Below are 50,594 nucleotides of genomic sequence, written 5' to 3' on the forward strand. Positions count from 1 at the left end.
CGATGTGTGCGCGGAACCGTTCTCGGCGGTCGACGCCGATCAGCCAGGCGGCGGTGAGCCGTGCACGCCATTCGTACCCGAGGAGGGCCTTCAGCTCCGCGTCGGTGATCGCTGAGGCATCAGCGATCAAGTGCCCGGTAAAGCGTCTGCGGTGCCACCACCGGGGGCCCAGGAACCGCCCGCCGTTCAGTACGAGGTAGCGCGGAAGGCCCCCGTACGTCCTCGTCACGTAGCGTGCGACGACATGGCCGTAGCCGATGTGCTCGGGGTGCTGGGACGGCATCTGTCACCTCTCCTGGTGCAGGTCGGTACGGTCGATCCAGGTGGGGGCGTCGGAGGCATGCAGGAGGGACCAGGTGCGGGACTCCTCGACCGGCGCCCCGAGGATGACGGGAAGCCGGGATACCGCGACGTCCTGATCATGGCCTTCACCGCGATGTGATCCCAATCTGGTGGATGGGTGGCGGGATTGAGGTGATCCACGACAAAGGCTGTCCGGCCCACGCAATGGCGTGGGGCGGACGGCCTTTGTCGTTCCGCGGTGGGCGGTGCCGGGCTCAGTCGCCCAGGCCGGGGTCGCGGGTGGGGCCCGGGCGTTGCTGGTCCGGGGGAAGCTGCGGGGGCTGGGTGGGGGCGGCGCTGCTGCTCCTGCGGGCCTGGGGCACACCCATCTGCCACAGGTGCGCGTCCGGGGCCCCGCGGCCGGGGGCCGGCTCGGGAGCCGCAGGTGCCGGCTGCTTCGGGACCTCGGCCGCGGGCTCCCGCTGGGGTGCCGTGGGCGCGAGGGTGGGCGCGGTGCCGGGCGCCGGCGAGGGCGTCGGCCCGGTCGTGGACCCCGCCTCCGCTGCCGCCTCCGGACGCTTCCATCGGTCCGGGATGTCCGCCCTTCGCTGCACGGCGTTCACGTCACCGGCCTGCTCGGCCGCCACGGCACGCGCCTTGAGCGCGCTCTGCCGGGCGATGGGGGAGAAGCCCGGGGCGGCGTTGCCGGTCTCGGCGGGCAGCGCGCGGGCGCCCATCTCGTTCAGCCGCCCCTGGAGGCCCTCCTCCGGCGGGAAGATCTCGCGCGGGAGCTGCCACGACGCGGCTCCGTCCACGTCGACGCGGTGCTCCTGGCCGTCCTGCGTACGGAAGGTGAGACCGTAGCCGATGTACTGGTCGTCCCGGTCGAAGCGCAGGTCGCCGCTGATCTGGCCGCCCTGGTCCCGCACCTCGTTCGCCAGAGTCTGGACGGCGGACGGGAGCGGGTTGGTCCGCCCGAGGCTGGCGACGTAGCCGTCGCCTCTCAGTTCCATCCGCTCAGGCGGGTCGCCCTTCGTGTAGGGGACGCGGAACGACGTCCGTCCGTTCTCGTCCTCGAACGTCTCGATCGCACCGACGCGCGCGTCGATGAAGGTGAGGCGCCCGCTCTTCCGGTATGTCTCGAGCATCTCCCGGTACTGCACCTGGTGCTTCAGCGCGGGCGGCGGTGCCGCGCCGATGATCGTCACCTTCGCATCGGGGTCCTTCAAGAGGATGATCTCCGCGTTGGCGACGCCGGTCCCTCCCGAACCCGCGACGATCCAGTGGTTGGCGTCCCCCGGACTGAAGCGGCTCTCCGCGACCTCGTCGCCCATGAGCGCCCGGCCGGGCGCCGCCTCCCGGGCCGACTCCCACTTCTGGGTCGCGTCGAGGATGGTGAAACAGTTCTCCATGCGCGCGGCGGGCCCTTCCCCGAGACCCGCCGTCAGGGCGTCCTTCAACGGGGAGGACTGCAGAGTCTTCAGCAGCCCCGCGGCGTCCTGCCCTCCCCGGTCGGCCTCGGTGAGCCGCGTGCGCAACTCCTCGGCCCCGGTGACGCCCGCATCCTCCAGCTCGTGCAGCCGCTCGCTGATCAGCCGCACGGCCTCACTGCGGCTCTCCACGCCGTTCGCGCCGCGCGGCATGCCGGGGACCACCTCCGGCGGCAGGCCGGTCGCGACGCTGGGTGTACCGTCGCACGCCACGCGCAGCGCCGCACCGCTCGGGTTGCCGTCCCTGTCGAACGGCTGGACCTCCGCCTCCAGCCCGTCCTGCCCGAGCCTCAGCTGCGCCTGTCCGTTCACCACCGGCCCCTGGGTGGCCAGTTGGTCCTCCCAGAGCCGTACGGCGTGGATGGACACCCGTTCCCCGGGCTTCGACACCGCCTGGTACGGGTCGACGCCCATCCACTGCTGGAGGTCCCGGTCCTGGTCGGCCGACTGGACGATGCCGGCACCGGGGTCGAGGTGCCAACGGCCCACGCCGTCCACGAGCAGGGCCTCCGGGTTCCGCCCGGCGAGGCTCGCGCCGCCGCCGATCACCACCTGACGCCGGGGGAGTTCCCCGCCCTCCGCCTCCTGCTGGATGTTCTCCACGGTGTGGTCACTGACCTGTGCGCGGTGCTCCGCCCACTGAGGTGCGGCGGCTTTCAGCGAGTCCCGCGGGTAGGGCACCCCGTTCTGGGCGTAGCCAGGCATGGGCATGGTCACTTCTCGCCTCCCGATGAACGCCTCGACCTGCCGCTGGGCGACGAGAGCGGCCTCACGGGCGGCCTGGAGAGAGGTGGCGTCGGCGGGGTCGAGCTGCTCGATGGGGCGGGCGAGTTCACGGACCAGGCGCTTCGCGCCGGGCGAGAGGAAGGGCCTCGACACGTAGCGTCGCGTTTGGGCCGATTCGAGATCGGTCGCATGCGCTTCCAGCTCGGAAGTGGGCGCGACCGGACGAAGGCCACAGTGGTCGAGCATGGCGGAGAGCTCGGCTCGTGCCCCCGCCCGCTGCACCTCGGACAGGCCGACGTCGTTGGCGCGCTCGGCGAGCCAGTTCAGTTCACCGATGCGGCCGTGGTCCTGGCTCGACAGTTCCGGCTGCTCACCGACCTCCGTCCCGCGCTCCAGGAGGCTTTCCCGCACCGGAGTCATCCCTTGGCCGGACCGGCCTCGTACGGCGAGAAGTTCCCCCACTTCGTGAGCGAGGACGCGGGTCAGGTGCTCGCTCGGGAGCCGGTCCGACACATGAAGGATGTACTCGTTCGACGTCGTGTTCGCCACGGAATTGGCGATCATCCCCGTCGGCATGGGGATGGCGTCCAACCAGAGATTGACGTCGTTGCCCCGGGAGTCCGTGAGGACGGTGAACTCCCTGTTGTCCTGCTTGGTGTATTCCGTCCGGATGGCCCCGAACCGGTTCCCCATGACAGCCTGCGCGACGGCGTTCAATTCGCTGCGGGCCGCTGCCATCAGCGCCGCCTGCTGGGCGAGGAATTCCGCGTCGGTGGCCGATGCGGCCTCCGGTGCGAGCACGTCCGCCTGCATGCGGGGATCAGTCGACCTGTTCACGTGATGCTCCCCCGTACTCTTCTCTGCGCATTCATCGAACAGACCGTAAGATCATGCCATGTTGACTGCACGCTCCTCGTTCGAAGCACACCTGTACATGGACCTGCACCCCTGTACGTGCGGTTCCGGCGACTTCGACCGCCGGCACCGGCTGGAGCAGCACGGCGACGACATCGTGGCCGTGTACGAAGGCGCGTGCCGGCAGTGCGGGACGACCCGTCGTTTCGCCTTCCGCATGGCCGAGGAGATTCCCCCGCCGCCACCTGCCTTCGGCGGGTCCCGGCCGTCCGAGATCATCGATCCCGGGGAATTCGCCGATGTCGCCTTCCGTATTTCGGAATCCGCAGGTCTGAGGCTTCTCAACTCTCCCAAGTCCGAGCACTACAAATTGCGGGACGCGGTGGCCTACACCGTCGCGGCTTTCGAGGAGATCCTCAAGTTCCTTCCTCCGGGCGAGGACTCCGTTCCCTTCAGTGCCTTCACCTCCGAGGTGGGCAAGGCCCGCTATCAGCGTGAGCCGGGAAACTTCGACCGGGACATCCTCGAAGGAAACGTCGAGGACGCGCTCGCCGTCCTCGCCAACATCGACAAGGCCGGCGGTCCCCCGCCCCAGGCACAGTGACCCCGACGGGCCGAGAATGACACCGGGCGGCGAGGCATCTCGCCTCGCCGCCCGGGGGTCGTGGTGTGTCAGCGCTTCGCGCCCGGGTCGAACTTCGCCAGGGACGCCGAGACCGACTGCGCGTACGGGCCCTCCCACCAGGGGATCGTCTCCACCAGGACCGGCTTCGTGCCCGAGGCCAGGACCAGGGCGCGGCCCGGGGGCATCGAGCCCAGGTCCGAGACGTGCAGGACGCGTTCGCGGCGGACCGACTCGTTGACCGTGCGGTTGCCGGACCAGTGGCCGTGCTCCGATTCGCGGGTCGTGGAGTACTCGCGCAGCTCGTACTCGCCCGCCAGGTCCGACAGGTCGCCCAGGAAGCGGGTGTCGGAGACACCGCCTCCGTACACGCGGACGTTGGCGGCCGACCACAGCTTCTCCATGCCGCGGTCGCCCCACACCTCGACGCCCTGGGCCCAGGACTGGAGGATCGTCATGAGGATGATGCCGCGCGAGCCGTAGTGCGAGTACAGGTCGGGCAGGGCACGCCAGCGGCAGACGTTCGCCGCCTCGTCCAGGACGCCGACCATGGGCAGCGGGAGCCGGCCGCCGCGCTGGGTGGTCGCGTACTCCTCCGCCGCCTCGACCGTCGCCACCGTCAGGGCCGTGACCAGCGGGCCGGCCGAGTCGGTGCCCTCGCGGGAGAGGGAGTAGAGCGTGCCCGGGGTGCGGACGAACTCGTGCGGGTTGAACTGCGGGCGGGTGTCCGCCGGGCCGTTCGGCGTGACCCACTTGTTGATCTCGGGGTTGATCAGGCACGACGCCATCTGCTGGGCCACACCGTAGATACCGCTGCGCTGCTTGTCGGGAGCGGTGATCACGCCGTTCAGGGCGTCGGCCGGCATCGTGTGTCCGGCGCCGCGCAGGATGCGCTCCGGGGTGTCGTCCTTGGGGTTGGACAGCCAGGTGTACACCTGGGTGATCGCCGCGTTGCCGGTGGCCGCCGCGAGGAGCAGGTTGGCGAGGAGGTCCTGGCCCGCCGGGTCGAAGAACGCGTCGGTGGAGGCGTTCGGGTCGCGCGAGCCGGACGCGAAGTGGTCCGCCAGCTTGCGGGCCTTGGCGACGTCCGTGACGTACGACAGCGGGTTCCACCACCACTGGGGCGGCTCCGTCGCGACCTGCTGGGGGTCGAACACCCAGACCGGGCCGAGGACCTGGCGCGGACCGCGCGTGGCGTCCACGATGTCCCGCTTGTTGGAGGTCACGAGGACCGCGCCGGGGCCGTCGAGGATCGCGGGGATGGCGCGCCGCGTGGTCTTACCCGTACGCGGACCCCAGATGTCGACGTGCATGTCCTCGTAGGAACCGAAGAGCGGCTGCTTGCCCTTCACCGAGCGGCCGATGAAGACGCCCGGGACCCGGCTCGTCACGCCCAGGCGCTCGGCGATGGCCGCCGCGCCCTTCATCGTCAGCTTGCCGAGCTGCTCGCCCTTCGCCAGGTGCTGGGCGGCCGTGTCGACGTCCGGCTTCCGCTTCGCACGCTGACGCAGTCGGTAGCCCCACAGGACGAGGATGAGGAGCAGGACCGCCTCACCGGCGGCGATGGCGCTCGCCGCGCTGCCCGGCCACGCGTAGTCGCCCTTCACGAGGGCCACCGCGAACGAGAAGGGGTTGCCCGGCGGCGTCGGCGCGTCGTCGAAGGACGCGCCGAGGTGGGCGGCACCCCAGGCACCGCACAGCACGACCAGTACGACGGCGACGAGACCGGCTATCTCGTACGTCCAGTCGTCCTCGGCGCGCGGCTTCTTCTTCTGCTCAGCGGCCATCTCTCTTCCAGACCTTCCTCACGTCATGCATCTTTGTGACCGCCGGCCTCGGCCGGGTTGGTGCCGGGCGGGATCGGCACCCGGAACACGCCGGTGATCTGCCCCTGGACGTCCCAGGTGCTGAACTCGACGTTCTTGCCGGCGCGCGGCGCGTGCAGGATCTTCTTGCCCTTCGGGTCCCAGATGATCCCGACGTGCTCCGAACCGCGGGGGCCGGGCCGGAAGAAGATCAGGTCGCCGGGCTGCGACTTCGCGAGGTCCACCTTGCCCGCGCGGAGGTTCTTCTCCTGGTCGTACGTCACCGCACCGATGTTGATCTTGCCGCGGCTCGCCTGATAGTACGCCCACTGCGTGAAGCTGGAGCAGTCGAACGACGTGGGGCTGTCGCCCTGCAGGCGCGGCGCGCCCCACACGTACGGCTGGCCGATGCCCCGCTGCGCCCAGCCGAGCGCGGCGCGGACCACCGGGTCGTTCGAGTCGGGCAGGACACCCGTCACTCCGGCGCCGTCGGGGGCGACCGGGGTGCCGCCGCTGCCCTCTGCGCACTCCGCGTACGTGGCGTCCTTCGCGCCGCCGTCGCCGCCCGGCACGCCGCCGTAGTCGGGGCTCGCGGAGATCTTGCCGTCCAGCCAGGCCTCGGGGTCGACCATGCCGGGGCCGTTGTCCTGGCCGCCGACGAAGGGGTTGTCGACGCCGGGGACGCGGACCTCCCAGTGCAGGTGCGGTCCGCTGGTGTTGCCGGTCATGCCGACGGCGCCGATCCGGTCGCCGCGCTTGACCTGGTCGCCGACCTTGACGTCGAACCGGGACTGGTGGGCGTACTGGGTGATGACGCCGTTCGCGTGCTGGATGTGGGTCTCGTTGCCGTACGCGCCACCGCTGCCGGCCTTCACGATCTTGCCGTCCGCCGGGGCGTAGATGGCCGTACCGACGGGGGCCTCGAGGTCGAGGCCGGTGTGGTAGCCGAGGCTCCACATGCTGCCCTGCTTACGGTACTTGGTGCCGACCTTGTACGTGCCCTCCTTCAGCGGCCACTGCCAGTCCTTGCCGTTCGAGGGCTCCTGGGGCGCGAGGGGGGCGGCTGCGAGAGAGATCGGCTCTGCGCCGAGCGAGAGCGGTACGGCCTCGTCGAAGACTCCCTGTGCGGCCATCGCCGTCGTGGTCGTCGCGCCGTCACCCTCCAGCGGAGGCGTGGACCAGGAGCGCGGCGGGGAACTCGCGATGCTCAGCGCCTGGTTCGGCTGGGCGTTGTTGCCGACCGGCTCAGGGATGTCCGACTGCTGGCCGAGCGTCGGGAAGTTCGGGTTCTTCTCGACGGTCTTCTTGAGGTGGGCGTACCAGTCGTTGATCAGGTCCTTGTCGCCGGTCAGGTTGCCCCGGTAGCGGGCTGCCTGCGTGAGGACCACGCGCATGTAGATGGTGTTGCTGGCGAGGGAACCCGAGTACGACTGCAGCGCCTTCCAGGCGTTCGTCTCGACCTTCTTGGCGTGCAGGAAGTTGGCTGCGGCGAAGGCGGCGTCGTCGATGTTGTACAGGTCTTCCTTGCCGTCGCCGTTGCCGTCGTCCCCGTAGTCCTTCCAGGCGGGGTGGCCGAACTGGAGGATGCCCATGTAGCCGGCGCTGTTCTTGCCGCCGGGGGCCGCCGACGGGTCCTGCCCGTACTTGGTCTCCTGGTACATCTGCCCGACGATGATCGTCCAGTCCATGCCCTCGTAGCGGGCGGCTGCGCGCATGGCGGCGAGGATCATCTTCGGGGGTATCTCGTTACGTGCTGTCGAGCTCGGCAGGTACATCTTGCCCGCCGGGATGATCGGCGAAGTCGCCGCCGCGTCACTGGTGTTGCCGGCCTCGGTGTTGTCGCCGTAGTCACCGCAGGCAGCTGCCGCCGAACCGCCGCCGATACCGCCGATCAGGCCGCTGATCAGGACGAGCACGACGAAGCCGACGCCGCCGATCGGCAACGCGCCGCCGGCGCCGAGAAGCAGCCACAGCTTGAGGTTGCTCTTCTTCTCACCGCCGCCGCCCTGTCCGCCGCCTCCGCGCGCCGACTGGGCGACGTCCTTCGCGGCCTTCGCCGCCTTGGCGACCTTCGCGGCCTTGGCGGCGGCCGCGAGTACGGCAGGAGCGACCATCGGTGGTTACTCTCCCGCCTGGTCGGACGCGCCCACGTTGCCGAGACCGTAGATGGAGAACGCGGACACCTTCCAGCGGCCGGCACCGCTGTCCCGGACCGTGACGAGCCAGGAGTTGGTCTCCGTGTCGGTGTTCCGGCCGTCCTCGCTCCGGGCCGCCGTCACCTTCACAAGGCTGGAAACCGTCCTGCCGCCGTCGCGTACGAGATCGTCGGCGACCATCGCGTCGCGGAGCACGGTCGCGGTCCCGCGCGAGGCGCACTTGGCGGCCACGCACGTGTCCCACGCCTTGCCGGTGGGCAGCGTGGTCTCCTGCTCGAGGTTCGAGTCGCCGTCGGTGAGCGCGAGCAGCGGCTTGGCCCAGGAGGCGGCGTCGTCGGTGTGCGCGTACGTGCTGAGACCGGCCATGTAGTCGGTCATCACCTTGTGCGCCTGGGCGGCCTCGTCCGGGGAAATGATCGGCTTGACCGCGCCGGCGCCCTCGGACGTCCCGTCCGAGGGCTTGCCGTCGGTGGAACCCCCGCCGGAACCCCCGTTCGCGGGAGCGCTGGTGGCGGGCGGGTTCGCGGAGCCCTCGTCCGGGGTGTCGTCCCCGTCGAAGACGACCAGCACCAGCAGGGCGCCGACCATCAGGAGCCCCAGTACCGCCAGGGCGAGTGCCGCAGTTCGCTTGTTCTCGGCGGGTGACTCCACCGTCCCGGGCCTCCCTCAGTCAGGTTGTCGAGACACGGTAGGTGGAGAGTCGGCCGGTGGTCCGCATGTTTTCCCCGGCGGGGAATCAGCGGAGAACGACGGGGAATCGGAGGGTGGGCGGACGGAGAGCGGGTGTGTGGGGGAGTGGTGCAGGTTCTCGGCCGCGGGCCACCGGATGGCTGAGGAGCCGTCAGCGGGCCGCGTCAGGACGTCAGGAGAGGAGGAACCCGAGAAGCAGCAGGAGCACGACCACGCCGCCCATGATGTAGCGGGTCTTCGGGTCCTCGCGTTCCCACAGGTCGTGGACCACGGCCCAACCTGTGAGGCGGGCGGCGCGGCCGTCGTGGATCGACGTGGGGGTCTGAGACGCGTCGTGGTCGTCGTCGGCCGGATCGGTGTCCGCGGTCAGGTCGCCGGTGATCCCCTGCTGTTCCTGGGCCACTATCACCAGGCCCTCGAGGAGTTCGGGCATCGTGTTCGGGGTCAGGGGGTACGAGACCGTGCCGAACTCGGTCCGGAAGCAGAGGCGCGACTGCCAGGGGTTGCCGGGTTCGTAGCCGTCGATCCAGGCGTGCTGGGCTTCGTACGACGGCGGTGTCGGCGCGGCGGGGGCGGTCGCGGCGACCGGTGCGTGGGGTTGGGGCGTCGTCGGCTGCGCGGCGGCGTACTGCTGGGGTGCCGGTGCGTACTGCTGGGGTGCCGCCTCCGCCTGCGGGTACGGCTGGGGTGCCGCCTCAGGCTGCGGGTACGGCTGCGGTGCCGCCTCCGCCTGCGGGTACTGCTGGGATGCCGCCTCAGGCTGCGGGTACGGCTGGGGCGTCGGGGTGGCGGCGGGCGTGTGCTGCCCGGGCGTCGGTGCGGCAGGCGCGTACTGCCCGGGGACCGGTGCCGGGTACACGGGCTGCTGAGGTCCTGCGGTCTGGTCGCTCAACTCTCGTCCTTGGGAGGGTCGGGGACGGTTCGGGCGCGCCCGATGAGCGGGCAACCCCCGCATTGTGCCGAGCCCGCCCGCGTGGTGGACCTCCTCGCGTCCCGGGGATTCCCTCAGGGCCCTCGGGGCAGGGCCTTCCCTCCCCGTCACTTTCCTCGTTCTTCCTCGCCAGGACTCCTCGCTTTCCTCGGCGAGGAAAAACGAGGAGTCGTTGTCCGGTCCTTTTGCCACACTGCCCTCCGCACCTGGGCTCACCAGGGGCCCGCCGCGCCCGATCCGGCGGCCGGGGATCACACGGGATCACACGCGGGGGGAGACCGAGCCGATGACGGACCACAACAGCCCGACCGGCGGTGCCGGCGGGAACCAGCCGCCCGCCCAGCCCGGGCAGTTCGGGCCGCCGAACATGGCCGCCGGGCAGCAGCCGCAGCAGCCGCAGCAGCCTCACCAGGGTCAGGCGCCGCAGGCGCCGGGGCCGTACGGGTATCCGGCCCAGGCAGCCCCCGCTCCCGCGCCCGCCCAGCAGCAGATGGCGTCCGAGGCCGCGCGTGCCCAGGTGGCCGCCGCCTGGACACGGCGCGCCCCGCAGGCCGCCGTACCGCCCGCCGAAGCCGCCGTACCGGCCCTTCCGCCGCGCCAGAACCAGGCCCCCGGCGCCGCAGGCCCGAGCAAGAAGGACCGGCGCGAGCAGGCGCGGGCCGAGCGGAAGGCTGCGTACGAGGCGAAGAAGGCCGCGAAGGAGAGCCGTAAGGGCGGTGGCGCCTCCGCGCCCGGGACCGCACCCACGGCCACGTCCGCGCCCGCCGGAACCACCGCGCCCGCCGGAACCACCGCACCCGCCGGTGCCGCCCAGCACTCGACCGCCGGCGCCACGTTCGACATTCCTCGCCCCGGCGGCCGGCTGCCCGCGACGGGACGCGGCACGCACGTCGCGCTGCGTGCCACCTTGCTCTTCACCACCTGCGCCTTCGCGCTCGGTTCGTGCGGAGTCGTCGGCCTGGCGATCGGGAAGTCCTCCGATACGTCGACGGCCGCGCTCGACAAGAAGGACGTCCAGAAGTACCGGCTCACCGAGTTCCCGACCCGGTCCGCCGCCACGTTCGCCGAGAAGTACGCCACGCTCTGCATGACGTACGACCCGAAGACCGCCGAGCAGCGGCGCGACGACCTGGCCCGTTACGCGACCGCCGGAGTCGACCGCGACTGCGGCTGGAACGGGGTGGGCACGCAGAGCGTCACGGCCGCCACCTGGGACGGCAGCATCGAGGACCTCCCCGAGTACGGGAAGAACGGCCGCTATCTCGGAGTCCAGGTCACCCTGTCGACCGGGCGCGTCACCACCATCTCCGTGCCCGTGTACGTGGCGAATCCCGCCACCGGGTCGGGGCTGCGCATCGTGGGTGACGTCGGAGAGATGCCGCTGCCCGTCCGGGGCGACGCACCCGGGGTGGACAGGGGCTCCGAGACCATAGACGACGTGCTCTCGGACCAGCTCAAGGAAAAGGTCCTGCAGGGCTACTTCGTCGCCTGGGGTGCCTCCGACTCCACCGCGATGTCCCGCTTCACCACCGCCGACGCCACTGTCGCCGCGACCTCCGGGCTGGTCGGCGCGCTGGCCGAGCCCCAGATCCAGTTGGTCGAGGCGCTGGTGCCGGCCGGTGTGAACGGCGGCGACGGCGCGGTCACGTACAAGTACGGGCAGTCCGTCGCGGTGCGGGTGACCGTCGTCTGGGGTGGCGCCCGTTCCGAGGGCGGTACCGGCGAGGCCGCCACGGCCCAGGTCAAGCGCTCTTACCGGCTGACCGTCGTGAACACCGCCCAGGGCTGGTTCGTCAAGGACGTCCGCGGTGCGGTCCTCGATCCGGCGGGCGGAGCCGTCGAGGGCGACGAGCCGGGTGCCAGCCCGTCTCCAGGGCAGCAGACCCCGCCGGCAGGCGGTTCGGCCACACCGCCCGCCACCGGTGCGGCACAGCCGCCGGCCACGAAGCCCGCGACGAAGCCCGCGACGAAGCCGGGCGCGAAGCCCGGCAAGTCCTGACAGCACGTCCCGATGGGGAGCCACGCGTTCCCCGTCACCGAATCGCTCACGGCACTTCCCTCATCACCATCCCCATCAGCGGACGGCAGCGCACCGCAGAACGAAAGGACCCCTCATGTATCTGGCAGCGGAGACGACGCTGAAGAACATGTTCGGCGAGATCCAGGAGATCCTCACCACCATCGGCACGATGGTCGCGGTCATCGCCCTGCTCATCCTCGGCATCCGGATGCTGCTGTCGATGAAGCGCGGCGACGGCATGCGCGAGGCCTTCCAGGGCTTCGGCATGATCGCGCTGGCCGCCCTGATCATCGGTGGCGCGACCGGTCTCGCCGGTGTGCTGATCGACCTCGGCAAGCAGGTCGGCGGCGAAGGCGGCAACTGAGCCGCCTCGCCGGGACCGAGCCGTCCCGGCGACGGAAAGGCCCAGGCCGGCGAGAGAGGACGAGAAGAGAGGGGGACTGACCGATGGCGCAGGACATGTCGAGTGAGCCGGAGCCGATGGTCGCGTACGACCACACGGATCTGCTCAACCGGCCCAAGCGCATCTGGAACTGGGGCAACATCCCCCTTCCCGGACTGCTGCTGCCCGCGCTCGGCGCGGCGTTCGGGTTCGGTGTGGTGTGGATGATCGCGCTGCTCTCCCTCTCCGCCTTCGTGCCCTTCCTCGGCATGTCGGTGATGTCGGCGGCGCTCTACCTGGGGCCGCCCGTCGGCGTCTACTTCGTCTGGGGCCGGCCGCTCCCCTCCGCCCTCACCCTCAGCCAGCAGCTGGTGGTCTGGGCCGACTACTGGTGGCAGCCCAAGCGGCTGCAGGGCCTGGCCGCCGACCGCGAGCCGGAGGAGCTGCACTGGCAGGTGATCCTCTGGCAGCCGGGCGCACGGCGCTGGCAGCAGAGTTACGAGCAGGCGCTGGGCGAGGCCGCGCGGCACGGTTCGTCGTACGCCGCCGAGGAACCGCCGATTCCCGCGCCCACGGCGGGACGTGCGCCCGCCCCCACCGCCGTTCCCTCCACCGAGACCGCAGGATGACGACTCCATGTTCATGATGATCCTTCTGGGCGGGGCGGTCGCCTTCTTCGTGATCGCCATGATCATGGCCGCCACCTCCTCCAAGTCCAAAGGCGCCGACGGAAAGCAGGGCGGAGGCGGAAAGCAGGGCTCCGGCAACCGCGGGCGCTCCCAGGGCGACCGGTCGCAGGCGCGGCGCGAGGAGATGCGGCTGCCGTACCGGTACGCCGACGACATGATCTTCGTGCACGGAGACTCGGTGTGGACCGGCATCGTCCTGCCCACCTCGATCGACGAGTACCTCAACGCCACCGAGCTCCAGGCCATGGCCGAGGCGCCGGCCCGTGCGCTGCTCAACCTCGCCCGCGGCGACCGCAACGTCGAGTGCCACTACCGCAAGGTGTACCGGCCGATCACCGCGGTCGGCTGGGCCGAGGAGCTCAACGCCGTCGCCTGGGACCCGACCGAGAACTACAAGGCGTACAACTTCCGCAAGGCCGAGTACCAGGAGCGCATCGGGGCGATGCGCGAGCGGAACATCCTTCTGGTCAAGCTGGGCTCGCTCAAGCGCGGCTCCGGCGACGGCAGCGGTGTGCTGCCCGGCGGGGACGACCCGGTCGAGGACCTCGCCCTGTCCCGTGCCCTGACGGGTACGGCCGACAAGGCGACGGCCGCCGCGACCGGTGTGCACGGGGAGTACCTGTCGCCGGTCCTGCTGGCCCAGTGGACGCAGGTCGCGCGTGAGGTGCACGAGAGCCTGGAGAGCCTCGGCGGTACGCCGCTGGCCCGCGAGGAGCTGGTCTGGCTGATCCGCAAGCCGCTCCACGGCGACCTGCCGGTGCCGCCCGAGCCGGTGCTCGGCTCGCGCTCCTGGGGGCCGGACCAGTTCGACCTGGTGGTCGACTTCTCGGGCGAGAACCGCAAGACCCACATCGTGCTGCACCAGTACGACGAGGTCACGGGCGAGCAGCACACCAGCTACACGACGACGCTGGTCGCCGCCAACTGGCCGACGGAGACCCGGTTCCGGCAGTCGACCGCCTGGGCGCGCTACGCGGCGCAGAACGTCGAGTTCCCCGTCGAGATCGACATGCGCTTCACCCTCATCCCGTACATGAGGTTCAAGGACCGCGCCGGGAAGATCAGCGGCAACCTGGTGGACGAGATGAACGACATGGCCAACTCGGGCCGTTCGCCGGACACCAAACTGGCCAACCAGGTCACCCGCGCCCAGCACCTCGTGGACGACATCGAGGAGCACAAGATGCCGGGGATGGAGGCGCAGATCCGCTTCACCATCTCCGCGTCCGACCCGGCGGAGCTGGAGCGGCGCCGCCGCATCCTGGAGATGCAGTTCAAGCAGGACCTCAAGGTCACGCTGCTGCGTCCGACGCGCCAGCAGTGGCGGCTGCTGCAGTCGCAGCTGCCGGGCAACGCCCCGAAGCTGCCCATCGCGCCGTACCTGCGGCTGCAAGAGGTGGAGCAGCTCGGCGCCGGACTGCCGACGGCCGGTACGGAGCTGGGTGACAACCCCGAGCAGCGGTCCGGCAAGAAGCTCGGCTGGGTGGGCAACCTGGTCGGCTGGGCGGGCAAGATGCCGGTCCATTACTCCCTGCACGTGGGCCCGGCCCGTAACGACGGCGGTGGCCTCGCCATCGTCGGCGCGTCCGGTGGTGGAAAGTCCTCGCTGGCGCTGCAGAAGTTCTACGAGGAGTCGGAGTCGGGCGTCCGTTGCCTGGTCATCGACCCGAAGACCGACTTCGCGCAGCTCTGCTACTACCTGGGCTTCGGCGCGCAGGTGAACGACCCCGAGTTCGCGGGGGACGCGGAGCGGGGCGTGCTGGGGACGCCGGAGAGCCGGTTCCAGCCGGTGAACCCGGAGTTCTGGGCGGAGACGGAGGTCGTCGACCTTCTCAAGGGCCAGGCGGGTGTGCTCGACCCGTGGGTGATCGCGCGCGACGTGCCGTCGGGCCGGCTGCTGGCCGAGTCGATGCTGCGGGGCTTCCTCGGTGACGAGGACTACCAGCGCGTACGACTGCCCGTCATCGAGGCGATGGCGACGGTCGTCGGCTGGTACAACTCGGCCATCCGGCAGGCGACGGAGCAGGGCCTGAGCGCCCGGGACGCCGAGGCGCAGGTGCCGAGGCCGACGCTGTGGAACGTCGTCGACGAGGTGGTGCGGGCGTACGACCACGCGATCGCGACGAACGACCGCGAGGCGGCGAAGGACCTGAAGCTGGCGCAGATGCTGCTGACGGAGCTGCGGACGCTGCCGTACGCGCGACTGGCGTTCGCGGAGAAGCCGCAGACGCTGTCGGCGATGCGCAAGCGCCGGACGGTCATCACGCTGCGAGGTTTCCAGTCGCCGGCGGCCTCCGACCCGCGCAACTGGAACCCGGCCGAGCGGCTCGCGGCGACGGCGCTGATGGCGGTCGTCGAGCTGGGCAGCCAGATGCTGGACGTCGGGTACGAGAAGAACCCGGTGACGGGCGAGATCGGGCTGCGTCCGAAGGCGCTGTTCGTCGACGAGGCGTACGTCGTCACGGCGACGGAGAGCGGCCGGGACCTGATGCGAAGGGCGCTCAAGCAGGGCCGTTCGTACCTGGCGGTGACGGTGCTGATCACCCAGCAGGCCATCGACCTGGTCCAGATCGAGGACTCCGAGGCGCGCAGCGGTGGCGCGAACCAGATCCACACGGTGTTCGCGTTCAAGCAGAAGTCCGCTCAGGAGGCGTCCCTTGTGGCACCGTTGCTGGGCCGTCCGGAGTCGGACGCGAAGGTGGTGGGGGCCCTGCAGGAACTCCGCACGGGTGTCTGCCTCCAGCGCGACGCCGACAAGCGGGTGGGAACGGTGGCGGTGGACCTGGTCTTCAAGGAGATCCTCGCTGCCACGGACACCAACGGCACGACCCGCCCGTCGAGGCAGGGCGTGAACCCGCCGCTGAGCGTCTGGGACTGGACCTTCCTCCAGGAGGCCAACGACCTGGACCCCACGCCGGCCACGGAAGCCACGGCCGCGGTCTGACCTGCCTCGGCTCACCCGAATCGACCCAAGGAGAACCTCATGCGCCTGACGAAGAACCTCGCCGCCGGAGCGGTCGCGCTGACCGCGCTCGTGACGCTGACGGCCTGCGGCGGCGACAGCGACGGCGGTGTCAGCGCCGGCGACAAGGGTTCGTCGACGGAGTCGGGCCTGCCGAAGGCGAGCACGATGGCCGAACTCCAGAAGTTCGTTGTCGGGACGGGTGCGCAGTGTGATGAGTTCGGACCGTCCAACGAACTGCGAATGCTTGACGAATCCAGGGACCCTGCCTGGAGCATCAAGGAGCGCGGTGTTTGCAACGAGCGCCTTGTTCTTCTGCTCATCGACGACATGACGAAGTTCCAGGAGGCCGCGGCGAAGGCCAAGGGCAGCGCCGGCAAGTTTCTGATCGGAGAGAACTTCGCGCTTACCAACCTGGGCGGGGACGGACCGCAGTTGATGCAGAACGGCCTCACGCACTTGTCGTGCAGCCAGGAGGACCGGGACAGCCTGCCCAGCGGCTTCACGGCCAAGGACGCCTTGGTCAAGCCCTGCTTCACCACGGACTACCTGCCTGAGTAGTGGCGACCCTTCGCGCGCCGGGCCCGGTTCCGGTACCTCTGCCGTCCTCGAGGCCTTGTCGGCCCTCACGATTCCAAGGAGCAACCATGCGTCCGCGCAGGACCATCACCACAGGAGCCGTCGCGCTGGCCGCGCTCATGACGCTGACGGCGTGTGGGAGTGACGAAGGGTCCGCCGCAGCCGGTCCGCTGGAGGGCCTGCCCAAGGCGCAGACCATGGCCGACGTCCAGAAGGCCGTCCAGGAGCGCGGTGTCGCGTGCGGCAAGCTCCGACAGAGCGGCGACAACTCCTATATGGAGAAAGAGGCCAAGGATCCCGAGTGGGGCATCCAGGAGCGCGCCGTGTGCCGGGACGATTCGGGCAGGTCCGTGACCCTGCTGCTCATCGGTGACATGGCGAAGTTCCAGGGGGCGCTGGCCAAGGGCAGCCGCTCCTTCACGATCGGCCAGAACTTCGGGGTCGCCGCCGAGAGTGACTACGCCTCACAGAGCCTGATGCAGAACGGCCTGCTCACGGTGTCCTGCGACCCGGACGACCGTCAGGACGTACCCAGCGGCTTCGAGATCCATGAGGGTCTGGTCAAGCCCTGTTTCCTGACGAACTACGACGCGTAGTCGCTCCCCGCCCCGGAAAATCCCGGACCCTGGAAGGAAATCGATACCCGTGCGCCGTAAGGCCATGTCACGCGGAACCCGCGCTGTTCTCCGCTCGCCGGGCGGCCTGGTACGCGGTGCCGGGCGAGTCGTCAGAGCCGGCCTGTTCCTGGTTCTCGCGCTGGTCGCGCTGACCCTTTCCCTCCCGAGCACAGCGCAGGCCATCGACCTCGACTTCTCCTGCACGGTCACGGGCGACGACAGCTACAGCCGCGACACTCCCGGTGCGAACGGCGAGTCCATCATGCCCGCGGTCAATCAGTGGGCAGACAAGGAACAGCGCGCCAAGAACCTCAATGACACGACGGGCATGGTCACCGGCGCGGTCAGGATGGGCGAGGGGCCCGAGAGGTACACGTTCTACGAGATCAACGGCATGCGGGGCCTGAACTGGTCCATGGTCTACATGAAGCAGGGAAACGCCTCTGAGACCGATCCGGGTGACGAGGCGGCCGACGGCGACTGTTCGGTCATGGACATGATCAACAATGGCGTGGCCAACATGGTCTTCAACGGCACGAAGATCCTCTCTCGCTCGGCCATATCCATCAAGGAACTCGCGTCCAACCCGAGCCCTCTCAGCGGTCTGTACGAGGGGCGCAACAACGCCGTGACGGCGCTGCGTGACAACCTGTTCATCCCCGCCGTGGCCGTGATGATCATGCTCACCGGCCTGTGGGTGTTCACCAAGTGGCGTGCTCAGCAGATGCGCGAGGTCTGGTCCGGTGTCGGCTGGGCCTGCCTGACGACCATCGCCGTCGTCACCCTTCTCGCGGGCAGCGGTCAGAACACCAACTACCACAAGCTCATCGACGGGGCCGACACCGGCATCGGAAACTTCAACTCACTGTTGGCCGAGGCGGTCCTGTCGGGCATGCCCGGCGAAATGCAGCCGCCCTGCGACCTTCCCACGGACAACGGCATCCACAACCGAGGGCTTCGCGTCTCGAGTTGCGCCATGTACGACACTCTCGTCTTCCGGCCCTGGGCCCTGGGCCAGTTCGGCGAGAACGGCACGAACTGCATCTTCAAGAAGGACGGCGGCACGGTCGACAAGGGCACGTGCAAACCGGCCAGCACCAGCACCTCGTGCGACTACGGCCGAGGAGCGCGCTGTGAGGACCTCCGGGTCAAGCACGCCGAGTCGCAGTCCACGACCAACTTCGACAGGTACCCCCCGGGCCGTGCTGTGAAGGACGGGCCGGCGCCGGACGTCGACAAGAAGATGAAGGAGTGGGGTGAAATCCGGGTCGACATAGCGGGCGGCGAGGGGAAGGGATATCCGGACCAGGGCGACTACGCCGGGGACCAGGCCATCTACCCGGTCACCTTCAACGACTGGTCGGGGCGCAACAGCGGGTCTCGGGTCGGTCTCGCCTTCTACTCCCTGATCGCCGCCCTCATCGTCGGCATCATGGTCATCGTGCTCAGCGCGCTCACGCTGCTCTGGCACGCCGTGACTCTGATCCTCATCATCATGCTGCCGCTGGTCGCCACCCTCGGTATCCACCCGACTCAGCAGAAGCTCCTCAAGGGCTGGCTGCAGACGTTCATCCACAGCTTCGTGCTGCGAGCGGGCTTCGGGATCATCCTTACCGTGCTGCTGGTGCTCTACCAGATGATCCTGCCCTCCAGGATCTCCCTGGGTATGCAGCTCCTCATGCTCATCCTCGTCTCCGTCGCCGTCGTGATGATGCTCAAGAAGCTCATCTCCGGGGAGTTCAGCCCGAAGATCGCGGGCGCCGCCGACCTGGGCGTGGGCGACATGCCGGGTGCCGTCGCCGGCAAGGCCGTGCCCATCATGGGCGTCGCCGGACGGATGGGGGCCGGGGTGGCCAAGGCTTCCGGGCGGGTCGCCGGAAAGGGAGCCGGGTACGCGGCCCGCGGTGCGGACAAGAAGTGGAACGAGGGGCGGCTCCAGAAGGGCGGCTGGATCGGGCAGAACAACTCCAAGCGCCAGCAGCGCAAGAGCGCCCACCAAGGCCGGGCCATCCAGGAGGATTCGTACACGAAACTCTCGGACGACAAGAAGGACCCGACTGCCACCGACGCGTCGACCGCCAAGGAGACACCCCGCCGCACCGGCCGCGTCAGCCAGGGCAACACCACTCCGCCCCCGGCAGCCACGCCGGCGCCCGCGCCGCAGCAGCAGCCGGCGCCTCAGGTCGCGCCTCAGGCCGCCCCGCCGCGGCCGCCGCGCGTGCAGCCGGCGCAGCAGCCCGTGGTGCAGCCGCCCGCGCAGACGCAGCCGCCCCAGCTGCCCCCGCAGCGGCCGCCGGGTGACGACAACCGCATGCCCCGCTAGGAGATACGTTCCATGACACGAACCGACTCCGTCGTGGGGGCCGTACGGCGGCTGGTGCGGCAGGAGAAGAGTGATGCCTGGGCAGTCAAGCTGCTGCCCAGGATCGTCTTCGGCCTCGCGGGGGCGTACACGCTCTTCATCCTCGCCTCATCCAGCATGAGTTCGTTCATCACGATCTGCGCGCTGCTCGCTCTCGGGCTGCTCGTGTTCCTGTTGCGGCGCCGTGGGCAGTTGCTGCTCGGGCTCGGGGCGACCGTCCTGACCGCCGCGTTCTCCGGTTACCTCGCGGCCGTGGGGGACATCGCCCGGGGCGTGGCGGACGGGTGGCTCAGCGGGCAGGCGGTGCTCGGGCACTGGGCGCTCGCCGGGATGGCGCTGCTCGGGGCCTGGATGGTCAAGGAGCATCCAGGGCGGCGCGGGCTCACCGTCGTGCTCGCCGACGTGGCGATCCTCGTGGCGGCGGGTGTGGGGACCGTCGTTCCCGAGGTCGCCGTGCCCCTCGCGTTCGCGGGCGTCGTCGCGGTGCTCATGTTCCGGGGCGGCGGGGGCGCCGCCGCGGGGCGCTTCGCGCGGCGACTGGTGGGCCGGTCCCGGCGGTCCTCGGGTGACACCGAAGTGAACGGTTCGTAGAGCCGATGGATGTTCAGAAAGTATTTCGGCAAGTCGGTTACAGTCTGGAACAACTTTGCGGTCGCCATTTGCACTGCTCTAGAGTCCCCAGGTATCAAAAATTGCCACGGGGGGCACTTTCATGGTCACAACCGCTCGCAGGACCCGTCCCGCACCCATATCGCATGGTGCGTCCGCAGCTTCCCTCCCCTGCGGACGCAGGCCGGACATCTTCCGTCATCCTCTTCTGGAGAACCCGCCCGTCGCCGCGGCCGAGCTGCCCCTCCAGGGCCGGCGCGTCCAGGCTCTGGCCCACGCCGCCCGGCAGCTCTGCGCCTCCTGCCCGCTCCAGCGGGAGTGCCTGCGCGACGCCGTCCTCCGACCCGATCCGGGCGGGTACCTCGCCGGGACGACCGAGCAGGACCGGCGGCTCATCCGCCGTCAGCTCGGTGTCGGTACGCCCCACGGCGACCTGACCGCGCCCGTCGACCTCCGGCATCAGACCGCCGAACTCGACTCCGTACTCGACGCGTTCGCACCCATGCGTGCCGGTCGCCCGGCGAGCCACGTGGCGAGCCACGTCGCGAGCCAGTCCGTCGGCCGGTCCGCCGGACAGCCCGCGCGCCGGCCGGACCGGTCCGGTCTCCTGTCCTCGATTCCACCCCAGAAGACTCACCACGTAGCCGAGGTATCCATGGCGGTTCCGGCAGGCGATCGGATCACCTTCCCTCTCGACGATCCCGTTCTCGCCGTACAGAAGGCCGTCCTCGCGCCACTGCTCCACGCCGCGCTCCCCGCCCTCGAAGCCGCCGAGCAGCTTGCCGGGATGCTGGCGCACGTGCCGTCCGCCGGGTTGACCCCAGAGCTGGCCGAGGCGTGCCGCCGCGCGCGCCGCTGCCTGGAGACCTGGCGTGCGGAGTCCGCCGACGACGCGCCCCGACTCCCGGCGGACACCGGGCTCGTCGGCTCGGTCAGCGTCGAACTCGCCACCAGCGACCCGATCACCGCCCTGCGCCAGGACCTCTTCGAGCCCCTGCTGCGCCGCGTCTCGGAGTCGATCGTCCGCATCGAGTCCGTGATGTCTGTCCTGGACAGCACGGAGCGGACGGAGAGCGACGGCGCCGACAGGAACGCGACGCTGGTGGAGATCCGCGTCTCGCTGCGCGAACTCGCCACGCGCATCGAGGCGTACGAGAGTGGGCTGACGGCTCCTCTGCCCCGCCTGCGCGCCGTGGCCATCGGGGACGTCAGGGACGGGGTTGTGCGCGCCGTGCCGCCCACGACGAGCCTGCGCCAGGCCGTGGACCGGGCGGTCGTCTCCTTCCCCGGCCCGTTCACCGCCCGCGACGTGCTGCTCGCGCTGCCCCCCGAGGTGTTCCAGGAGTCGGCGAAGTCGATCAGCAATCTGCTGTCCGCCATGGTCAAGTCCGGTCGGCTCAGGCGTGTGTCCAGGGGTACGTACGCCGTGGAGTCCGTCGGAACCGTGGGACCCAGGGGTGCCGCCCAAGCCTTCGCAGCCGTGGGATCCTTGCAGTCCAGGGAACACCCCGGCCCCCGCGAACAGTCGGGCCGTTCCTTCGACGCTCCGTCACCCGGCGACCTCGCCGCGCACTCCTGAAAGGACCGAGTCGTGCAGCCCACGCCCCCGGCGGCCGAAGTCCGTATCTTCTCGCCCAACGCCGGCCTGATCGACGGTGTCCCGGTCACGGCGCCGCCGTACGGTGACATCCAGGAGGTCGTCATCTCGATCCTCCAGCAGCGCGCCCAGCAGTTCGGCGCGCCCGCCGCGGCCACCATCACCGACGACCGGTTCGGCGGCGGGATCCGTCTGCTGATCCACCCGGACGGCACGACGGAAGCGCTGGACTAAGGCCTTTCCCGACTTCCTGCCTTCCGGACTTCCCGACCGCCGTCCGCGCCGAACGGAGATCATCGTGTCGTACCCGGCAGATCGCTACCACGGCGAGACCGGTGAGGTCAGCGCCTCCTTCCGCCCCGTCGGCACCCCGGCAGACCTCACCGTCGCCAACGGGACGCAGACGCACTATCTCGCCACCACTGCCTCCACCGGCGGTGAGTTCGGGCTCTACCAGGTCGACATGACCCCCCGCGCCGGCGGCCCCGCCACGCACTTCCACAAGACGATCTCCGAGAGCTTCTTCGTCCTCGACGGGACCGTGCGGCTCTTCGACGGCAAGCAGTGGGTCGACGCGAAGAAGGGCGACTTCCTGTACGTCCCGACCGGCGGGCTGCACGCCTTCCGCAACGAGTCCGACGACCCTGCCTCGTTCCTGATCCTCTTCGCGCCCGGTGCGCCCCGTGAGGAGTACTTCGAGAAGGTCGGGACGGTGGCGACGATGACCGAAGAGGAGCGGACGGAGTTCTTCCTCAAGCACGACACGTACTGGACGGACTGAGGTTCGTCGCCCCGCCCGCGCCGCCCGCAGGATGTGGGCGGCGCGGGCGTGTTCGGGGAACGACTCAGGCCGCCTCCACCGACGTCCTGCGAGCGCTACGGCTGGGGCTCGTACGGTTCCAGAGGCAGCGGGTCGAAGGGATAGGCGGTGTGCCCGCCGACCTTGGGCGAGCAGGCGGCGAACGGGCCGAGGTCCGTGTCCATGAGCACCCGAAGGTGCGGATCGGCATGGTGCAGCCACCACGTCGACATGCCCAGAGCCGGGTCCTGGCGCAGGTGCTCCCAGGCCAGCCACATCGCGGAGAGCCGCGCTCCGGCCTCGGGGTGCTCCCACCACCGGGGGCACCAGGTGGCGGAGGAGCCGTTGACGCGGCGGCGGATCATAGGGACGAGATACTCGGAGACGAAGGCGAAGACGTCCGCGAAGTAGAACTCCGCTTCCTCGCCGTTCTCCTGCCCGTCCTCGGGACTCGTGCTCACGTACTGCCCTTCGTACTCAAGGAGAGGTTGTCGGTCACCGCTCATCGTCCGGGGACCTGGGCGCGGCCTCGATCTTCGCGGCGCCGGGGCGGTGACGCCCGGCGCACCTTCATAAGTGGTGCAGTCGACCGTACCTGGTGAGGACAGGCAGGCCCTCGCACGGGGAAAGCGCGAGGACAAGCGGGACAAGCATGCGAGGCCCCCACTCACCCCGTCCCCCGCTCACCCCCGTCCGCCACCCAGCCCCGTCTTCGCGCCCGCCCCGCACAGGGGCAGTACCGTCAGGCCCGGGCGGGGCGTGGAAGCGCGGGTCGCCGCCCAGCAGGCCGCGGCCGTCGGTTCCACGAAGAGTCCGCGTCGTGCCAGGTCCACCTGGGCGGCGTGGAGTTGGTCCTCCGTGACCGTGAGGAACGTTCCGCCCGTCGCCCGGACCGCCCGCAGGATCTGGGCGGCGCGGGGCGGGTTCGGGATGGCGATGCCCTCGGCGAGTGTGGGGCGGGCATCCGCCGGTTCCAGCAGGTCGTCCGCCCCCGCCGCGAACGCCTCGGCCAGCGGGGCCACCGCCTCCGCCTGTACGGCGATCAGCGCGGGGCGGCTGTCGATCAGTCCGTGGCCGTACAGCTCCTCGACGGCCAGGGCGGCGCCCAGGAGGAGGGTGCCGTTGCCGGCCGGTACGACGAGCGTGTCCGGGAGCCGGCCGCCGAGGTCCTCCCAGAGCTCGTACACGTACGTCTTCGTGCCGTGCAGGAAGTGCGGGTTGTACACGTGAGAGGCGTAGAACGTGCCCGGTTCGTCGGCGGCGTCCCGGGCCGCCCGCGCCGTGGCCTCGCGGTCGCCGGGCACGACCGTCACGTGGGCTCCGTGCGCCCGCATCTGTTCCAGCTTCTTGGCGGACGTTCCCTCCGGTACGTACACGACGCAGTCGAGGCCCGCCCGCGCGCAGTACGCGGCGATCGCCGTGCCCGCGTTGCCGCTGCTGTCGGCGAGGACGCGGGGCGGGGAGAGGCGGCGGGCGAGTTCGGCGAGCATCACGGCGCCACGGTCCTTGAAGGACAACGTCGGCATGAGGAAGTCGAGTTTGGCCGAGACCCCGTCGGTGAGCGGGACGAGCGGAGTACGTCCCTCCCCGAGCGTCACCCGAGGGGCGCCGGTCGCCAGCGGCAGCGCCTCTTCGTAACGCCACAATGAATTCACACGTGACGCAAGGGACGTGAGTGAAACCGGGGCGCTCGTGAACTCGAGATCCCAGGGACCGCGGCACTGCGGACAACACCAGGTGAGGGCGTCGGCGGGGGACCGGACCCCGCAACGGGGGCACACGTAGGCCGTCATGAGCGCCAGCATGTCAGCTGTGTGGCACACGTGTGTCGGGGCGCTCGGGACCCTTGTGAGATTCCTATGGATCCGTCAATCTTTCGCTCGGCAGCCGGATGTGCGAAACGGCGTGGACACTTCACGGCGTCTTGTCATGCCCCTGCCGTACCCCCACAGCAGCGCACCACCTATGAGGAGGATCCCTCACATGTCAGTGATGCGTGACTCGCGGCGCAGACTCGCCGCCGCAAGCGCCATAGCCGTCGCCGCCCTGGCTCTCGGCACCGCCGCCACCTTCCCCGCCACCGCGGCCGAGGCCGCTCCCGAAGGCGTGATCCAGAACGCCGGGGCCCCCGGGACGATCGACGGCAGCTACATCGTCACCCTGAAGGACTCCGCCCCGGCGGAGACCTCGAAGGGCCGGGCGGTCGCGGCCAAGCACGGCGCGAAGATCAAGAAGACGTACACCTCGGCGCTGAACGGCTACAACGTCGAGCTCTCCGAGGCGCAGGCGAAGAAGCTCGCCGCCGACCCCGCGGTCGCCTCCGTCGTGCAGAACCGCGTCTTCACGGTCGACGGCACGCAGCCCTCCCCGCCGTCCTGGGGCCTGGACCGGATCGATCAGCGGGCCCTCCCGCTGAACCAGAGCTACACCTACCCGGACAGCGCGGGCCAGGGCGTCACGGCGTACATCATCGACACCGGTGTACGGATCTCCCACAGCGACTTCGGCGGCCGGGCCTTCAACGGCTACGACGCCATCGACAACGACAACGTCGCCCAGGACGGGCACGGCCACGGCACGCACGTCGCCGGCACCGTCGCGGGATCCTCCTACGGTGTCGCGAAGAAGGCCAAGATCGTCGGCGTCCGTGTCCTCAACAACCAGGGCTCGGGCACGACCGCGCAGGTCGTCGCCGGCATCGACTGGGTCACGCAGAACGCCGTCAAGCCGGCCGTCGCCAACATGAGCCTCGGCGGAGGGATCGACTCCGCCCTCGACACGGCCGTGCGCAACTCGATCGCCTCGGGCGTCACCTACGCCGTGGCCGCGGGCAACGACAACTCCAACGCCTCCAACTACTCGCCGGCGCGGGTCTCCGAGGCCATCACGGTCGGCTCCACGACCAACACCGACGCCCGCTCCAGCTTCTCCAACTACGGCAACGTGCTCGACATCTTCGCCCCGGGCTCCTCCATCACCTCGGCCTGGAACACGAACGACACCGCCACCAACACCATCTCCGGTACGTCGATGGCGACCCCGCACGTCGCGGGTGCGGCAGCGGTCTACCTTGCGGACAACCCGTCGGCCACCCCGGCCCAGGTCTCGTCCGCGCTGACGAGCGCCGCCACCCCGAACGTCGTCGGCAGCCCCGGCACCGGCTCGCCGAACCGGCTGCTCTTCGTCGGTGGCGGCGGCACCACCCCGCCGCCCGGCAAGAAGTTCGAGAACACCGCGGACTTCGCCATCGCCGACAACACGACCGTCGAGTCCCCGGTCACCGTCAGCGGTGTCACGGGCAACGCCCCCTCCGCCCTCCAGGTGCCCGTGAACATCGTTCACACCTACATCGGTGACCTTCAGGTGCAGCTGATCGCCCCCGACGGCACGGCGTACACGCTGAAGGGCTACGGCACCGGCGGCAGCTCCGACAACATCAACACCACGTACACGGTCAACGCCTCCTCCGAGGTCGCGAACGGCACGTGGAAGCTGCGGGTCAGCGACAACGCCCGGCTGGACACCGGGAAGATCGACTCCTGGGCGCTGCAGTTCTGAGCGAGTACGCGTGGGACTGACTGACTGACTGACTGAACGACGAGGGGCGGTCGCCGGGTCCGGCGGCCGCCCCTCCGTCGTCGTCAGGGACGAGGAAGGGCGAGGAGCGCTTCCATGGTCTCCCTGGGGAGCGCCGGATTCGCGGCCGCCTCCCCGGACAGCTCCTCGTCTTCGAGGAGTCGAAGAACCCGGTCGGGCGGGAGGCCCGGGTTGCGGGCCGCCCCGGCACGCACGCGTGCGTCCGGATCACGTGTGAGCGCGTCCACGAGCGCCGGGTCCGCCTCCGGGTCGAGTGTGGCCAGCAGGCGTACGGCGGGGTCCTCGGCGCTCCCGAAGCGTGTCGCGAGCCCGGCGACCGGGAAGCGCGGCAGCCCGAGGAGGCGGTCGCGGTTCCTCCCTCCGTACTCCAGATAGCACCGCAGGAGCAGCTCGGCGGGGGCCTCGGGGTGATGCTGCGCGAGGACGATCCGTACGCCCGGGTCCTCGTCGGCGGCGAGGAGCTCGACGAGCTCGGCCGGCAGCTCCGGGTTGTGCGCGACACGGCGGCGCAGCAGGGGGTGCGCCGACCGGGCGTGGGAGAGGGGCGCCCGGTACGGGTCCGCGCCCACCTGAACGACCTCGTGCGGCTCGACGAGGTAGTCGACGGCCGCCCGCTCGTCCTCGGTCAGTTCGGGCCGTACGGAGACGACGGTACGGACCTCGGGGTCCGGGTCGGCCGCGAGGAGGTCCACCAGCTCGCGCGGGAGGTCCGCGCGCCGTGCGACCTCCCGACGGGTCTTGGGGTCGCCGACGCGGGCCACGTGCGCGACGACGTCCGGCGGGGTGCTGTAGTTGTGCGCGAGACACCACAGGTCGCCGTTCTCGCGCTCCCGGAGCAGCTCGTCCACGACGGACCGGGAGAGGCGGCAGTTGACGAGGACGTGACTGCGGCCGTGGCCGTGGCTGTGTGTGGTGCGCAGCCAGTGGTCCATCTCGTCCGCGTCGTCCTCCGCCGTCGCCCGGGCCAGCGCCCGCTCGGCCGAGGTGCGCACGTCCGGATCCGGGTCGGCGAGCAGCGCGGCTCTCCGCTCCTCGGACAGGTGTCCCCACACGGCGGGCCCGTACGCGCGGATCGTGGCGACCGGGTGGGTCGCGGTCGCGAGCATGAAGCGGAACGGGACCTGGCGGGAGAAGAGCAGCGACTGGAGTTCCTGGCCGTCGTAGGTCGTGTACATCCGCTCGATCACGTGGTCGGGCAGGTGCCGGGGCCACACGTCCTGCCCCGGCCCGTCGGCCAGATGCGCCCGGACGAGCCACATCTCGTCGTCGACGACCCGTCCCCGTACCTCCCCGGGCACATGCGGGTTGCGCGCGAGCGCGCCGCGCAGGCGTGGGTGCGGATGCGCGACGATCGCGTCCACGACCTCCGGGGGGAGTTCGCGGCGGTGGCGGCAGAGGGCCGACCAGGCCGCCTCGTAGGGCGGGTCGAGGAGCCGCAGGAGGATGCCGGGGGGAGCGGCCGGGTTGAGCGCGAGGCCCTGCCACGCCGCCGGTGTCCTGATCGCCGCAGATGTCATCCCTGTACCGCCCCCGCCCCCGGACCACGTACGATGCGCGCGCCTGATCGCACGTTCGTATCATCCGCCCGCACAGGAGCACCGTACTCGTGGAGCCCTCCCAGTCGCCCCAGGACTCTCAGCCGCCCCACAGAGCGTGGCCCGCTCCGGAGCCTTCGGACCCGACGGCTCCCCCGGGTGCTCCGACGGCTCACCCCGGCCCTCCGGCAGCTCCTCCGGGTGCTCCGACGGCTCCTCCGGTGGTGCCGGGGCCGTACAACGCCAACCCCTACGCCCCGTACGGGCCCTACGGTCCCGGCGCGACGGGTCCCGCCGCCTACGCCACCCCGCAGCAGACCACCAACGGTCTGGCCATCGCCTCCCTGGTCTCCGGCGTCGTCTGCTGCCTGCCGCCGCTCGGCCTGGTCTTCGGACTGATCGCCCTTCCGCAGATCCGGAAGCGGAACCAGACCGGCAAGGGGCTCGCGATCGCGGGCATCGTCCTGTCCGCGCTCAGCTCCGTCATCATGATCGTCGGGCTGGTCACCGGAGTCTTCGGCGAGGCGTGGCGCGGCTTCCAGAAGGGCGTGGAGGAAGCGGCGAGTTCGAGCTCGGCGTTCTCGCTGCGCACCGGCCAGTGCTACAACGTCGACGGCGAGATGGAGGCCGAGACCTCGGACGTCCTGGTCGTCCACTGCGACCGGCCGCACGAGGGCGAGGTCACCGGCGGCTTCAAGCTCACCGGCTTCACCACATGGCCGGGCGAGACCGCCATCGACGACATCGCGGAGAAGCGCTGCCAGGACATCGGCCAGGCGTACGCGCTGGACAGCTGGGCCTTCCCCGACGACGTCTACGACTTCTACTACATGCCGAGCCGTGCCAGCTGGCGGGCCGGCGACCGCGCCGTGACCTGCGCGTTCATCGTGGACGGCGGTGAACCGATGAAGGGTTCGCTGCGCAGCGACAAGACGACCCTCGACGCCCACCAGCTCCACTACCTCACGACCATGAACCCGATCGACGACGCGTTGAACGAGGAGCCGGAGGAGGACGCGGACGAGGATCTGGCCGGCAACAGGGAATGGGCGAGGAAGGTCCACGGTGCCCTCACCGGGGCGAGCCGGAGCCTGAAGAGCCACTCCTGGTCGCCGGCGGCTGCGCCCCGCGTCGCCGAACTGGTGAAGGAGCTGGACACCTCCGCCAAGGAGTGGGACAAACTGGCGAAGGCGGCCGACGCCGACGTCTTCTGGGAGCACTACGACGTCGCGTACGACGGGACGTACTGGGAGTCGGAGTCCGAGGCCCGCAGGGCCCTGGACCTCGCGGCGACGCTGGACTCCGGCACGTCGGCCTGAGACGTCCGGGGCCGGGGCGATGTCTCGGGTGTGCGCGTGAACAGGGGCCGGGCCTCCCTCGGGAGACCCGGCCCCGTGCACGCGCGCGTGCGGGCGCGCCGGTTGCTCAACGGCTGTGCGCTTGCCGGTGGGTCGGCGGCTGTGCAGCGCCGGTGGGTCGGCGGCTGTGCGCCCGCCGGTGGGTCGGTGTTCTGCGCCCGCCGGTGGGTCAGGGGCTGTGCGCCCGTCGGCGGGTCAGCGGTGGCCGAGTCCGCGGTCCACGGCGGTGATCAGCTCGCCGTCGGGGGTGTCCCCGTCCAGCGACCAGAACATCGCGCCGCCGAGCCCCTTGGCCCGTACGTACGCCGACTTGGTGCGCAGCACCTGCGGGTCGTCGTACGTCCACAGGTTCGTGCCGTCGAAGAGCCAGGCGTGGCCGGTGCGCCAGTCGCGGTGCACCTTGTACGTCCCCGAGTCCGCGAGCTTCTTCAGGGCCTTGTAGTCCTCGCTCCCGTTCGCCCAGGTTCCCGTCGCGGGGCCGGTCGCCGGCTGTCCGAGCCCGTCGCCGCCCCCCGTGACGCCCGTCCATCCCTGGCCGTAGAAGGGCATGCCCACCACGAGCTTGCGGGCGGGCGCGCCGCGCCGCAGCCAGTCGTTCACGGTCTGGTCGACGCTGAAGTCGCCGCTCTTCGCGAAGAGCGCCGACTGCTGGGCCGTCGTGGACTCCCAGGAGCCGTGGAAGTCGTAGCCCTGGAGGTTCACGAAGTCGAAGTCCCGCATGATCTTGGGGACTTCGAAGCCCGCGTCGATCTTGGCGGGCGCGGTCGGGACGAAGGCGGTCAGCTCGTAGTGCTTGCGCTTGCCGTGGGCCTGCCGGGACGTGGCGTAGGCGTCGAGCTGGCTGCGGAACTCCTGTACCAGGGCGGTGAAGTTCTGCTTGTCCTCCGGGCGGAAGACGGTGTCGACGTCGCCGGCGGAGGCCGGCCACTCCCAGTCGAGGTCGATGCCGTCGAAGAGGCCCGCGGCGGCTCCCGCGCCGCCACGGACTCCGTCGACGGGCAGGTTGCCCTTGATGTAGAGGTCGATGCAGGAGGAGACGAAGGCCTTGCGGGACGCGGGGGTGCGGGCCGCGTCGGAGAAGTGGGTGGACCAGCTCCACCCGCCCAGCGAGATCAGGACCTTGAGGCCCGGGTGCTTCGCCTTGAGTTCGCGCAGCTGGTTGAAGTTGCCGGCGAGGGGCTGCTCGGCGGTGTCGGCGACGCCGTCCACGGAGCCGGCCGCGTCGAGCGGACGGACGTAGTCGGCCCACGCGTCGGCCTCCCCGGGCACATTGCCGGTGAAGCACTTGCCGTCGGAACTCACGTTTCCGAACGCGTAGTTGATGTGCGTGAGCTTGGCCGCCGTACCGCTGGTCTCCAGATCCTTGACCTGGAAGTCGCGTCCGTAGACGCCCCATTGGGTGAAGTAGCCGACGCGCTTGTACGACGGGCGGCTGGTGCTGTGTGAGGCGGAGTCGGCGCCCGCGGCGGGCGCGAGTCCGGCCACGAGGCCGAGGGAGAGGGCGGCGGTCGTCAGCCGGGAAAGGGTTCTACGACGCATGAGGCTCGTTTCCTGTGCGTGTGCCGGAAGGGAGCTGTGCTCACAGGAAAGTATTGGTCTGGACCATTGAGGTCAAGACTCCGGTGGGAATCGGTGGCTATACCTGCGGTAAGTGCAGGCGTAAAGGCAAGTCATCACTTCGAGTGAAACTCTGGCCCATGCTTGCGGGTGGACACCGAGGGTTGTCAGTCTGTAGCTGTCCGTCAACCTGAGGGGAGTGTCCAGTGACGTTCGGTGAGCAGCCCGCCTATCTTCGCGTGGCGAGCGATCTTCGGGAGAAGATCGCCAACGGCTCGCTTCCGCCGCATACCCGACTCCCCTCGCAGGCGCGTATCCGTGAGGAGTACGGGGTCTCGGACACCGTGGCCCTCGAGGCCCGCAAGGTGCTGATGGCCGAGGGTCTCGTCGAGGGGCGCTCGGGCTCGGGGACGTACGTGCGGGAGCGGCCGGTGCCGCGCAGGATCGCCCGCTCCGGCTACCGGCCGCCGTCCGGTGCCAACCCCTTCCGGCAGGAGCAGGCGGCGGACGGGGCGCGCGGCACCTGGGAGTCCAGCAGCGAGCAGGAGCATGCGAGCGCTGTCGTGGCGGAGCGGCTCGGCATCGAGCCGGGGGAGCGGGTGATGCGCACGCGGTACGTCTACCGGGACGGGGGCGAGCCGATGATGCTCTCCACCTCCTGGGAGCCGCTCGCGGTCACGGGGCGGACGCCCGTGATGCTGCCCGAGGAGGGGCCGCTCGGCGGCTGCGGGGTCGTGGAGCGCATGGCGGCGATCGATGTCGTCGTCGACAACGTGGTGGAGGAGGTCGGGGCCCGCCCGGGTCTCGCGGAGGAGCTCATGGCGCTCGGTGGAGTCCCCGGCCATGTGGTGATGGTCGTCGAGCGGACGTACTACGCGTCGGGCCGTCCGGTGGAGACCGCCGACGTCGTCGTCCCGGCCGACCGCTACCGCATCGCCTACCACCTCCCGGTGCGCTGAAGAAGCCCGCCCGCCCGAGCGCCCGCCCCTGTCGGGGCGCTCTCGCCCGGGCGCCCGCCCGCCCGCGCTCTCTCGCCCGCTCCCGGGTCTGATCTTCGGCCGCCCTTCGTCAATTCCCGGCCGGATCCGTACCTCTTTGTGAAATCTCATATCCGCTGTGTAAAGGTCAGGCGTAAGGTCAGGCATATGCGGATTGCCATTTCAGGGAGATCCTTAGAGACGACCGGACCGGCGGAGGGAGATGGTCGATGACCGACAGTGGCCCTGTTCTGCCTTGGCTGGTGATACGGCAGGACGACAACGGGAACCGCTATCGGGTCGGGCGGTACGCGACGAGGGACGAGGCGCAGAAGGTCGCCGACAGTCTCGATGACCGGGGGCACAAGCAGCTGTACTGGGTGGAGCGGATCGGGCAACCCGCGGTCTGACCTACCGCGGAGCCCTCGGCCTGGGCGTACCCCCACGAGGGATACGCTCCGGCCCATGACAGAACCCCACTCCGACCACGTGGCCGACCACGTGGTCGTGGTCGCCGGAGCCGTGTACGACAGGGGGCGCCTGCTGGCCGCGCGCCGCAGTGCCCCCGCCGAGTTGGCGGGGCGTTGGGAGCTCCCCGGCGGCAAGGTGGAGCCGGGGGAGAGCGCCGAAGCCGCGCTGGTCCGCGAGTTGCGCGAGGAGCTCGGCGTCGAGACGGAGCCCGGTGAACGCATCCCCGGCGAGTGGCCGCTGAAGCCCGGCTACGTCCTGCGGGTATGGACCGCCCGCCTGCTCTCGGGTGAGCCCCGCCCGCTGGAGGACCATGACGAACTGCGCTGGCTGGCCCGTCATGAGCTGGACTCCGTCGACTGGCTCGACCAGGACCGGCCCGCGGTCGCGGAGGCGGGGCTGCGTCTGCCGCCCGTCGCCGGCGACGGGGCGCGAGGCTGAGACCTTACGCCGTTCGTGCCTCCGTGCTCCCCTTGGCCCACTCCCCGCGATACCGCGCCCTCAATTCGGGTATGTGCTGATTAACCCCCCGAAATAGGGCGTGGGCCTCCCTTCTGGTGATGGGTTGGGGAAGTGATCGTGCGTGATCGACACCGATGGCGACTGCGTCGAGTGGAACTTCCCGGCTGAGGCCAATGCCGTGCGCACCGCCCGCCACGCGGTGCGTGACACGCTCCGGACCTGGCGGATCGACTCGACGGTGGGTGACCTGACGGTCCTCCTGGTGAGCGAGCTGGTGACCAATTCCCTCCGCTACGCCTCCGGCCCCATCGGCGTCCGCCTCGTCCACCTCCATCCGGAGCCGGACGGTGACGCCCACCGCCCCGCCCTTCTCGTGGAGGTCTCCGATCCGCTTCCGGATCCGCCCACCGAACGCCCTGCCGGCCCCGAAGACGAGGGCGGTCGCGGTCTCCAGCTCGTGGCCGGTTCCGCTCGGAGCTGGGGGACCCGCAAAGACAGAACGGGCAAGACAGTGTGGTTCGAGCTGGCCCTGCCGGGTTAAGAGAGGGTTGGGACAACGATCACCGAGGGCTCGGCCGGAAATGAACGAGACCACCCTGTGATCGTGAACGTCGTGCCGTCGGGGGCCGTAGTGCTGAATACTGCGGGCATGGCCGGTCCGGTGCGGTGAGCTGGAGGGGACGGTCGCGTGAGCGAGATACCTGAGACGGCGAGCGGCTTCGTGTGGCAGAGCAGCCCGCCCGGCTCGATCTATGACTACATCAGGGTCGCCTCCTTCTCGATAGGGCCCGACGGGCTCGTCGATCAGTGGAGTCGCCGGGCCGTCGACCTCTTCGGCGTGCCTGCCGAAGAGGCCATGGGCAAGGATCCGGTCGAGGCCTTCATGCCTGCCGACCTGCGTGAACGCGGGCGGCGCAGGGTCGCCGAGATCCTCGACGGCCGTGAGTGGACGGGTCTCGTCCCCTTCCGGATCCCGGGCCAGGACCGCAGCGCGAGCCGTGACGGCATCGCCGAGATGTACGTGATGCCGAGCCGGACCACGACCGGGGAACGGGCCGCGCTCTGCATCGTCGTCGACGTACGGGCGCTGCGGCACATCGAGACCGACCTCGCCGCATCGCAGGCGATTTTCGGCCAATCCCCTTTTGGCTTTCTGCTCTTCGGCACCGACCTCACCGTGAAGCGCGCCAACCAGCGCTTCGCCACCGTCTTCGGCGGCTCGGCCGACGACCACCGGGGCCGCACCGTCCACGACTACCTCTCCCGGCCCGAGGCCGACCGGATGACGGCCGCGCTCCAGAGCGTCCTGGAGACCGGTGAGGCCGTCACCGAACTGCAGATCGTCGGCGCCCCTCCCGGCTCCACCGACCGGCGCCACTGGTCGATCAACCTCTACCGCGTGCACAGCGGCTCCGGCCGGCCCGTCGGCGTCGCCGGACTGGGCATCGACGTGACCCGCCGCCACAACGCGGCCCGTGAGGCGGCCAGCGCCCGCCGCAACCTCGCCCTCCTCAACGAGGCCGGCGTCCGCATCGGCAACTCCCTGGATCTGGAGGCCACCGCCCGGGAACTGCTCGACGTGGCCGTCCCCGGTTTCTGCGACCTGGCCTCCGTCGACCTCTACCAGGGTCTGCTGACCGGGGACGAGGCTCCGCCCGGACGGTGGGGGAGCTCCCACGACGTCGGCTACGGCGCGGGCAGCGCCGAACTGCGCCGGGTCGCCTTCGCGAGCGCGGTGTCCGACACCCCGCTCCGCAACCCCGACGGGACGGCCGGCACCGACGCCGGCGGCGGCTGTTGCGGCACCGGCCCCGTCGAGGTCGGCTCCGTCCACCGCTACCCCTTCAACTCGCCCTGCGCCGGAGCCCTCCGCACCGGACAGGTCAGAACCGTCCCCGGGGGCGAGGGCAGTCTCGTCCACTCGACCCTCGTCGTGCCGATGGTCGCCCACGACACCGTCGTCGGCCTCGTCCAGTTCTCCCGGACCAAGGGCAGCGAGCCCTTCGGGGAGCGGGACCGGGCCCTCGCCGTCGAACTGGCCGCCCGCGCGGCGGTCTGCATCGACAACGCCCGTCTCTACCGCCGTGAGCACGAGCGGGCCCTGATCCTGCAGCGCAGCCTGCTCCCGCCCGGCGACCCCGAGGCCGCAGGCCTGGACATCGCCTGCCGCTATCTCCCCGGCACCACGGCCACCGAGGTCGGCGGCGACTGGTTCGACGTCATCGAACTCCCGGGCCACCGCACCGCCCTGGTCATCGGGGACGTCATGGGGCGCGGCCTGCGTGCCGCCGTCGCCATGGGCGAACTGCGCACCGCCGTCCGCACCCTGGCCCAGCTCGACCTGGAGCCCGCGGAGGTCCTCTCCCACCTCGACGAGATCGCCCGCGGCCTCGGCGCACCCGTGGGAGCCCAGCAGAGCGCCCGCGCCCACAAGCCCCGTGGGCCGGAGCTCTCCGAGGTCTACCTCGCCACCTGCGTCTACGCCGTCTACGACCCCGTCACCCGGCGCTGCACCTTCGCCAACGCCGGCCACCTTCCGCCGGTCCTCGTCGAACCGGGCGAGAAGGCCCTGCTGCTCGACGTGCCGCCGGGGATGCCGCTCGGCGTCGGCGGAGAGCCCTTCGAAGAGGTGGAGGTCGAGCTGCCCGAGGGCGCCCTGCTGGCCCTCTACACCGACGGGCTCGTCGAGTCCCGCGACCACCCTCTCGACGAGGGGCTCAGCGCCTTCCGCAGCGCGCTCACGGACGCGGCCCGGCCCCTCGAAGACGTCTGCGACCGGGTGCTGTCCACCCTCGACACCGAGCACGGCGAGGACGACATCGCCCTCCTGATGGCCCGTATCCAGGGACTGCCGTCCGACGCCGTCGGGGACTGGCGGCTGCCCCGAGAGCCCCGCTCGGTCGGCCGGGCCCGCGAACTGGCCCGCGCCCAGCTCACCGCCTGGGACCTCGAACCGCTCGTGGACACCGTCGAACTCCTGGTCAGCGAGCTGGTCACCAACGCCCTGCGGTACGGCGAGGGCGAGATCCGGCTCCGGCTGCTCCGCGACCGGACCCTGGTCTGCGAGGTCTGGGACTCCGGACTCGTGCAGCCACGCCGCCGCCGTGCCCGGGACACCGACGAGGGCGGACGCGGACTGCAGCTGGTCGGGCTCCTCAGCGCCGCCTGGGGCTCGCGCCGCACCCCTCGCGGCAAGACCGTCTGGTTCGAACTGCCCCTGCCGGACGGCGAGGGAGCCGCCGAGCCGACCGTGGAGCAGCTCCTGAGCATGTTCTGACCGGTGCCGCGCCACCCCGCGTCCGCGCGGGGTGGGCGCTACCGCTTCAGCGCCGCCAGCCGCGCCTCGATCTCCGCGCTGTCGCCGAGCGTGTCCAACTGCTCGAACTGGGCGTCCAGCGAGGAGGCGGCCAGTTCCTGCTTGCCCATCGCCCTCGCCTCCTCGCGCCGAACCTTGTCCTCGAACCGGCTCAGCTCGCTCGTCGGGTCCAGCACGTCGATGTTCTTCACGGCGTCCATCATCCGGTTCTGTGCCTGCGCGGACGTGGCCCTGGCCACCAGCTCGTCGCGCTTCGCCCGGAGCTCGCCCAGCTTGGCCTTCATCTGGTCCAGGCCGTTCCTGAGCTTCTCCACCACCTCGGTCTGGGCCGCGATCGTCGGCTCGGCCGTCCTCGCCTCCTTCTCCGACTGGAGCTGGCGCCCCAGCGCGACCTTCGCCAGGTTGTCGAACCGGTCCGCCTCCGCCGTCTGCCCCGCGGCCCGCAGCTCGTCCCCCTTTCTGCTCGCGGCCAGCGCCTTCTCGCCCCACTCCTTCGCCGCGGCCGTGTCCTCCTGGTGGTCCTGCTCCATCAGCCGCAGATTGCCGATCGTCGCCGCGACCGCCTCCTCCGCCTCCGTGATGTTGTTGCTGTAGTCGCGGATCAGCTGGTCCAGCATCTTCTGCGGGTCCTCCGCCTGGTCCAGCAGCGCGTTGATGTTGGCCTTCGCCAGCTGGGTGACGCGGCCGAGGATGGTCTGCTTCGCCATGGTCCTTCTCCTTGAGCGCGATGAGCACGATGAGCGCGGTGCGCGCGACGAGCGCGGTGCGCGCGACGAGCACGGTGCGCGCGACGAGCGCGATGAGCCGTGAAGAGTCAGAAGCGGCCGCCGCCGCCCAGTCGGCCGCGGGTCCCACCGCCGCCGAACCGCCCGGGTCCGCCACCGAACCCGCCCCCACCGAACCCGCCCCCACCGAACCCGCCACCGCCGAATCCCCCGCCATGACCCCCGCCTCCCCTTCCTCCGCCGAACAGTCCGCCGAGGATGATGCCGCCGAGCACCGCTCCGCCGAGCCCGCCGGCGCCACCTCCCACCCCTGTTACACCGCCCAGCCCGTTCGGGTTCCCATACGTGCGGACGTCCTGCTCGGCGAGGTCCTGCGCCCGCCGGGCCAGCGCGTCCGCCTGCTGGGCCTCGCCGAGACCCGCCTGCGGGTCGCCGGCCTCCGCCAGGGCCGCCGCCTTCCCCAGCCGGCGCTGGGCCTCGGCCAGGCGCGTGCGGGCCTCGCTGCCCACGGCCCCGCGATGGGTGGTGATGTAGTCGGCCGCCGCCCCGACGGCGGAACGGGCCGTCAGCATCGTCTGGTCGAGGAGCGCACGGGCGCGCCGCGTGCCCGACTCGCGCTCCCGTGCGCCCGCCAGCGCCTCGTCGAGCGCCGCGTCGGCCTCCTCGATGCGGCGCAGCACGTCCAACGGGTCGTGGCGGCCCGCGTCCACCGTCCGCCGTACATCGGCGACGACCGCCTCCGCGCGGGCGATACGCCCCTGGAGGTCGGCGGTGGAGACCCCCTCGGCCGTGCCCTGGAGCAGTCCGCGGGCGTCGGCGAGGTCGGCCTCGGTCTCCGCGAGGGCGGTCGCCAGCCTGCCCACGGCCTCCGCCAGCTCCTTGGCGCGCCGGTCGACGGCCTCGCTCAGCCGGGCCGCCTGGTCGACCGCGCCCTCGGCCGCCCGGATGTGGACGGCCGCGACGCCGTTGTCGCCCGTCTCGACGGCCTGCCGTGCCCGGTCCAGGTGCGTCGTCGCGAACACCAGCCGGTCCTTGGCCTGTTCGACGTCGCTCGCCACCGGGGAGGCCGCGGACTCGGCGTACCGTTCCCGCATCGCGGTCAGCGCCGCCTCCGCCGTGCCGAGCCGCCCGGACTGCTCGCGGTACGCGGCCTCGACGGCGGCCAGCGCCTCGGGGGCGTCGCGCTCCAGGGCCCGCAGCCGGTCGAAGTCCTCGGTCCGGGCGTCCAGGCGCGCGTTCGCCTCGGCGCAGCGTCGGATGATCTCGTCGAGCATCGAGCGGCGGGTCGCGTCGTCCTCGGGGAAGGCGTCGTCGAGCTTCTGGCGCAGCCGGAACGCGGCCGTCAGCTCCTCCTTCGCGAACACCATCGCCTCCGTGAAGGGCCCGACCGCCTCCTCGCCGAACTGGGCGGTCGCGAAGCCGAGTTCCTCCTGGCTGGTCCGGACGGCGTCGTCCGTGGCGACCAGCGCCTGCCGGGCCTGCCGGTCCAACACCGGGAGCGTCGGCTGGGCGGGCTCCTTCGGGGCGCCCCAGCCCTGGCCGCCCGGCGGGCTCGCGCCCGCACCCGCCCCCGTACCGGCACCCGTCTCGGCTCCCGCGGCTCCTGTACCCGCTCCGGGCCGCCGGCGGCGCTTGCTCCAGGCGTACGCGGCGACGGCTCCGGCCCCGACGACGAGGACGACGGGCAGGACGAGGTCCGACCCGGAGGCGCCGTCGTCCACCGTGCCGCCGGGATCGGCGACGCCCGGGGTGATCGTGGGTGTGGTCACGGGCAGCCCGGCGAGGACCGCGTCGTAGCCGTTCGCCGCTCCGATCGCGGCGCCCGCCCAGTCGTTCTGCCGCAGCGGCGGCTCGATCGCGGTCCGGGCGACGTCGTCGAGCTGCGCCTGGGTGAAGCGGGAGCCCGGGTCGGCCGAGTAGCCGTACTGCCGGTCGTGCGTGGCCACCGCGAGCAGGAGGTCGTCGACGCCCAGGCCGTTGCGCTCGGCCGTGGCGTCGGCCCAGCTCTGGGCCGGGCGACCGGAGAAGTCCCGTACGTACACGACGAAGAGCTGGACGCGCCGGTCGTCGTAGAGCCGGTCCAGAGCCTGGACGACCGCGCCGCGACGGTCGCCGAGCGCGTCCACCGTGTCGGTGATCTGCCCCTCGCGGGACAGCACGACGGGGTCGTCGGCGCGGGCGCCGTGCACGGCGGGCACGGTCAGCCACCACGCCGCCACCAGCACCGCGAGAAGGGCTCGGGTGGCTGTTCGCGTCACATGGGGAGGTTATGTCCCGGTATGCTCGCCCGCGACCGGGCGGAACCGCCTCCTCGGCCCCGAGCGTCACTGTCAGTAGCCGCCCCTAGGGTGGTGATCACGACATCGACGATCTCGGGGGGATCAGGTGAACGGACGTGTACGCGGCTGGTGGCGGCGGGGGCGATGGATCGCCCTCGGTCTCGTCCTGCTTCTGGTCCTGCCCCTGGCAGGCAGCGCCGTCGCCCTGCGCGTCAACTACGCGGGCGACCTCCAGGACGGGACGAAGACCCGCGGCAAGGACGCGATCTGGCTGGGCCACGCCTGGGTGGACGGCCGGAAGAAGGACGCCGACCTCGCGGCGTTCGCGGCCCGGATCAAGGGGACCGGCATACGGGACCTCTACGTCCACGCCGGCCCGCTGGAGCACGACGGCACCCTGCCCGCCGCCCGCTACCCCCGGGCGGCCTGGCTGATCCAGAGCGTCCACCGCACGATGCCCGGCATACGGGTGCACGCCTGGCTCGGCGACATCCTGGCCACCGAGGGGCCCGAGGGGCTCCGTCTGGAGGACGCGGCGTCACGGACCGCCGTGGTGGGCTCGGCCCGGCAGATCATCGACGCCGGCTTCGACGGGGTCCACTTCGACCTGGAGCCTCTGCTCTCGGACGACGCGCACTACCTGTCCCTCCTCGACGACCTCGGTGAGCTGACCAGGTCCCGCAAGGTCCCGCTCTCCGTCGCCGCCCACCAGATCGACCCGCTGCCCGCCCTGCACTCGGTGAACGGTGTGGTGAGCGGCAGCGAGAAGTGGTGGTCGCAGGAGTTCTTCGGGCAGGTCGCCCGCCGGGTCGACCAGATCGCCGTCATGTCGTACGACACGTGGATGCCGCTGGAGAGCCTCTACGGCGGGTACGTCGCCCAGCAGACGAGCCTCGCCCTGGAGGTCACTCCGGAGGACACCGACCTCCTCATGGGCCTGCCCTTCTTCCACGAGGACGACCTCGGCCACCACGACTCGGCGGAGACCGTGTCGGCCGCGATCCGCGGCACCCGGCTGGGCCTGGGGCGCACGGACCGCGACCGCGAACGGTTCGGAGTCGCGCTCTACGTCGACTTCGCCGCGAAGGAGGGGGACTGGACGGCCTACCGCGAGGGCTGGCACTGACCCCGGTCCCTACCCCTCCCGCCGCCGGATCTTGTTGCCCAGCCAGACCAGCGGGTCGTACTTGCGGTCCACGGCCCGCTCCTTCAGCGGGATCAGGGCGTTGTCCGTGATCTTGATCTCCTCCGGACACACCTCCGTACAGCACTTGGTGATGTTGCAGTACCCGAGTCCGTGTTCGTCCTGGGCCGTCCGCCGCCGGTCGAGGCCGGCCTCCGCCGCCGCGTCCAGCGGATGCATGTCCAGCTCCGCGACCCGCATCAGGAAGCGCGGCCCGGCGAACGCGCCCTTGTTCTCCTCGTGGTCGCGGACCACATGGCAGGTGTCCTGGCACAGGAAGCACTCGATGCACTTACGGAACTCCTGCGAGCGCTCCACGTCCATCTGCCGCATCCGGTACTCACCCGGAGCGACCCCCTCCGGCGGCACGAACGCCGGGATCTCCCGCGCCTTCGTGTAGTTGAAGGACACGTCCGTCACCAGGTCGCGTACGACCGGGAAGGCCCGCAGGGGCGTGATCGTGAGGGTCTCCGCGCGGTCGAAGGTCGACATCCGGGTCATGCACATCAGCCGGGGACGCCCGTTGATCTCCGCCGAGCACGAACCGCACTTGCCCGCCTTGCAGTTCCACCGCACGGCCAGATCCGGGGCCTGTGTGGCCTGCAGCCGGTGGATGATGTCGAGGACCACCTCGCCGTCGTTCACCTCGACCGTGAAGTCCCTCAGGTCCCCGCCGTCGGTGTCGCCCCGCCACACCCGGAAGTGCGCGTCATAGGTACTCACTCGTACAGCTCCTCCTCGGCCAGGTACTTGACCAGCTCCTCCTTCTCGAACAGCGCGAGGAGGTCCGGACGAACGGGTTCGGTACGGGTGCGTTCGAGGGCGACGCCCTCCTCCGCCGGGTGGCACAGCAGGTTCACCGGACGCCAGGCCCGGTCCATGGACGGGTAGTCCTCCCGGGTGTGCCCGCCCCGGCTCTCGGTCCGCTCCAGCGCGGCCCGGGCCACGCACTCGCTCACGAGCAGCATGTTCCGCAGGTCGAGCGCCAGGTGCCAGCCCGGGTTGAACTGCCGGTGCCCCTCGACCCCGGCCCGCCGCGCCCGATCGCGGAGCTCGGCGATCCGCTCCAGGGCCTCGGCCATCTCGCCCTCCCGGCGGATGATGCCGACGAGGTCGTTCATCGTCTGCTGGAGCTCCTGGTGGAGGGTGTACGGGTTCTCCGCCGACGGCTCCTCCGCCGCCCCGAAGGGCGCCAGCGCCTCCGCGGCCGCCTCCGCGACCCCCGCCTCGGAGACGGCCTCGCGGGAGGCGGCGGCCGCGTACTCCGCGGCGTGCCATCCCGCCCGCCGCCCGAAGACCAGCAGGTCCGAGAGCGAGTTCCCGCCGAGCCGGTTCGAGCCGTGCATCCCGCCCGCGACCTCGCCCGCCGCGAAGAGCCCCGGCACGCCCACGGTCGCCGCGGTGTCGGAGTCGACCGCGACCCCGCCCATCACGTAGTGGCAGGTCGGCCCGACCTCCATCGCCTCCGCCGTGATGTCGACGTCCGCCAGCTCCTTGAACTGGTGGTACATCGAGGGCAGCCGCCGCTTGATCACCTCGGCCGGCATCCGGGTCGACACGTCGAGGAAGACTCCGCCGTGCGGTGAGCCGCGCCCCGCCTTGACCTCGGCGTTGATGGCCCGCGCCACTTCGTCGCGCGGCAGCAGCTCGGGCGGGCGCCGGTTGTTGTCCGGGTCCTCGTACCAGCGGTCGCCCTCCGCCTCCGTCTGCGCGTACTTCTCCTTGAAGACGTCGGGGACGTAGTCGAACATGAACCGCTTGCCCTCGGAGTTGCGCAGCACTCCGCCGTCGCCGCGCACCGACTCGGTGACCAGGATCCCCTTCACCGACGGCGGCCAGACCATCCCGGTCGGATGGAACTGCACGAACTCCATGTTCACCAGCGGCGCGCCCGCGAGCAGCGCCAGCGCGTGCCCGTCGCCGGTGTACTCCCAGGAGTTGGACGTGACCTTGAAGGACTTGCCGATCCCGCCGGTCGCCAGGACGACGGCCGGCGCCTCCAGGACGAAGAAGCGGCCGGTCTCCCGCTCGTAGCAGAAGACCCCCGCCACCTGCCCCGACCCGTCCCGCAGGACGCGCGTGACCGTGCACTCCTGGAAGACCTTCAGCCGGGATTCGTACTCCCCGCTCTCCCGGAAGTCCTCCTGCTGGAGGGCGACCGTCTTCTGCTGGAGCGTGCGGATCAGTTCGAGACCCGTCCGGTCGCCGACGTGCGCGAGGCGCGGATACTCGTGACCGCCGAAGTTGCGCTGGGAGATCCGGCCGTCCGGCGTGCGGTCGAAGAGGGCGCCCCAGGCCTCCAGTTCCCACACCCGCTCGGGCGCCTCGCGCGCATGCAGCTCCGCCATCCGCCACTGGTTGAGGAACTTCCCGCCGCGCATGGTGTCGCGGAAGTGGACCTGCCAGGTGTCGTGCGGGTTGGCGTTGGCCATGGAGGCGGCGATGCCGCCCTCGGCCATCACCGTATGGGCCTTGCCGAACAGTGACTTGCAGATGACGGCCGTCCGCGCGCCCCGCTCGCGCGCCTCGATCGCGGCGCGCAGTCCGGCGCCGCCCGCGCCGACCACGACCACGTCCCACTGCTGCCGCTCGACTTGCGCCATGTCAGAAGATCCTCGGGTCGTCGAAGGTGCCGGTGGCGAGCAGGTACACGTACAGGTCGCAGACCGCGACGGAGATCAGTGAGGCCCACGCGAGCAGCATGTGACGGGCGTTGAGCTTCCCGACCAGGTTCCACATGCGGTAGCGCACGGGATGCCGGGAGAAGTGCCGCAGCCGTCCGCCGACGATGTGCCGGCACGAGTGGCAGGAGAGGGTGTACGCCCAGATCAGCACGGTGTTGATCAGGAAGATCACGGTTCCCAGGCCCGCGTGCCCCCAGGCGTACGAGGAGTCCCGGAAGGTCAGCACGGCGTCGTACGTGAGGATCGCGGCGACCGGCAGCGCGGTGTAGAAGAAGTACCGGTGGATGTTCTGCAGGATCAGCGGGAAACGGGTCTCGCCCGTGTACGTCCGATGGGGCTCGGCGACGGCGCAGGCCGGGGGCGAGGCCCAGAATCCCCGGTAGTACGCCTTGCGGTAGTAGTAGCAGGTCAGCCGGAAGCCGAGCGGGAAGATCAGGATCAGCAGGGCGGGAGAGAGGCCCCACCAGCTGCCGAAGATCTCCCAGTTGGGCCCGCCCTGCATCGGGACGCAGTTCTCGGCCAGGCAGGGCGAGTAGAACGGCGAGACGTACGGGGCCGCGTAGTAGTCGCTGTTGGCGAAGGCTCGCCAGGTGGAGTACGCGACGAAGGCGAGCAGTCCGGCGGCGGTGGCGGCCGGCGCCAGCCACCAGCGGTCTGTGCGCAGATGGCGCGGGGCGATGGCCGCACGGGAAGGGGAGTGCACGCCGGTGGCGCGCACCCCCCTTCCTGTGGACGGCGGTTCGGTTCCTGTGGCCAAGGTCGGTCTCCTCGGGAGCGTTCCGACTGTCGGTCTCCTGAGGCCTCCAGCGGCTGCCGCTCTCCCGGAGGCCGCGGGCCCTAGGGTGCGTGCCGGTCGCGTGCGCCCAGGCCCTCGTCGTCGGTGTCCGACCACAGCGCGCTGTCGTACGGCGTGTCGGGGATGGTCACGAGGTTCTCGGGCCGGCCGGGGGCCGGTGGCGCGGTGGCGCCCCGTTCCGCCGCGACGCTGCGTTCCAGCTGTCCGACCGTACGGACCAGGTCTTCGAGGCAGCGCTTGACGGCTGCCAAATCATCCTGAACGGACATGGGTTGCCCTCACTTCCGCGAGTGCGGGTGGCGAACACGCGCCTGAGAGTGTCGCGCGTCACATCCCGCTTGTGAAGCCATGTGTACGGGATTCCACTCGTCCGGTGAGCCGCGCCGCCCGGCGGTTGGGCCGCACGGGTGGGGTTTGTCCGCCCCGCCGCCGTGTCGGCGTGGCCGGATCCGATACGTCGCTTTCAGTGTATGAGCAATAGGTGTGATCATCTCTAAATGCCATAAAACTGGACGAAGGGGTACAAGTCATGTCCCAGGTCGGCGCCCCTCGCGGGAGGACATGCTCCAGGAGCCCCCGCTCCCGCACGCTCCGCTCCGCCGCCACGCTCACCAGCGCTGTGCTCGCCATCACCGTCCTCGCCGGATGCAGCTCCGGCGACGAGGCCGACGAGACCCCGGCCGCGGCCCCGGACCACGCCCCGGCCGCCCGCGACAAGGTCGCCGACGGCGGCACGCTGAACTGGGCCGTGGACGCGATGCCGACCACGCTCAACGCCTTCCAGGCCGACGCCGACGGAGCGACGTCGCGCGTCGCCGGAGCCGTGCTCCCCGCCCTCTACACCCTCGACGAGCGCGGCAGGCCCCGGCGCAACGCGGACTATCTGGAGTCCGCGAAGGTGATCGAGACGGAGCCCAAGCAGGTCGTCCTCTACAAGCTCAACCAGCAGGCGGTGTGGAGCGACGGCCGGGAGATCGGCGCGCCCGACTTCGTGGCGCAGTGGCGGGCCCTGAACGGCCGGGACACCGCATACTGGACCGCCCGCAACTCCGGCTACGAGCGGATCGAGAAGATCGAGCGCGGCAAGGACGACCTGGAGGTACGGGTCACCTTCGCGCGGCCGTACGCCGACTGGCAGTCCCTCTTCACCCCGCTGTACCCGAAGGAGGTGACGGGGACCCCGAACGCCTTCAACGACGGAGCCCGCACCACCCTGAAGGCGACCGCAGGACCGTTTCTGCTGAAGGCCACCGACAGCAAGGCCGCCACCGTCACGCTCGTCCGAAACCCCCGGTGGTGGGGCCAGTCCGCCAAGCTCGACCAGGTCGTCCTGCGTGCCGTGCCGCGCGACGAGCGCATCGCCGCGCTGGCCGCGGGCAAGCTCGATCTGGCCGAGATCGATCGGTCGGCCGCCGACCGCATCGCCCTCGCGGTACGGGACGCCCAGGCCGGCCGGAGCGCCGGACAGCCGCTCGCACACGGCCCCGGCGCCGCGATCACCCCCTCGGCGGCCCTGAAGTCCTGGGCGCTGGCGAACGGCTCCGACGACGGCAAGGCGCAGGCCGTCCAGGCCGCGCGCGAGAAGAACCAGCAGGCCATCGACGGGTACGCGGCCGAGCAGCGGGCGCTGGGCAAGCTCGTGGTCCGCAAGTCCCTGGAGCCCGCGTACACCCAGCTCTCCCTGAACGGTGAGAGCGGCCCGCTCGCGGACGAGCGGGTACGGCGGGCGGTGGCGCGCGCCCTCGATCGTCAGGAACTGGCCGAATCCGTACTCAAGCCGCTCGGGCTGCCCGCCCGGCCCCCCGGCAGCCACCTGGCGCTCGCGGGACAGGCGGCGTACGCGGACGGCAGCGACGCGCTCGGCGGCCAGGACGCCAAGGAGGCGCGGGCGCTGCTCGCGGACGCGGGCTGGGTCCCCGGCGGCGCGAACAAGAAGCCCGCCGGGACGAAGGCCGGCAGCGAGGCCGAGAAGAAGAAGGCAGAGGAGAAGAAGAAGGCCGAGGAGAGGAAGGCCGATCAGGAGAAGAAGGCCGACCAGAAGGACAAGGCCGGCTCGGCCGACGAGGCCAAGAAGCCGGAGGCCGCCGACGCCGCCTCCGACGAAGGCCTCTACATCGTCGGCGACGACAAGCCGGGCACCGCGGGTGAGCCCGTGATCGGCGCCGGGGGCCCGGAGAACGGCACCACCGTCGTCGCCCCGGCCCCCGGGCTGCTGCACCGGGCCGCCCTGGCCGACAACGAGTCCGGCGCCCGCGCCGACGGTTCCGGCGGCACCGAGGCGAAGGCGCAGAACCCGGCCCGGCCCGACCAGGGCGCCCCCGGGGCCTACGCCCCGCGCGGCACCGCGGCCCCGGCCGTCCCCGCGGGGGCGTCCCAGGCCCTCGGCAAGGACGGCGAGCCGCTGAACCTCCGCTTCGTCCTGCCGTCGGGTCCGGGCTCGGAGTCGCTCCGCGCCGTCGGGGACAAGATCGTCCGGATGCTCGACGCGGTCGGCATCAGCACCGAGGTCACCAAGGTCGCCGACGAGAGCTTCTTCAAGGACCACATCGCCTCCGGCGACTACGACCTGGCCCTCTACTCCTGGCCCGCCTCCGCCTTCCCGGCGACCGACGCCCGGCCGATCTACGCCAAGCCCGAGGCGGCCTCGGACGGCTCCCTCCTGGTCGAGCAGAACTACTCGCGCGTCGGCACGGACCGAATCGATCAACTGTTCGATCAGGCGGTGTCCACGCTCGACGAGAAGGAGGCGCTGGACCTGGTCCGCCAGGCCGACGCCCGGATCTGGGCCGCCGCAGGATCGATTCCCCTCTATCAGCGCCCCCAGCTGGTGGCGGCCAAGCCCGAGCTCGTGAATGCGGGCGCCTGGGGCTTCGCGGCCCCGCGTTACCAGGACATCGGGTTCAAGAAGCCCGAATCCGCCAACGGTGCGGAGCGCAACACCAAGTAGGCGAAACCGCAGGTCACAACCTCAGATGCAGCTCAATTTCCTTGCCCGCCGGCTCCCCCGGCGGGCAGGATCACGTCCGGCCCCTTGACCCGGCCGCGTTCCGCACGCTCAGTGCCTCTCCTCATCCCAGTGCACCGCACCACCGAGGCGTCCCCCACGCCTCCGGCAGACCTCTCGAATCAAGGCGGGGAAGCCCCTTGCGCGGCGGCCCCGTACCATAGGACATAGCCGTGGCGCGTCCGCCCGGCGGGCGTAAGAGGAACTGACGCCGCATCCCACGATCCGAGAGAAGCGCAAGCACCCATGCCCACGCGCCACGACATCCGTAACGTCGCCATCGTCGCCCACGTCGACCATGGCAAGACGACCATCGTCGACGCCATGCTCAAGCAGGCCGGTGCCTTCGCCGCCCACCAGCAGCTCGACGACCGCATGATGGACTCGAACGACCTGGAGCGTGAGAAGGGCATCACGATCCTCGCCAAGAACACGGCGGTGAAGTATCACCCCAAGGACGGCGGGGCCCCGATCACGATCAACATCATCGACACCCCCGGTCACGCCGACTTCGGTGGCGAGGTCGAGCGCGGTCTGTCGATGGTCGACGCGGTCGTCCTCCTCGTGGACGCCTCCGAGGGTCCGCTCCCGCAGACCCGCTTCGTGCTGCGCAAGGCGCTCCAGCAGCGCAAGCCCGTCATCCTCTGCATCAACAAGACGGACCGCCCGGACTCCCGGATCGACGAGGTCGTCAACGAGACCTACGACCTGTTCCTCGACCTGGACGCGGACGAGGACCAGATCGAGTTCCCGATCGTCTACGCCTGCGGCCGTGACGGCATCGCCTCGCTGACCAAGCCGGAGAACGGCACGGTCCCCGCGGACAGCGAGAACCTGGAGCCGTTCTTCTCCGCCATCCTGGAGCACGTCCCGGCCCCGGTGTACGACGAGGAGGCGCCGCTCCAGGCGCACGTCACCAACCTGGACGCCGACAACTTCCTCGGCCGTATCGCGCTGCTCCGCGTCGAGCAGGGCGAGCTGCGCAAGGGCCAGACGGTCGCGTGGATCAAGCGGGACGGCTCGATCTCCAACGTCCGCATCACCGAGCTGATGATGACCGAGGCGCTCACCCGCAAGCCCGCCGAGGTCGCCGGCCCCGGTGACATCTGCGCCGTCGCCGGTATCCCCGACATCATGATCGGCGAGACCCTGGCCGACCCGGAGAACCCGATCGCGCTTCCGCTGATCACGGTCGACCAGCCGGCCATCTCCATGACCATCGGCACCAACACCTCGCCGCTCGTCGGCCGTGGTGGCACGGGCAAGGGCGCGGACGCCAAGTCCGCGGTCAAGCAGCGCAAGGTCACCGCCCGCCAGGTCAAGGACCGTCTGGACCGCGAGCTGATCGGTAACGTCTCGCTCCGTGTCCTCGACACCGAGCGTCCCGACGCCTGGGAGGTCCAGGGCCGTGGTGAGCTCGCGCTCGCCATCCTGGTCGAGCAGATGCGCCGCGAGGGCTTCGAGCTGACCATCGGCAAGCCGCAGGTCGTCACCAAGGAGGTCGACGGCAAGACCCACGAGCCCGTCGAGCGCCTCACGGTCGACGTGCCCGAGGAGCACATGGGCGCGGTCACGCAGCTCATGGGTGTCCGCAAGGGCCGCATGGACAACATGTCGAACCACGGCTCCGGCTGGGTCCGTATGGAGTTCGTGGTTCCGTCCCGTGGCCTCATCGGCTTCCGCACGGAGTTCCTGACCAACACCCGCGGTACGGGTATCGCCCACTCGATCCACGAGGGCCACGAGCCGTGGTTCGGCACGCTGACGACCCGTAACAACGGTTCGCTGGTCGCCGACCGCGCGGGTGCGGTCACCGCCTTCGCGATGACCAACCTCCAGGAGCGCGGTGTCCTGTTCACCGACCCCGGCACCGAGGTGTACGAGGGCATGATCGTCGGCGAGAACTCGCGCTCCGACGACATGGACGTGAACATCACCAAGGAGAAGAAGCTCACCAACATGCGCTCCGCCTCCGCCGACTCCTTCGAGGCGATCGTCCCGCCGCGCAAGCTCTCCCTGGAGCAGTCCCTGGAGTTCTGCCGCGACGACGAGTGCGTCGAGGTCACCCCGGAGGCCGTGCGCATCCGCAAGGTCGTCCTGGACCAGAACCAGCGCGGTCGCACCGCGTCGCGCGCCAAGAACGGCTGACCGAGCGGCGCTCGAACGGCACCGGGACACCGGCACCGGAACACCGGCAACGGCCCCCGCGGGATCCCCGCGGGGGCCGTTCCCTGTTGTGGAGACCCTCCTGGAACGCTCTCGGAACTCCCCGGGGACCGTCCGGCCGGAGGGGCACAGCGTGGCGAATCTGACACTTCGGATGGGCGGGAAGGCGTCAAACCGATTTCCCGTCCCGGTGTTCGATTTCCGGACGTCGCTCTCCGGAACGTGTGTTAACGGTCCGTTTCGGGGGTGTCTGTCTGTGATCAGTTTGTCCGGATTTCGGTCTCAAGGCCCTTACTGATGTTGCCAAAACGAGACCACTTAAGTGTGGTTTACAGCCCGGACGTACTTAATAGTTGGCTCCATTGAGCTCGGGTCAATGGGTCACGCACTGTGGGGAGTGTCGACTCACGAGCACACTAGGGGCACTTGAGTCCAATGCCGTCAGGGGTGTCGGCGAACTCGAAGTGCCCCCCTTGTAGTGACAAGTGGACTCATGAGGAGGAACCCATGCGCGGTGCCAAGAGCGCCAAGTGGGTAGCGGGCGCGATCGTCGTGGCCCTGGCAGCAACCGCCTGTGGCGGCAGCAACGACAAGGGTGGGGAGGGTGAAGGCAAGGCGAAGGCCGGCGGCTCCGTGAGCGTCGGTATCTCCGAGCCGAAGCGCCTCGTCCCGCAGACGACGACCGAGTCCGAGGGCTCGCAGGTGCTGGACGCGCTGTTCCGTCCGCTCGTCAGCTACGACGACAAGAACCAGCCGGTCGAGGACGCTGCTGACTCGATCACGACGACGGACAACCAGCTCTGGACCGTCAAGATCAAGCCGGGACAGAAGTTCCACGACGGCACCCCGGTGACCGCCAAGAGCTACGTCCAGGGTTGGAACTGGGGTGCCTACGGCCCGAACGCGGCCGACGGCAACTACTTCTTCGCCACCATTGACGGCTACGACGCCCTCAACCCGGCGGACCCGGACGGCGAGGAGGGCCCGAAGAAGGCCCCCGAGCCGACCGCCAAGGAGCTGTCGGGCCTGAAGGTCGTCGACGACACCACCTTCACGGTCAAGCTGGCGAAGCCCTTCGCCGACTACAAGACCGTCCTCGGCTACACGGTCTTCTACCCGCTGCCGGACGCCGCGATCGCCAACATCAAGGCGTACGAAGAGGCTCCGATCGGCCAGGGTGCCTTCAAGATCGAGGGCAAGTGGGACCACAACAAGGCGATCAAGGTCGTCAAGAACCCTGACTACACGGGCACCAACAAGCCCAACGTGGACTCGGTGACGTACAAGATCTACCAGAAGCAGGAGACGATGTATAAGGACGTCGTCGCCGGCGCCCTTGACGTCATCCCGCAGGTTCCGACCTCCGAGCTGGCCAACGCTCCCAAGCAGTTCGGTGACCGCTTCAAGTCGTCCCCGGCCTCGACCTTCCAGTTCGTGTCGTTCCCGACCTACGACAAGAAGTACTCGAAGCCGGAGATCCGCAAGGCGATCTCCATGGCCATCGACCGCGAGGAGATCACCAAGGTGATCTTCAACGACTCGCAGTCCCCGGCTCGCTCCTTCGTCTCCCCGGTCGTCGGCGGCTACCGCGACAACACCTGCGGTGAGTCCTGCAAGTTCGACCCGGCTGCTGCCAAGGCTCTCCTCGCGAAGGCCGGCGGCATCGAGGGCAACAAGATCAACATCGGCTACAACGGCGATGGTGGTCACAAGGAGTGGGTGGACGCCACCTGCAACCAGGTCAAGAAGAACCTCGGCGTCGACTGCGTCGGCCAGGCCGTCCCGCAGTTCGCCGAGCTGCTGACCCAGGTCGAGCAGAAGAAGTTCTCCGGCATGTTCCGCATGGGCTGGATCATGGACTACCCGTCCATGGAGAACTACCTCGGCCCGCTGTTCACCACCGGTGGTTCCTCGAACTACTACGGCTACAGCAACAAGCAGTTCGACAAGCTCGTCGAGGAAGGCCGCGCCGCCAAGACGCCCGCCGAGGCCATCAAGCTCTGGCAGCAGGCCGAGGACGTCCTCGTCCAGGACATGCCGGTGATCCCGCTGCGCTTCGGCAAGAACGTGTTCGCGCACAGCAAGAAGGTCGCGAACGTCGAGATGGACCTCTTCAACCGGGTCGACGTCACGAAGATCTCCAAGGCCTAACAGCCTCAGGCATCTGACCCAAACGAATAGTCGAGAACGGCGGCGGGGGGCGGGAAACCCGCCCCCCCACACAGCTTACCGTGCGGGTAACGTCACCCCCGGAACGTGGGCGCCCACAGCGGGGCCCCGACCACGGAGACGGCCCTGTACCAGGCCCAGACCC

General features: G+C 70.4%; 39 protein-coding genes (1 of these 39 cut by a window edge). 23 read left to right on the forward strand and 16 right to left on the reverse strand.

The window, feature by feature from the left end; all coding sequences use genetic code 11:
* Together ACFVGW_RS27440 and ACFVGW_RS27445 are read right to left on the reverse strand one after the other, a co-directional pair.
* Nucleotides 1–283: the beginning of a DUF6000 family protein gene (locus tag ACFVGW_RS27440; RefSeq protein ID WP_385853811.1), read on the reverse strand. The gene continues 347 nt to the left of window position 1, outside the view; the window shows 283 of its 630 coding nt (coding positions 1–283); its start codon is at nt 281–283; the stop codon falls past the left edge of the window.
* A gap of 274 nt (nt 284–557) precedes the next feature.
* Nucleotides 558–3,335: a hypothetical protein gene (locus ACFVGW_RS27445; protein WP_385853812.1), complete on the reverse strand. Its 2,778-nt coding sequence runs from the start codon at nt 3,333–3,335 to the stop codon at nt 558–560.
* A gap of 58 nt (nt 3,336–3,393) precedes the next feature.
* On the opposite strand from ACFVGW_RS27445, the gene ACFVGW_RS27450 reads away from it, so the two are divergent.
* Nucleotides 3,394–3,957, forward strand: coding sequence for a hypothetical protein (locus tag ACFVGW_RS27450; protein ID WP_385853813.1), 564 nt, complete (start codon nt 3,394–3,396; stop codon nt 3,955–3,957).
* Between the two features lie 68 nt (nt 3,958–4,025).
* Here ACFVGW_RS27450 and ACFVGW_RS27455 read toward each other — a convergent pair whose 3' ends face one another.
* The 4 genes from ACFVGW_RS27455 to ACFVGW_RS27470 all read right to left on the reverse strand — a co-directional run bounded on the left by ACFVGW_RS27455 (nt 4,026) and on the right by ACFVGW_RS27470 (nt 9,518).
* Nucleotides 4,026–5,762: a type IV secretory system conjugative DNA transfer family protein gene (locus ACFVGW_RS27455; protein ID WP_385853814.1), complete on the reverse strand. Its 1,737-nt coding sequence runs from the start codon at nt 5,760–5,762 to the stop codon at nt 4,026–4,028.
* A 23-nt stretch (nt 5,763–5,785) separates the two neighbouring features.
* A complete protein-coding gene (locus ACFVGW_RS27460; protein ID WP_385853815.1) occupies nt 5,786–7,894 on the reverse strand; it encodes a peptidoglycan DD-metalloendopeptidase family protein in 2,109 nt (702 codons plus the stop codon).
* A 6-nt stretch (nt 7,895–7,900) separates the two neighbouring features.
* A complete protein-coding gene (locus ACFVGW_RS27465; RefSeq protein WP_385853816.1) occupies nt 7,901–8,587 on the reverse strand; it encodes a hypothetical protein in 687 nt (228 codons plus the stop codon).
* Between the two features lie 211 nt (nt 8,588–8,798).
* The gene (locus ACFVGW_RS27470) at nt 8,799–9,518 is read right to left on the reverse strand and encodes a hypothetical protein (RefSeq protein ID WP_385853817.1); all 720 of its coding nucleotides are present in this window, start codon (nt 9,516–9,518) and stop codon (nt 8,799–8,801) included.
* Nucleotides 9,519–9,843: 325 nt separating this feature from the next.
* On the opposite strand from ACFVGW_RS27470, the gene ACFVGW_RS27475 reads away from it, so the two are divergent.
* From ACFVGW_RS27475 to ACFVGW_RS27525, 11 genes are all read left to right on the forward strand, one after another.
* Nucleotides 9,844–11,556 carry a conjugal transfer protein gene (locus tag ACFVGW_RS27475; protein ID WP_385853818.1) on the forward strand — a complete coding sequence of 571 codons (1,713 nt, stop codon included), beginning with the start codon at nt 9,844–9,846 and terminating at the stop codon, nt 11,554–11,556.
* Nucleotides 11,557–11,671: 115 nt separating this feature from the next.
* Nucleotides 11,672–11,941: a TrbC/VirB2 family protein gene (locus ACFVGW_RS27480; RefSeq protein WP_383571215.1), complete on the forward strand. Its 270-nt coding sequence runs from the start codon at nt 11,672–11,674 to the stop codon at nt 11,939–11,941.
* Nucleotides 11,942–12,036: 95 nt separating this feature from the next.
* Nucleotides 12,037–12,588 carry a hypothetical protein gene (locus ACFVGW_RS27485; protein ID WP_383571212.1) on the forward strand — a complete coding sequence of 184 codons (552 nt, stop codon included), beginning with the start codon at nt 12,037–12,039 and terminating at the stop codon, nt 12,586–12,588.
* Between the two features lie 7 nt (nt 12,589–12,595).
* Entirely contained in the window at nt 12,596–15,592 is a 2,997-nt protein-coding gene (locus ACFVGW_RS27490) for an ATP-binding protein (protein ID WP_385853819.1), read from the forward strand.
* A gap of 39 nt (nt 15,593–15,631) precedes the next feature.
* Nucleotides 15,632–16,171, forward strand: a complete 540-nt coding sequence (locus tag ACFVGW_RS27495) for a hypothetical protein (RefSeq protein WP_385853820.1) — start codon at nt 15,632–15,634, stop codon at nt 16,169–16,171.
* 86 nt (nt 16,172–16,257) lie between these two features.
* Nucleotides 16,258–16,785, forward strand: coding sequence for a hypothetical protein (locus ACFVGW_RS27500; protein ID WP_385853821.1), 528 nt, complete (start codon nt 16,258–16,260; stop codon nt 16,783–16,785).
* Between the two features lie 64 nt (nt 16,786–16,849).
* A complete protein-coding gene (locus ACFVGW_RS27505; RefSeq protein WP_385853822.1) occupies nt 16,850–19,129 on the forward strand; it encodes a hypothetical protein in 2,280 nt (759 codons plus the stop codon).
* 12 nt (nt 19,130–19,141) lie between these two features.
* Nucleotides 19,142–19,759 (forward strand): hypothetical protein, encoded by a 618-nt coding sequence (locus tag ACFVGW_RS27510; protein ID WP_385853823.1) that lies wholly within the window; start codon nt 19,142–19,144, stop codon nt 19,757–19,759.
* A 121-nt stretch (nt 19,760–19,880) separates the two neighbouring features.
* A complete protein-coding gene (locus ACFVGW_RS27515) occupies nt 19,881–21,356 on the forward strand; it encodes a WhiB family transcriptional regulator (protein WP_385853824.1) in 1,476 nt (491 codons plus the stop codon).
* A gap of 12 nt (nt 21,357–21,368) precedes the next feature.
* On the forward strand, nt 21,369–21,608 hold the full coding sequence (locus tag ACFVGW_RS27520; protein WP_352190435.1) for a hypothetical protein: 240 nt from the start codon (nt 21,369–21,371) through the stop codon (nt 21,606–21,608).
* 58 nt (nt 21,609–21,666) lie between these two features.
* Nucleotides 21,667–22,155 (forward strand): cupin domain-containing protein, encoded by a 489-nt coding sequence (locus ACFVGW_RS27525; RefSeq protein ID WP_385853841.1) that lies wholly within the window; start codon nt 21,667–21,669, stop codon nt 22,153–22,155.
* A 95-nt stretch (nt 22,156–22,250) separates the two neighbouring features.
* Here ACFVGW_RS27525 and ACFVGW_RS27530 read toward each other — a convergent pair whose 3' ends face one another.
* Nucleotides 22,251–22,634: a DUF4913 domain-containing protein gene (locus tag ACFVGW_RS27530; protein WP_383294101.1), complete on the reverse strand. Its 384-nt coding sequence runs from the start codon at nt 22,632–22,634 to the stop codon at nt 22,251–22,253.
* Nucleotides 22,635–22,856: 222 nt separating this feature from the next.
* Nucleotides 22,857–23,978 (reverse strand): threonine synthase, encoded by a 1,122-nt coding sequence (locus ACFVGW_RS27535; RefSeq protein ID WP_385853825.1) that lies wholly within the window; start codon nt 23,976–23,978, stop codon nt 22,857–22,859.
* A gap of 178 nt (nt 23,979–24,156) precedes the next feature.
* On the opposite strand from ACFVGW_RS27535, the gene ACFVGW_RS27540 reads away from it, so the two are divergent.
* Nucleotides 24,157–25,731: a S8 family peptidase gene (locus tag ACFVGW_RS27540; protein ID WP_385853826.1), complete on the forward strand. Its 1,575-nt coding sequence runs from the start codon at nt 24,157–24,159 to the stop codon at nt 25,729–25,731.
* 83 nt (nt 25,732–25,814) lie between these two features.
* Here the strand turns inward: ACFVGW_RS27540 and ACFVGW_RS27545 are convergent, their stop codons facing one another.
* Nucleotides 25,815–27,287 carry a translation initiation factor 2 gene (locus ACFVGW_RS27545; RefSeq protein ID WP_385853827.1) on the reverse strand — a complete coding sequence of 491 codons (1,473 nt, stop codon included), beginning with the start codon at nt 27,285–27,287 and terminating at the stop codon, nt 25,815–25,817.
* A gap of 242 nt (nt 27,288–27,529) precedes the next feature.
* Between ACFVGW_RS27545 and ACFVGW_RS27550 the strand changes: the two genes are divergently transcribed.
* Nucleotides 27,530–28,624 (forward strand): DUF4190 domain-containing protein, encoded by a 1,095-nt coding sequence (locus ACFVGW_RS27550; protein WP_385853828.1) that lies wholly within the window; start codon nt 27,530–27,532, stop codon nt 28,622–28,624.
* 234 nt (nt 28,625–28,858) lie between these two features.
* On the opposite strand, the gene ACFVGW_RS27555 is transcribed toward ACFVGW_RS27550, so the two are convergent.
* Nucleotides 28,859–30,202: a glycoside hydrolase family 18 protein gene (locus ACFVGW_RS27555; RefSeq protein ID WP_385853829.1), complete on the reverse strand. Its 1,344-nt coding sequence runs from the start codon at nt 30,200–30,202 to the stop codon at nt 28,859–28,861.
* Nucleotides 30,203–30,426: 224 nt separating this feature from the next.
* Here ACFVGW_RS27555 and ACFVGW_RS27560 point away from each other — a divergent pair, with 224 nt between their 5' ends.
* The 5 genes from ACFVGW_RS27560 to ACFVGW_RS27580 all read left to right on the forward strand — a co-directional run bounded on the left by ACFVGW_RS27560 (nt 30,427) and on the right by ACFVGW_RS27580 (nt 35,404).
* Nucleotides 30,427–31,179: a GntR family transcriptional regulator gene (locus ACFVGW_RS27560; RefSeq protein WP_352192253.1), complete on the forward strand. Its 753-nt coding sequence runs from the start codon at nt 30,427–30,429 to the stop codon at nt 31,177–31,179.
* Between the two features lie 248 nt (nt 31,180–31,427).
* Nucleotides 31,428–31,607 carry an SPOR domain-containing protein gene (locus tag ACFVGW_RS27565; protein WP_352192255.1) on the forward strand — a complete coding sequence of 60 codons (180 nt, stop codon included), beginning with the start codon at nt 31,428–31,430 and terminating at the stop codon, nt 31,605–31,607.
* A gap of 55 nt (nt 31,608–31,662) precedes the next feature.
* On the forward strand, nt 31,663–32,106 hold the full coding sequence (locus ACFVGW_RS27570) for a (deoxy)nucleoside triphosphate pyrophosphohydrolase (protein ID WP_383294117.1): 444 nt from the start codon (nt 31,663–31,665) through the stop codon (nt 32,104–32,106).
* Between the two features lie 142 nt (nt 32,107–32,248).
* The gene (locus tag ACFVGW_RS27575) at nt 32,249–32,668 is read left to right on the forward strand and encodes an ATP-binding protein (RefSeq protein ID WP_385853830.1); all 420 of its coding nucleotides are present in this window, start codon (nt 32,249–32,251) and stop codon (nt 32,666–32,668) included.
* Nucleotides 32,669–32,815: 147 nt separating this feature from the next.
* Nucleotides 32,816–35,404 (forward strand): SpoIIE family protein phosphatase, encoded by a 2,589-nt coding sequence (locus tag ACFVGW_RS27580; RefSeq protein WP_383225443.1) that lies wholly within the window; start codon nt 32,816–32,818, stop codon nt 35,402–35,404.
* 38 nt (nt 35,405–35,442) lie between these two features.
* Here the strand turns inward: ACFVGW_RS27580 and ACFVGW_RS27585 are convergent, their stop codons facing one another.
* Complete coding sequence (locus tag ACFVGW_RS27585; RefSeq protein ID WP_385853831.1) at nt 35,443–36,150, reverse strand: PspA/IM30 family protein; 708 nt, start codon at nt 36,148–36,150, stop codon at nt 35,443–35,445.
* A gap of 107 nt (nt 36,151–36,257) precedes the next feature.
* The gene (locus ACFVGW_RS27590; RefSeq protein ID WP_385853832.1) at nt 36,258–38,426 is read right to left on the reverse strand and encodes a TPM domain-containing protein; all 2,169 of its coding nucleotides are present in this window, start codon (nt 38,424–38,426) and stop codon (nt 36,258–36,260) included.
* A gap of 127 nt (nt 38,427–38,553) precedes the next feature.
* Between ACFVGW_RS27590 and ACFVGW_RS27595 the strand changes: the two genes are divergently transcribed.
* Nucleotides 38,554–39,573, forward strand: a complete 1,020-nt coding sequence (locus tag ACFVGW_RS27595) for a hypothetical protein (RefSeq protein WP_385853833.1) — start codon at nt 38,554–38,556, stop codon at nt 39,571–39,573.
* A gap of 9 nt (nt 39,574–39,582) precedes the next feature.
* Here the strand turns inward: ACFVGW_RS27595 and ACFVGW_RS27600 are convergent, their stop codons facing one another.
* The 4 genes from ACFVGW_RS27600 to ACFVGW_RS27615 all read right to left on the reverse strand — a co-directional run bounded on the left by ACFVGW_RS27600 (nt 39,583) and on the right by ACFVGW_RS27615 (nt 43,379).
* The gene (locus tag ACFVGW_RS27600) at nt 39,583–40,353 is read right to left on the reverse strand and encodes a succinate dehydrogenase/fumarate reductase iron-sulfur subunit (protein ID WP_385853834.1); all 771 of its coding nucleotides are present in this window, start codon (nt 40,351–40,353) and stop codon (nt 39,583–39,585) included.
* On the reverse strand, nt 40,350–42,233 hold the full coding sequence (locus ACFVGW_RS27605; RefSeq protein WP_383310367.1) for a fumarate reductase/succinate dehydrogenase flavoprotein subunit: 1,884 nt from the start codon (nt 42,231–42,233) through the stop codon (nt 40,350–40,352). Before ACFVGW_RS27605 ends, ACFVGW_RS27600 begins: the two co-directional genes overlap by 4 nt.
* A gap of 1 nt (nt 42,234) precedes the next feature.
* On the reverse strand, nt 42,235–43,071 hold the full coding sequence (locus ACFVGW_RS27610) for a hypothetical protein (RefSeq protein WP_352192264.1): 837 nt from the start codon (nt 43,069–43,071) through the stop codon (nt 42,235–42,237).
* 80 nt (nt 43,072–43,151) lie between these two features.
* Entirely contained in the window at nt 43,152–43,379 is a 228-nt protein-coding gene (locus tag ACFVGW_RS27615; protein WP_352192265.1) for a hypothetical protein, read from the reverse strand.
* Between the two features lie 260 nt (nt 43,380–43,639).
* Between ACFVGW_RS27615 and ACFVGW_RS27620 the strand changes: the two genes are divergently transcribed.
* The 3 genes from ACFVGW_RS27620 (at nt 43,640) to ACFVGW_RS27630 (ending at nt 50,431) form a co-directional block, all read left to right on the forward strand.
* Nucleotides 43,640–46,057, forward strand: coding sequence for an ABC transporter family substrate-binding protein (locus tag ACFVGW_RS27620; protein ID WP_385853835.1), 2,418 nt, complete (start codon nt 43,640–43,642; stop codon nt 46,055–46,057).
* Nucleotides 46,058–46,360: 303 nt separating this feature from the next.
* Nucleotides 46,361–48,262, forward strand: coding sequence for a translational GTPase TypA (typA, locus tag ACFVGW_RS27625; RefSeq protein ID WP_383225459.1), 1,902 nt, complete (start codon nt 46,361–46,363; stop codon nt 48,260–48,262).
* Nucleotides 48,263–48,787: 525 nt separating this feature from the next.
* Nucleotides 48,788–50,431, forward strand: a complete 1,644-nt coding sequence (locus ACFVGW_RS27630; RefSeq protein ID WP_383571163.1) for an ABC transporter substrate-binding protein — start codon at nt 48,788–48,790, stop codon at nt 50,429–50,431.
* Nucleotides 50,432–50,594: the final 163 nt, after the last annotated feature.

This window comes from Streptomyces sp. NPDC127129, from assembly GCF_042671585.1.
Classification (GTDB): Bacteria; Actinomycetota; Actinomycetes; order Streptomycetales; family Streptomycetaceae; genus Streptomyces.

Excerpts from the sequence above, each read along its gene's own strand:
- ACFVGW_RS27515 (WP_385853824.1), top strand. The coding sequence starts at position 19,881 with ATGGTCACAACCGCTCGCAGGACCCGTCCCGCACCCATATCGCATGGT.
- ACFVGW_RS27540 (WP_385853826.1), top strand. The coding sequence starts at position 24,157 with ATGTCAGTGATGCGTGACTCGCGGCGCAGACTCGCCGCCGCAAGCGCC.
- ACFVGW_RS27555 (WP_385853829.1), bottom strand. The coding sequence starts at position 30,202 with ATGCGTCGTAGAACCCTTTCCCGGCTGACGACCGCCGCCCTCTCCCTC.
- ACFVGW_RS27620 (WP_385853835.1), top strand. The coding sequence starts at position 43,640 with ATGTCCCAGGTCGGCGCCCCTCGCGGGAGGACATGCTCCAGGAGCCCC.
- ACFVGW_RS27475 (WP_385853818.1), top strand. The coding sequence starts at position 9,844 with ATGACGGACCACAACAGCCCGACCGGCGGTGCCGGCGGGAACCAGCCG.
- ACFVGW_RS27495 (WP_385853820.1), top strand. The coding sequence starts at position 15,632 with ATGCGCCTGACGAAGAACCTCGCCGCCGGAGCGGTCGCGCTGACCGCG.
- ACFVGW_RS27605 (WP_383310367.1), bottom strand. The coding sequence starts at position 42,233 with ATGGCGCAAGTCGAGCGGCAGCAGTGGGACGTGGTCGTGGTCGGCGCG.
- ACFVGW_RS27450 (WP_385853813.1), top strand. The coding sequence starts at position 3,394 with ATGTTGACTGCACGCTCCTCGTTCGAAGCACACCTGTACATGGACCTG.
- ACFVGW_RS27505 (WP_385853822.1), top strand. The coding sequence starts at position 16,850 with ATGTCACGCGGAACCCGCGCTGTTCTCCGCTCGCCGGGCGGCCTGGTA.
- ACFVGW_RS27535 (WP_385853825.1), bottom strand. The coding sequence starts at position 23,978 with ATGCTGGCGCTCATGACGGCCTACGTGTGCCCCCGTTGCGGGGTCCGG.
- ACFVGW_RS27585 (WP_385853831.1), bottom strand. The coding sequence starts at position 36,150 with ATGGCGAAGCAGACCATCCTCGGCCGCGTCACCCAGCTGGCGAAGGCC.
- ACFVGW_RS27500 (WP_385853821.1), top strand. The coding sequence starts at position 16,258 with ATGCGTCCGCGCAGGACCATCACCACAGGAGCCGTCGCGCTGGCCGCG.
- ACFVGW_RS27630 (WP_383571163.1), top strand. The coding sequence starts at position 48,788 with ATGCGCGGTGCCAAGAGCGCCAAGTGGGTAGCGGGCGCGATCGTCGTG.
- ACFVGW_RS27455 (WP_385853814.1), bottom strand. The coding sequence starts at position 5,762 with ATGGCCGCTGAGCAGAAGAAGAAGCCGCGCGCCGAGGACGACTGGACG.
- ACFVGW_RS27565 (WP_352192255.1), top strand. The coding sequence starts at position 31,428 with ATGACCGACAGTGGCCCTGTTCTGCCTTGGCTGGTGATACGGCAGGAC.
- ACFVGW_RS27485 (WP_383571212.1), top strand. The coding sequence starts at position 12,037 with ATGTCGAGTGAGCCGGAGCCGATGGTCGCGTACGACCACACGGATCTG.
- ACFVGW_RS27490 (WP_385853819.1), top strand. The coding sequence starts at position 12,596 with ATGTTCATGATGATCCTTCTGGGCGGGGCGGTCGCCTTCTTCGTGATC.
- ACFVGW_RS27570 (WP_383294117.1), top strand. The coding sequence starts at position 31,663 with ATGACAGAACCCCACTCCGACCACGTGGCCGACCACGTGGTCGTGGTC.
- ACFVGW_RS27615 (WP_352192265.1), bottom strand. The coding sequence starts at position 43,379 with ATGTCCGTTCAGGATGATTTGGCAGCCGTCAAGCGCTGCCTCGAAGAC.
- ACFVGW_RS27460 (WP_385853815.1), bottom strand. The coding sequence starts at position 7,894 with ATGGTCGCTCCTGCCGTACTCGCGGCCGCCGCCAAGGCCGCGAAGGTC.
- ACFVGW_RS27510 (WP_385853823.1), top strand. The coding sequence starts at position 19,142 with ATGACACGAACCGACTCCGTCGTGGGGGCCGTACGGCGGCTGGTGCGG.
- typA (WP_383225459.1), top strand. The coding sequence starts at position 46,361 with ATGCCCACGCGCCACGACATCCGTAACGTCGCCATCGTCGCCCACGTC.
- ACFVGW_RS27545 (WP_385853827.1), bottom strand. The coding sequence starts at position 27,287 with ATGACATCTGCGGCGATCAGGACACCGGCGGCGTGGCAGGGCCTCGCG.
- ACFVGW_RS27480 (WP_383571215.1), top strand. The coding sequence starts at position 11,672 with ATGTATCTGGCAGCGGAGACGACGCTGAAGAACATGTTCGGCGAGATC.